At 57.4% G+C, this 57671-nt stretch carries 49 protein-coding genes (1 of these 49 only partly in view); 19 read left to right on the top strand and 30 right to left on the bottom strand.

What is annotated here, in order from left to right:
• On the top strand, positions 1-190 hold the 3' portion of the coding sequence (locus HOP44_RS19360) for a hypothetical protein (RefSeq protein WP_172256459.1). It extends 731 nt beyond the left edge of the window; only the last 190 of its 921 coding nucleotides appear in the window; its start codon lies beyond the left edge, outside the window; it ends in the stop codon at positions 188-190.
• A gap of 167 nt (positions 191-357) precedes the next feature.
• On the opposite strand, the gene HOP44_RS19355 is transcribed toward HOP44_RS19360, so the two are convergent.
• Both HOP44_RS19355 and HOP44_RS19350 read right to left on the bottom strand, forming a co-directional pair.
• Positions 358-810 (bottom strand): DUF4385 domain-containing protein, encoded by a 453-nt coding sequence (locus HOP44_RS19355; RefSeq protein ID WP_172256457.1) that lies wholly within the window; start codon positions 808-810, stop codon positions 358-360.
• A gap of 39 nt (positions 811-849) precedes the next feature.
• Entirely contained in the window at positions 850-1926 is a 1077-nt protein-coding gene (locus HOP44_RS19350) for a lactonase family protein (RefSeq protein ID WP_172256455.1), read from the bottom strand.
• Positions 1927-2169: 243 nt separating this feature from the next.
• Between HOP44_RS19350 and HOP44_RS19345 the strand changes: the two genes are divergently transcribed.
• From HOP44_RS19345 to HOP44_RS19335, 3 genes are all read left to right on the top strand, one after another.
• A complete protein-coding gene (locus HOP44_RS19345) occupies positions 2170-3099 on the top strand; it encodes an ArsR/SmtB family transcription factor (protein WP_172256453.1) in 930 nt (309 codons plus the stop codon).
• Entirely contained in the window at positions 3099-4205 is a 1107-nt protein-coding gene (locus tag HOP44_RS19340) for a MerR family transcriptional regulator (RefSeq protein ID WP_172256451.1), read from the top strand. The genes HOP44_RS19345 and HOP44_RS19340 overlap by 1 nt, the downstream gene beginning before the upstream one ends.
• Before the next feature lie 205 nt (positions 4206-4410).
• Positions 4411-5769, top strand: a complete 1359-nt coding sequence (locus tag HOP44_RS19335) for an amidohydrolase (RefSeq protein WP_172256449.1) — start codon at positions 4411-4413, stop codon at positions 5767-5769.
• Between the two features lie 45 nt (positions 5770-5814).
• On the opposite strand, the gene HOP44_RS19330 is transcribed toward HOP44_RS19335, so the two are convergent.
• From HOP44_RS19330 to HOP44_RS19275, 12 genes are all read right to left on the bottom strand, one after another.
• Complete coding sequence (locus tag HOP44_RS19330; protein WP_172256447.1) at positions 5815-6042, bottom strand: hypothetical protein; 228 nt, start codon at positions 6040-6042, stop codon at positions 5815-5817.
• Positions 6043-6171: 129 nt separating this feature from the next.
• Positions 6172-7572 (bottom strand): DUF4179 domain-containing protein, encoded by a 1401-nt coding sequence (locus HOP44_RS19325; RefSeq protein ID WP_172256445.1) that lies wholly within the window; start codon positions 7570-7572, stop codon positions 6172-6174.
• A gap of 28 nt (positions 7573-7600) precedes the next feature.
• Entirely contained in the window at positions 7601-8116 is a 516-nt protein-coding gene (locus tag HOP44_RS19320; RefSeq protein ID WP_172256443.1) for a sigma-70 family RNA polymerase sigma factor, read from the bottom strand.
• Positions 8117-8434: 318 nt separating this feature from the next.
• Positions 8435-9871 carry a hypothetical protein gene (locus HOP44_RS19315; RefSeq protein ID WP_172256441.1) on the bottom strand — a complete coding sequence of 479 codons (1437 nt, stop codon included), beginning with the start codon at positions 9869-9871 and terminating at the stop codon, positions 8435-8437.
• A 21-nt stretch (positions 9872-9892) separates the two neighbouring features.
• Positions 9893-10420, bottom strand: coding sequence for a sigma-70 family RNA polymerase sigma factor (locus HOP44_RS19310; protein WP_172256439.1), 528 nt, complete (start codon positions 10418-10420; stop codon positions 9893-9895).
• 159 nt (positions 10421-10579) lie between these two features.
• Positions 10580-13573, bottom strand: coding sequence for a beta-phosphoglucomutase (pgmB, locus tag HOP44_RS19305; protein WP_172256437.1), 2994 nt, complete (start codon positions 13571-13573; stop codon positions 10580-10582).
• Positions 13574-14049: 476 nt separating this feature from the next.
• Entirely contained in the window at positions 14050-15276 is a 1227-nt protein-coding gene (locus HOP44_RS19300; RefSeq protein ID WP_172256435.1) for a hypothetical protein, read from the bottom strand.
• Positions 15277-15283: 7 nt separating this feature from the next.
• Positions 15284-16786 (bottom strand): glycosyltransferase family 2 protein, encoded by a 1503-nt coding sequence (locus tag HOP44_RS19295; RefSeq protein ID WP_172256433.1) that lies wholly within the window; start codon positions 16784-16786, stop codon positions 15284-15286.
• Entirely contained in the window at positions 16767-17867 is a 1101-nt protein-coding gene (locus HOP44_RS19290; protein ID WP_172256431.1) for a HEAT repeat domain-containing protein, read from the bottom strand. Before HOP44_RS19290 ends, HOP44_RS19295 begins: the two co-directional genes overlap by 20 nt.
• On the bottom strand, positions 17864-19645 hold the full coding sequence (locus HOP44_RS19285) for a response regulator (protein WP_172256429.1): 1782 nt from the start codon (positions 19643-19645) through the stop codon (positions 17864-17866). Before HOP44_RS19285 ends, HOP44_RS19290 begins: the two co-directional genes overlap by 4 nt.
• On the bottom strand, positions 19638-22787 hold the full coding sequence (locus HOP44_RS19280; protein WP_172256427.1) for an ATP-binding protein: 3150 nt from the start codon (positions 22785-22787) through the stop codon (positions 19638-19640). The genes HOP44_RS19285 and HOP44_RS19280 overlap by 8 nt, the downstream gene beginning before the upstream one ends.
• A complete protein-coding gene (locus HOP44_RS19275) occupies positions 22784-23164 on the bottom strand; it encodes a response regulator transcription factor (RefSeq protein ID WP_172256425.1) in 381 nt (126 codons plus the stop codon). Before HOP44_RS19275 ends, HOP44_RS19280 begins: the two co-directional genes overlap by 4 nt.
• A 206-nt stretch (positions 23165-23370) precedes the next feature.
• Between HOP44_RS19275 and HOP44_RS19270 the strand changes: the two genes are divergently transcribed.
• Both HOP44_RS19270 and HOP44_RS19265 read left to right on the top strand, forming a co-directional pair.
• Entirely contained in the window at positions 23371-23910 is a 540-nt protein-coding gene (locus HOP44_RS19270) for a CcdC family protein (protein ID WP_172256423.1), read from the top strand.
• Between the two features lie 240 nt (positions 23911-24150).
• A complete protein-coding gene (locus tag HOP44_RS19265) occupies positions 24151-24666 on the top strand; it encodes a nucleotidyltransferase domain-containing protein (RefSeq protein WP_172256421.1) in 516 nt (171 codons plus the stop codon).
• Between the two features lie 84 nt (positions 24667-24750).
• On the opposite strand, the gene HOP44_RS19260 is transcribed toward HOP44_RS19265, so the two are convergent.
• On the bottom strand, positions 24751-26184 hold the full coding sequence (locus HOP44_RS19260; RefSeq protein ID WP_172256419.1) for a glycoside hydrolase family 1 protein: 1434 nt from the start codon (positions 26182-26184) through the stop codon (positions 24751-24753).
• A gap of 95 nt (positions 26185-26279) precedes the next feature.
• Here HOP44_RS19260 and HOP44_RS19255 point away from each other — a divergent pair, with 95 nt between their 5' ends.
• Positions 26280-27392 carry a LacI family DNA-binding transcriptional regulator gene (locus tag HOP44_RS19255; RefSeq protein WP_172256417.1) on the top strand — a complete coding sequence of 371 codons (1113 nt, stop codon included), beginning with the start codon at positions 26280-26282 and terminating at the stop codon, positions 27390-27392.
• A 105-nt stretch (positions 27393-27497) separates the two neighbouring features.
• Positions 27498-29351, top strand: a complete 1854-nt coding sequence (nagZ, locus tag HOP44_RS19250) for a beta-N-acetylhexosaminidase (RefSeq protein ID WP_172256415.1) — start codon at positions 27498-27500, stop codon at positions 29349-29351.
• 544 nt (positions 29352-29895) lie between these two features.
• Here nagZ and HOP44_RS19245 read toward each other — a convergent pair.
• Positions 29896-30900 (bottom strand): NADP-dependent oxidoreductase, encoded by a 1005-nt coding sequence (locus HOP44_RS19245; RefSeq protein WP_172256413.1) that lies wholly within the window; start codon positions 30898-30900, stop codon positions 29896-29898.
• A gap of 307 nt (positions 30901-31207) precedes the next feature.
• On the opposite strand from HOP44_RS19245, the gene HOP44_RS19240 reads away from it, so the two are divergent.
• The gene (locus HOP44_RS19240) at positions 31208-32164 is read left to right on the top strand and encodes an L-lactate dehydrogenase (RefSeq protein WP_172256412.1); all 957 of its coding nucleotides are present in this window, start codon (positions 31208-31210) and stop codon (positions 32162-32164) included.
• 147 nt (positions 32165-32311) lie between these two features.
• On the opposite strand, the gene HOP44_RS19235 is transcribed toward HOP44_RS19240, so the two are convergent.
• The 5 genes from HOP44_RS19235 to HOP44_RS19215 form a co-directional block, all read right to left on the bottom strand.
• Positions 32312-32662: a hypothetical protein gene (locus HOP44_RS19235; protein ID WP_172256410.1), complete on the bottom strand. Its 351-nt coding sequence runs from the start codon at positions 32660-32662 to the stop codon at positions 32312-32314.
• 162 nt (positions 32663-32824) lie between these two features.
• Complete coding sequence (locus HOP44_RS19230; RefSeq protein ID WP_172256409.1) at positions 32825-33565, bottom strand: ABC transporter permease; 741 nt, start codon at positions 33563-33565, stop codon at positions 32825-32827.
• 1 nt (position 33566) lies between these two features.
• Positions 33567-34283 carry an ABC transporter permease gene (locus tag HOP44_RS19225; RefSeq protein WP_172256407.1) on the bottom strand — a complete coding sequence of 239 codons (717 nt, stop codon included), beginning with the start codon at positions 34281-34283 and terminating at the stop codon, positions 33567-33569.
• A complete protein-coding gene (locus HOP44_RS19220; RefSeq protein WP_172256405.1) occupies positions 34280-35266 on the bottom strand; it encodes an ABC transporter ATP-binding protein in 987 nt (328 codons plus the stop codon). Before HOP44_RS19220 ends, HOP44_RS19225 begins: the two co-directional genes overlap by 4 nt.
• A gap of 167 nt (positions 35267-35433) precedes the next feature.
• Positions 35434-36213: an SDR family NAD(P)-dependent oxidoreductase gene (locus tag HOP44_RS19215; protein ID WP_172256403.1), complete on the bottom strand. Its 780-nt coding sequence runs from the start codon at positions 36211-36213 to the stop codon at positions 35434-35436.
• 112 nt (positions 36214-36325) lie between these two features.
• On the opposite strand from HOP44_RS19215, the gene HOP44_RS19210 reads away from it, so the two are divergent.
• Complete coding sequence (locus HOP44_RS19210; protein WP_172256401.1) at positions 36326-36682, top strand: MerR family transcriptional regulator; 357 nt, start codon at positions 36326-36328, stop codon at positions 36680-36682.
• Positions 36683-36742: 60 nt separating this feature from the next.
• Here the strand turns inward: HOP44_RS19210 and HOP44_RS19205 are convergent, their stop codons facing one another.
• From HOP44_RS19205 to HOP44_RS19180, 6 genes are all read right to left on the bottom strand, one after another.
• Complete coding sequence (locus tag HOP44_RS19205) at positions 36743-36937, bottom strand: DUF4177 domain-containing protein (protein WP_172256399.1); 195 nt, start codon at positions 36935-36937, stop codon at positions 36743-36745.
• Positions 36930-37130, bottom strand: a complete 201-nt coding sequence (locus HOP44_RS19200; RefSeq protein ID WP_172256397.1) for a hypothetical protein — start codon at positions 37128-37130, stop codon at positions 36930-36932. The genes HOP44_RS19205 and HOP44_RS19200 overlap by 8 nt, the downstream gene beginning before the upstream one ends.
• A 117-nt stretch (positions 37131-37247) precedes the next feature.
• Entirely contained in the window at positions 37248-38543 is a 1296-nt protein-coding gene (locus HOP44_RS19195; protein WP_172256395.1) for an ABC transporter permease, read from the bottom strand.
• Entirely contained in the window at positions 38540-39436 is an 897-nt protein-coding gene (locus HOP44_RS19190) for an ABC transporter ATP-binding protein (RefSeq protein ID WP_172256393.1), read from the bottom strand. The genes HOP44_RS19195 and HOP44_RS19190 overlap by 4 nt, the downstream gene beginning before the upstream one ends.
• 470 nt (positions 39437-39906) lie before the next feature.
• The gene (locus tag HOP44_RS19185) at positions 39907-41490 is read right to left on the bottom strand and encodes a sensor histidine kinase (RefSeq protein ID WP_172256391.1); all 1584 of its coding nucleotides are present in this window, start codon (positions 41488-41490) and stop codon (positions 39907-39909) included.
• A complete protein-coding gene (locus HOP44_RS19180; RefSeq protein WP_343059968.1) occupies positions 41487-42164 on the bottom strand; it encodes a response regulator transcription factor in 678 nt (225 codons plus the stop codon). Before HOP44_RS19180 ends, HOP44_RS19185 begins: the two co-directional genes overlap by 4 nt.
• 270 nt (positions 42165-42434) lie before the next feature.
• Here HOP44_RS19180 and HOP44_RS19175 point away from each other — a divergent pair, with 270 nt between their 5' ends.
• The 4 genes from HOP44_RS19175 to HOP44_RS19160 all read left to right on the top strand — a co-directional run bounded on the left by HOP44_RS19175 (position 42435) and on the right by HOP44_RS19160 (position 45781).
• Positions 42435-42827, top strand: a complete 393-nt coding sequence (locus tag HOP44_RS19175; RefSeq protein WP_172256387.1) for a hypothetical protein — start codon at positions 42435-42437, stop codon at positions 42825-42827.
• Between the two features lie 227 nt (positions 42828-43054).
• Entirely contained in the window at positions 43055-44827 is a 1773-nt protein-coding gene (locus HOP44_RS19170; protein WP_172256385.1) for a glycoside hydrolase family 13 protein, read from the top strand.
• Positions 44828-45143: 316 nt separating this feature from the next.
• Complete coding sequence (locus HOP44_RS19165) at positions 45144-45383, top strand: hypothetical protein (RefSeq protein WP_172256383.1); 240 nt, start codon at positions 45144-45146, stop codon at positions 45381-45383.
• 53 nt (positions 45384-45436) lie between these two features.
• Positions 45437-45781 carry a hypothetical protein gene (locus HOP44_RS19160; protein WP_172256381.1) on the top strand — a complete coding sequence of 115 codons (345 nt, stop codon included), beginning with the start codon at positions 45437-45439 and terminating at the stop codon, positions 45779-45781.
• A 265-nt stretch (positions 45782-46046) separates the two neighbouring features.
• Here the strand turns inward: HOP44_RS19160 and HOP44_RS19155 are convergent, their stop codons facing one another.
• A complete protein-coding gene (locus HOP44_RS19155; protein WP_172256379.1) occupies positions 46047-46535 on the bottom strand; it encodes a GNAT family N-acetyltransferase in 489 nt (162 codons plus the stop codon).
• 181 nt (positions 46536-46716) lie between these two features.
• Between HOP44_RS19155 and HOP44_RS19150 the strand changes: the two genes are divergently transcribed.
• Positions 46717-47415, top strand: coding sequence for a serine/threonine-protein kinase (locus HOP44_RS19150; protein WP_172256377.1), 699 nt, complete (start codon positions 46717-46719; stop codon positions 47413-47415).
• A gap of 176 nt (positions 47416-47591) precedes the next feature.
• On the opposite strand, the gene HOP44_RS19145 is transcribed toward HOP44_RS19150, so the two are convergent.
• Positions 47592-48320, bottom strand: coding sequence for an ATP-binding cassette domain-containing protein (locus HOP44_RS19145; protein WP_172256375.1), 729 nt, complete (start codon positions 48318-48320; stop codon positions 47592-47594).
• Positions 48313-49785 (bottom strand): amino acid ABC transporter substrate-binding protein/permease, encoded by a 1473-nt coding sequence (locus HOP44_RS19140; protein WP_172256373.1) that lies wholly within the window; start codon positions 49783-49785, stop codon positions 48313-48315. The genes HOP44_RS19145 and HOP44_RS19140 overlap by 8 nt, the downstream gene beginning before the upstream one ends.
• A gap of 519 nt (positions 49786-50304) precedes the next feature.
• On the opposite strand from HOP44_RS19140, the gene HOP44_RS19135 reads away from it, so the two are divergent.
• From HOP44_RS19135 to HOP44_RS19120, 4 genes are all read left to right on the top strand, one after another.
• Positions 50305-51438, top strand: coding sequence for an NADH-dependent flavin oxidoreductase (locus HOP44_RS19135; RefSeq protein WP_172256371.1), 1134 nt, complete (start codon positions 50305-50307; stop codon positions 51436-51438).
• A 370-nt stretch (positions 51439-51808) separates the two neighbouring features.
• Entirely contained in the window at positions 51809-53281 is a 1473-nt protein-coding gene (locus HOP44_RS19130; RefSeq protein WP_172256369.1) for a sensor domain-containing diguanylate cyclase, read from the top strand.
• 382 nt (positions 53282-53663) lie between these two features.
• On the top strand, positions 53664-54770 hold the full coding sequence (locus tag HOP44_RS19125) for a LacI family DNA-binding transcriptional regulator (RefSeq protein WP_281367820.1): 1107 nt from the start codon (positions 53664-53666) through the stop codon (positions 54768-54770).
• A gap of 181 nt (positions 54771-54951) precedes the next feature.
• Positions 54952-57315, top strand: a complete 2364-nt coding sequence (locus tag HOP44_RS19120; RefSeq protein ID WP_172256358.1) for a glycoside hydrolase family 65 protein — start codon at positions 54952-54954, stop codon at positions 57313-57315.
• Positions 57316-57671 lie beyond the last annotated feature (356 nt).

The following is a 57671-nucleotide window of genomic DNA, read 5'->3' as shown; positions in this document are numbered from 1 at the left end:
GCGCGAGCGGCCCTATGCGGGCTACTCGCCGCAGCTGCGGCCGCCTGCGGAAGCGCCCGCGACTTTTCCGAAGCGCAGTTCGGCGGCGCATGCCCATCACGCTCCGCAGCCGATCAAGGCGCCAGACGGCGAGTCGGAGCAGGCTTCTGCCGGAGTCTCCGATTCCGAAGCCGCATTGTCTCCGCGCTGAATCCGGCGGGCAGGCGATCCCCTATACAAAAACCGCGGATCCCTTAAGGACCCGCGGTCTTCAAAAGCCGGGAATCTCCGGCTTTTTTTGCTGCCTGCTTAACCCGCGACCGGACCTGAAGCGCTGCCAGCCGACGGCGAGCCTCTTGGCCGCACGCGCAGAACGCCTTATTTCTCGTAGCGCGCTTTGTGTTCTTCCTTCATCCGGATATAATCCGGATCGGTTTTTGCCTGTTCCCAAGCTTCTTTAAAAATCGCGGCCGACTCCGCTTTGATCGGATCGCCTTTGATGAGCGAAAGCGTTCCGTTCTCCGCATATTTGCGTCCGCCTTTGTAATTCGTATAGCGCCTTGCGCGCGTATAGCCCATCTGCAGAAATTTGCGCGCCATATCCATGCCGACAAAATCTTCCGCCTCTTTGTAGGCGAGAAACAGCTCCCGGATCTTCTCGGAAGATTCGCGGGCGATTTCCGGCGTTTTGAAACGCCAATACGGCAGAATCTCGTTCTTGTACGGCTGCACGAGCAGGACTCCCTGCTCGCCGCGTCCCACGCGGTACAGCTCGGGCTGTTTGCGCAAATCCAGGTTTTCATAGTCCAGATCGTAATCGAACGCCTTCATCGCCTGCCCCTCCTTCTGTTTGCTTTTCGCAGCAGATCTTCAAAACGTCCAGTCTGCGGAGTCGGCTTCCGGCATCGGGCAGATACATACCGGACGACTCAATTCCAGCGCATATCCGGTCGGGGTCAGCCGTCCGTCCTCCGCCCCGATCGCAAAAGAAACGATGCGGCCGCTCTCCTGGTTGGCCGCCACCAAAAAACCGCCCATGATCGCGAAATGGCGCGGAATCCGGCCGCCGGAAGATACCCGTTCGACCGGCGACAGCCGCCCGTCCGAAAGATCGACGGCAAACTGCGTGATGCTGTCATCCCCGCGGTTCGACACATACACGTATTTGCCGCAGGGCGATACTGCCGTGTGGGCCGCGGTATTCGCCGGATCGGCCGCCTGTTCTGCCGGCAGCAGAGCTTCGCACTGAAACGCAGTCAGACCGCCGCTTTGCGGCTCGTATTCCAGCGCCGTCACCGTATTATTCAGCTCGCCCGATATATAAGCCCATCTGCCGTCGGGGTGAAAAGCGAGCGTCCGGGGGCCGGTACCCGCAGGAAGCTCGATATCTTCTTGTTTGAACAGCCGCTCATCTTCCAGCGTATATCTGGCGATCCGGTCCGTCCCGAGATCCGGAGCAAACAGGAACGTTCCGTCCGGCGAAGGCACAAACGCATGCGGATGAGCGCTGTCCTGACGCTGCGGATGAATGCCGGATCCCGAGTGCTGCACGCAGCTCACCTGTTCCAGCACGCCGTGGGCCCGAATCGAGAAAGCCGACACGCTGCCGCCGTAGTTGGCGGCAAGCAGTATTTTTCCGTTCGGAGTCGCACTGACGAAACACGGCGCTGCGCCTTCGGAAGCGGTCCGGCCGTGCCGGTGCGGCTCGAAGGTCTCCGGATCAAGCGTATAAGCCACAACTTCGCCGTAGTCTTTTTCGCTCGCCGCATACAAATGGGTCCGATTCGGACATACGGTCAGATAGGACGGATTCTCGATACCGCCCATAGCGGACACGAAGTGCAGTTCGCCCGTTTTTTCGTTTAAAGTGCAGTGAAACAGTCCTTCCTCTTCCTCCGACGCATACGTCCCTACGTAGAAATGTCTTGCCCGTTCAACTGCGGTCATTTTTACAGTCTCCTTTTATGCCAACCCGCGCTCGATACCCAAGCCGGTTCTGAAGTCTTCCTATGTCTCCTTATTAACGGGAATCCGTCCTTTCTGAAACGAGTTCGTCTAAATTCGCTTGTTTTCGACAGTCGAATCCCGCCCAAGCTTCGTTATCCGTGCTTTTGAACGCTTTGCATTATATACTGATAGGAAACGATCCCCGATCGGATATTCGAAAATCGCTACCATTTGGAGGAAGCCATGGAACTCGACATTACCGAACAATCGCTGCCCGTGTACGAAGCGCTTGCCAGCAAAGTCCGTCTGAATCTGCTTGCCCTGCTCGCCGAACGTCCGATGAACGTACGCGAACTGGCCGAAGCATCGAATCTCAGCAGCGCGATCATGACCATGCATGTGCGCAAACTGGAGACGGCCGGACTCATCCGCACGGAACGGATGGCCGGCCGGGGCGGAGCGCGCAAAGTCTGCTCGCTGGCCGAAGACCGCATCGAGATTACCCTGCCCAAAGCGGGCAGCGACCGGCGGTCCGTTCATCCGGTCAATGTGCCGATCGGCCATTTTACCGATTGGGAAGTCCATCCGACCTGCGGCTTGGCGACTACGGAGAAAATGATCGGCCAGTTCGACGACCCCCGGTTTTTCCTGTCGCCCGAACGGGTCAACGCTTCGATCCTCTGGTTCGGACAGGGATTTGTGGAGTACCGCGCGCCGAACTTCCTTCTGTCGAGCCAAACGCCGGAAGAACTTGAGATTTCGATGGAAATTTCGTCCGAAGCGCCGGGAATCGACGAAGATTGGCCGTCCGATATCACGTTTCATCTGAACGGCGTCGATCTCGGGACCTGGACAAGCCCGGGCGATTACGGCAAAAGGCGCGGCAATCTCACCCCGGCCTGGTGGCCGAACGATATCAACCAGTACGGGCTGCTCAAACGGCTCAAGATCAACCGGAGCGGTACGTTTATGGACGGCACGCCGCTCTCTTCCGTCACTCTGGACCAGATCTCCCCGTCGAGCAAAGAATGGAAGCTGCGGATCGGCGTGCGCAGCGAAGCGCAGCATGTCGGCGGCATGACGCTGTTCGGCAGCGGCTTCGGCAATTACAACCAGGATATCCTGTTCCGGCTGTACTACCGCGACGCGATGAAGCCGGAGCCCGTCTTGTAATGCGGATTCAGCAGCTTTCGCGCAAACTCGGGCTGTCGGCCCGCTCGATCCGTTTCTATGAAGCGAAAGGGCTGCTGCCGCCTGCTCGGCGGTTGGAGAACGGTTATCGGGTTTTCGGGCCGGAGGACGAAAAGCGATTGAAGCGGATTGCCGCGCTGCGGGAGATCGGTCTGACGCTGGAAGAGATCGGCGCGCTGCCGTCTGCCGAAGGTTCGGCGGAAGCGGCCGAAGCGATTCGGAAAGCGCTGGAGCGGCGGCGCTCGGAGCTGTTTGCGCAAAAAAACCAGCTGGAACGCGATCTGGAAACGGTCGGGCGCATGATCTCGCGTTCCGAATCGGCCGCCGCGCCGGATGCGGCTTCTGTCGAAGAAGACGCGTGGTTCGCCATGGCCGCCGAGTTGAAACGGATCCGGGAACTTCATGCCGGCTGGACCGACGTCTGGGATTTCAACGCGCAGGCCGCCCGGCACGACGAACGCGTGCTTGGCGGCGCTTCTCCCGCCCATCCCCATTACGCGCAGGCGTTGGAAGCGGTTCGGGAACTGATCCGGCCGCATCAAGGGGAATCGGGGCTCGATATCGGAACGGGAACCGGCAATCTGGCCGGACTGCTGATTCGCGAAGGCGCCGTCATGTCGGCGGCGGAGCAGTCTAGCGCCATGCTGGAGATCTGTCGGGCCAAACTGCCTCAGCTCGACGCGCGGACGGGGAACTTCCTCTACCTGCCCTTCAACCGCGGCAGCTTCGACTTCGCGGTCAGCAGCTATGCTTTCCATCACTTGAACGACGAGCAGAAGCCTTTGGCCCTGCGGGAAATCCGTCGGGTGCTGAAGCCCGGCGGCCGATTTTGCCTGGCCGATACGATGTTCGAGAACGCGGCGCATCGCGAACGCCGAATCCGGGAACTTGAACAGATTGAACGTTCGAGTTCCCGGCCGGGAGAGCCGGAGCTTTCTGCGGGATCAGAAGCCGGGGAGCTTCTTCAGATTCGGAATTCGTACGAAGCGCAGCTCGACGAACTGCTGCTTCTGCTGGACTCGGAAGGGTGGCAGACACAATGTTCCCACGTGTCGGGCCGGGTCTACGCCCTATTGATATCGACTTGAATCTTCGAAGCGGCGCGGCGTTCTCCGTGCCGCTTTTTTGGTGCGTTTGTCGAGCCTTCCTTTCCTGTTCCCAACTTCCCGATCTCCCCGCTTGACCTTGACGCCGCGTCAAGGTCTATGCTTGTCTGCAGGCGAAACCGTTCCGCGGCATGCGTCGATTCCGACAAGTGCCGCCGTGTTTTGCAAAGAGGGAGGAGAAGAGGATATGACCGAAGAATACGGAAAAATCGCACGCGAAGAAGCCGGTCTTGTGATCGAAGGCGCGGCGATTGTCACCATGGAAAACAAAGAGAGACCCGAGAACGGTCCGTTTATCGGAGATATTCGGATCGTCGGCGGAAGGATCGACGCAATCCGTGCCGGAGATTCGGGTCCTCCCGGCCTGGCACAACCCGGAGACGAGATCCTGGATGCCCGCGGACGCGCGGTCATGCCGGGGCTCGTCAACGCGCATCAACATACCCCGATGGCGCTGCTGCGCGGGTTCGCAGACGAACTGAAGCTGATGGATTGGCTGGAATCGAAGATGTTTCCGGCCGAAGCCCGAATGACGCCCGACGATATCGCGGCGGGCTGCCGACTGGCGATGGCCGAGATGATCCGTTCGGGAACGACGGCTTTTGCGGATATGTATATCCATATGGACCGGATTGCCGAAGAGACTCTTCGCAGCGGGATGCGGGCTTCGCTGACTCGCGGCTTAATTACCGCGGACGATGATAACGGACGGCGCATGAACGAAGCTCTTGATCTGATCTGTCGCTTCGAAGGCGCCGGTAACGGGCGTATTACGACCATGCTCGGTCCTCATTCGCCTTATCTGTGCTCGCCGGAATCGCTCGGCGAGATCGTCCGCTTGGCAGAAGAAATGGATATTCCGATCCATATCCACCTGGCGGAGACGATCGAAGAAGCCGCGATCATTCGCGAGCGCTGCGGCCGTACGCCAACCGAGCATCTGCATGAGTTGGGTCTGCTGGACGCACGGACGCATACGCTGCTTGCGCACGCCGTTCATTTGAGCGCCAGCGATATCCGATTGCTGCGCGGTATGCGCGGCGGCGTCAGCCATAACCCGGTCAGCAATATGAAGCTCGGCTGCGGAACGGCCCCGATTGCGGCCATGCGCCGCGAAGGCGTCAATATCGGTCTCGGAACCGACGGAGCCGGCAGCGCGGCAACGCTCGACATGTTTCAGGAAATCCGCGCGGCCGCCTGGATGCACAAATCGGCAGCCGGTGACCCCGCTGCATTCGGCGCTTACGATGCCCTGCATATGGCTACGGCCGGCAGCGCGGAACTGCTTGGACTCGGCTCAGAGATCGGCATGCTGACCGTCGGAAGAAAAGCGGATCTGATCCTGATCGATATGCGCAGGCCGCATCTTCAGCCCGTACACGACCTCTACTCGCTGCTTGCCTATGCGGCAAACGGTTCCGACGTCGAGACCGTCATCGTCGACGGCCGCTTCCTGATGCGCGATCGGCAGCTGCTGACGATCGACGAAGAAGCGGCGCTGCGCGAAGCCGCAGCCGCCGCGAGGCGGATCACTGCCGGCATCTAGGCATCGATCGATTACAAGCCAGGTATAAAAAAAGAACCCGCGGCATCATTCCTCGTATGCCGCGAGTTCTTCCTGCAATCTTTCCAGCCCGATCCGGGCCTGCTCCGCTTCCGAACGCAAATCGCGAAGACGCTCGTCCGGTCCGCCCTGCGAAGCCGAAATCTCGGCCTGCAGCCGCTCTACCCGATCTTTCAGTTCCCCGATCCGGTATTCGAGATGCGCAATATCCGAAGAAGCTCCGGTCTGCGAACTGCCGCGCTGCGAATAGGTCATCGGTATGCCCCCTTTTCCCTTTTTGATTTTCCTCACTATATCCAAGTCTCTCCGGAAACGCAAGACCGAAGCAGGCCAAAGCCGCTTTTCCCGATGGAAAAGCGGCTTTGGCCTACATGCTGCCGCAGATTACTTGATTTCAATTTCCTGCGGCTCCATGATCGGCTGCCAGTACGCGGTGATCTCCAGTACGGCAGGTTGGGCAATCTTCTCTTCCTCCAGCTTGAACACGGTCGACTCGACCAGTTTGTCTTCTTTTTTCTCACGGATCATCGAATTTGAGACCAGCTTGTGTGCCTTGCCTTCCGCATCGGTGAAGGTTTCGCCAAGATTGAATTGAACCGCGTTTCTTGCAACAAAATCATTATATTCGCCTACTGTGTAATGCAGTTCAAGCGTTTTTTTGTCGGGATCGACTGCCGCTTTAATATTGGGATTCCCTTTAAGGATCTCACCGGTCGCGGTATTGATAATCAATTCGGTTTGATCCGGATCAACGGCCGAGATGCCCGACACGGAAAACAGAATCGAATCCCGGTTTTCCAGTTTGACACTGTCAAAAATCAATGTATTCGCCCCAGATTCCTTGCCCAGAAAATTCGGACTTTCGGTTTGCGATTTGTTTTTCACAGTCAGCTTCGGTTCGATCAGACTGAAGATCCGCTTGTCGTTCGCCGTATCCGTTACATAATCCAGATAAATGCCGATTGGAGAAATCTCCAAATTTTCTACCCGGATTCGCTGTCCGGCAACCACGAGTTCGGCTTCGGTCTTTACGGTTTCGATCTGCGGATTCAAAGCCTGCGGGTGTGCTTTGAACGGGACTTCCATCGCCGTTTTCTCGCCTACAGGCTTTCCGAATTCCCCAGGGACAACGGTGGTTTGGAACGTCGCGGCTTCCGGATAATTAGTCCCCGGAGACAGCTGGATTTCCGAAAAATAGGTCCCGGTTGCCCCCGGCGCGACGTTCGGACTTGCCGCCATGTCGGTACTTAACCATTTTGTATAAATCCCTGTCCCAAAGTCCACGTTCGTGTTCTGGAAAAACACAGGCTGATCCGTTTCATTTTTTAGCGAAAAAGCTACCAGCATACGCCGCTCATCCATGGCTTCACCACGCAGCGTCAGCGTATAGCCGTCTTTTTTCACTGTTTGGTTCAAGGAAGACATGTGTCCTCCTTGGATAGCTTTATAGTATTTGGAATCCATGCCGATTCCCCTATAGTCCTTCATCTTTTCTTTCGCTGATTCCGGAACCTGCGGCGCTGCCGCCGTCACCGCGCTGCGATCCGATGCTTCTCCCGGACCGTCCGCCCCAGGCATCAGCGACGCAGACAAAGCAATGATCGCAGCCGCCGCAGCCGCCGCTGCCCCGGTTCCATACACCGTCCGGTGGCGTGCCGAACGTTTCCGGCCTTGTACAATGCCTTTTTTCACCGCTTCTTTCAACTCCATCTGCCCTACCTGCCTCGAATCCCTGTCCATCTGCTCCGCATCTCTTGCCAGCTTCTCTTCTTCGCGCTTCGTCATATTCGGTTTCTCCTTTTCTAAAAAAAGTTCATAAAAACTGTCTCAGCTGCTTAAGCCCTTCGCGCAGCCATGTTTTGATCGTACCTTCCGGTCTGCCAAGTACTTTCGAAATTTCCGCCGTTGTCATGCCATGATAATATTTGAGATTCACCGTATGCCGATATTTCGGTTTCATCCGCTCGAACGCCCGTTCCAGATCGATTCGATCGTTGCTTCGCATTTCTTCCGCATGCTTCTCCTCGATCTCTGCCGCTGGAAATGAACGCTTTCTGCGTCTTAATTCGTCCATACAGCAGTTGATGACGATCCGGATCAGCCAACTATCGAACACATCCGGGTTGTTCAACTTTTTGCGTTTAATCCATGCCCGGCAGGATGCTTCCTGTACCGCTTCCAGCGCATCCGCCTCCCGGCGCAAATAACTGAAAGCGATCGCATACAATTTCCGCTGCCGCTCCGAGATTTTTTGAAAGAACAGTTCTTCTTCCGCGTTTGCAGAGCGTCCCCTTTCTTTGCGCTCCGCTTCCTCCACCGCCTTCTCCATTTATCCTTCCCCTCCTGTCCGGACTGCTGCAGCAGTCCCGCCCGACGGAACCGGAGGCGCCATTTCGGCACTTCCGATATCAGCCTTTTGCAAAATCTGATATAAGTAAGACTCCATAGCCGAAGAGAACGATTGATTTATTTTAGCAAAAAGCGGAAACCCGGAGAAAAAAAACGCCTCCCGAAGGAAAAGGTGCACGGCGGCGTGGTTCTTTTTCTAATCGATTATGTATAATAGGCGGCGCTTGGGGGAGAAACGGTTTCCGAGGTTTTAAAAATACGCAAAAGGCCGAACGACAAGGTCGTCCGGCCGCTTCGCCTATTTCAGCGTAATCTCCTGCTCATTTCGCGTCCATCCCGGCGCGCTGACGACTTTGAAAGTCAGCGGCTGCGGATAATCGAGCTTTTCCAGATAGAAATAGTTGGAGGCGGTCCCGTCCGCGTTGCTTATGCCTCCGCCGAATGTGCCCGTGGCATCCGTCTGCATCTTATGCACGTTTCCGTCTGCGTCCAGGAAGTTGATATCGAACATCACGCTCCGGCCTTCGGCCCAATCTTTGGACGACGTAGGATAAGTCACCGTCAGACGCTGCAGCCCAGTCGAGTCTGGGCTCAGGCTAGCCGCGTAATCGTCTCCGGGCGCGCGCAGCACCTCCGATTTATCGGTATCGACGACGAAGGCGCTGCTTCGTTTCGGCGTGTTCGCGTTCCCTTCCGCCCGGAACGAGATCGAATCGGGATGTCCGTTCCCCGTCACATTGGCGTAGACCAGCTCGTAGTTTTCGCCGTCTTGTTCCGGATAAGGCCATATGCCCTCGCGAGCAAGCGTCTGCTCCCTGCCGCCATCCCTGACAACGAGCCGCGGATTTACCAATCGATAGAAGACTTTATACGTGTCTTCGCTCAAGGTCAGATAAATCCGCAGCGGCGTGACCCGCAGACGCTCGATCTCGAGGGACTGGCCTTCTACCGTAAACTTCCGGGGCTGCTCGAAGACGATATCCTCTTCTTCTGCTGCCGTCGAGGCTATCGTCAGCGGCACGTCGAAGGTCTGCAGACGAGCGTCATCCGCTACGCTGCGTCCCGACAAGGCGGAAGCTTTCAACGTAAACTGCTCCGAATCGCTGAATTCCGGACGCAGCGGCAGCGTGAGAACCCCGTATTGAGCATGCTCCAACACGTCGAACTGTTCGATCGGAAGCGCGTAGTCATCTTCCCACATTGCCGTTTTTCCGGTCGAAGCGTCCAGCAGCTTAGGCTTGTCCAGCGACAGGCGGTCTCCGTTAGGGCCTTTTAGCGTGTAAAACAGCGTCAAGCTGCGGCTGTCGCGCACCGCTCCCTGAATGTCCAGCGCAAAACCGGCGCGTTCCGAACCGGTATCGATCGGCGTCACCGCGCCTCGCTTCAGCGCGCCGCCGATCGTCAGATCCTGGCGCATAACCAGCGGATAGAACGGTTCAAGTGTAGGGTCAAGCTGCGGCAGATTCTTCGCCTGTGTCGATGCCGCCGATTCGGAAGAAGGCTGTCCTTCTCCCGCGAGACCACTGTATCCGATGAGCAGGGCCCCTGCGACAAAAGCCGCCGCCCCTATTCCTCCGTAAGCGAAACCCGCTCTCCGGTTCGTCCGACCCTTCGCACGTTCCATGCCTCTTCGAACAGCCGCGCTTCGCCGCGCAGCCGAAGGCATCTGCCGAGTGCGACGATCCTGTTCTGCCGCTTCCGCCAACATCCGTTCTTCGGTCCGATATTTTTCCATTTTCGCGTTCCTCCCCGCTTCTTAGCGATCCTGCTCCAGCCGGCTGCGCATTCGCTTGAGAGCCCGATACAGCCTTGTCTTGACGGTACTCTCCGGCTTGTTCAGGATTCGGGCGATTTCGCCCAGCGTCATATCGTGATAAAACCTCAGCGTCAGCACATGTCGGTATTTTTCCGGCATATGCCCCAAAGCCCGTTCCAGATCGATCCGGCTGGAGCTGCGCATCTCGGACGCTTGGATGGCTCCTTCGCCGATCCGTTCGACCGGTACCACCTTTTTGCGCCGCCGGAGTTCGTCCATGCAGCAGTTGATCATAATGCGGATCAGCCATGAATCGAACAGCGCGTCTTCTTTCAACGATTTCCTTTTGGACCACGCCCGGTATGAAGCTTCCTGCAGCATCTCCAGCGCGTCCGCGTCACTGCGCAGGTAGCTGTAGGCGATGCTGTACAGTTTGCCGCTCTGCCTGTCGATCCGTTCGAAAAAGTACTCTTCGGTATGCTCGCGAACGCGCTCTCCCGATTTTTCCAGTCCCAGCGTCTCGCCCACCTTCTCTCCCCCTCTTGTCAAACTGCACCGCTATGACGGACAGACGGCATCGGAAAGTTTCAATCCACGCAAAAAAAGCCGTACGGTTCTCCCTGCCGGGATAAACCGTACGGCGAAGCGGAACCGCTGCCGTCATGCGTTCAACGATCCGCCGTTTCCTTAACCTCTCAGATCGCGCTTCGGAAATTCGTTCATCCATTCGCGCAGCAGCGCAGGCGTGAGTTCGGCCGGCGAAGCGACATGATGGTCGGCGTCCGGCAGCGTCTCTTCCGTGCCGATCCCCACCGCTGGCATGCCTGCGCGGTGGATCGAGATCACGCCCGCTTCGGCGTCTTCGATCCCGATGCAGCGCAGCGGATGGACGCCTACGCCTTCGGCCGCGTTCAGGAAGATTTCCGCGTCCGGCTTCTGCAGCGCGACCGCGCCGGCATCCGCGACGTAGTCGAACAGATCCGTGACTCCGAGACGGTCCAGTACGGTCGGCGCGTTGCGGCTGGCGGAAGCCAGTGCCGTGCGGATCCCGTCGCGGCGCAGCGCTTTGAGAAGCTTGCGCACGCCCGGCAGCAGCGCTTCCGGGGTCAGCGTGGCCAGCAGTTCTTTGTAGCGCTCGTTTTTGCTGTGCGCGAGTTTTTCCATTTCTTCAAGCGTATACGCCCGGTCTCCGTTTTGGAGAATAAGCTTCAGCGAAGTCATCCGGTCCACGCCTTTGAGCTTCTCGTTATGCTCGCGGTCAAACGGAATGCCCAGTTCGTCGGCGAGATCTTTCCAGGCCTGATAATGCAGTTCGGCCGTGTCGGTGATGACTCCGTCGAGGTCGAACAGCACCGCGCCCAACACCCGGTTCGGCAGGGTCAGCTCTTCTTCCAGCTCCACGTCGACGCCGAAGTGTTCCAGCTTGATCGGTTCGCCTTCCAGCAGCCGGTACGTCGTGGATTCCTGGGTCGCGTTGACATACAGCCTGCGCCCTCTCCATTTCAGGGAGAAGCTGCAGCGTTCCCACTGACCCGGCAGCAGCGGACGAAAGCTCAACTTGCCTTGATCCTGCTTCATGCCCGCGAAGCCGTTGACGATCGCGAGGCGGCTGCCGGCCATCGCGGCGGCGTGAATGCCGTCTTTGACATTGCCGTGCGTATCGTCAAGATCCAGCCGCGAAGTTTCCATGAAGAATTCGTAGGCCTGATCCATATACCCGAGTTCCGAAGCGACCATCGAATGCACGCAGGCGGACAGGGACGAATCGTGCGTCGTAAGCCCTTCGTAATAAATATATCCGCGCGCTTTCTCCGCCCGGGTGAAGCGTTCCGGCTGGACATGGAAAGCCAGGACCAGATCGGCCTGCTTCAGCACCTGATGCCGGTAGATATCCATCGGATGATAATGGAGCAGAAGCGGGTATTTTTCTTTTGGCGTATTGGCAAAATCCCACGGCGCCTTGTGCAGGAAAGAGTCGTCCTGGCCGATCATTCCCCGGTCGCGGTAAATGAACATCTCTTCGGCCATCTTGCGCCACGAGCCCAGCTCGGCATCGGTAAGCTGGAGACGGTCGCACAGCTCCTCGTATTGACCTTCGTGCTGTTCTCTCATTTCTTCCAGCAGATGAACCGTATATTCGAATTGATCCTGGACCATGACGTTCGTATAGGCGTTGTTGTTCACAAGCGCCGTATACTCGTCGGGTCCCGTAACGCCGTTGATACAGAACCCGCGGCCCGGAATGAAGCTGCCGTAACCGGCGAAGAAGCGGCTCGTCTCGATAAGGATCTCCAGTCCGTCGCCGTACTTATAGTTCGGATCGTCGACGGATTCGTTGTACAGCTTGATCGCATGGGCGATATCGGCGTTGATATGAAGCTGGGCCGTTCCGGCCGGGAAATAGGCGGACGTTTCTTCGCCGCTGATCGTTCTCCAAGGGAATAGGGCCCCTTTGAAATTCAGCTCTTCGGCGCGGCGGCGCGCTTCCGGCAGAATATAGTAGCGATAATCCAGCAGTTTGCGGGCAATCTCCGGCTCGGTATGGAGGAAAAACGGGAACACGTACATCTCGGTATCCCAGAAGTAATGCCCCTCGTATCCTTCCCCGGTCAGTCCCTTGGCGGCCATATTGGTCCGTCCGTCGCGGCCGACGGATTGGAACACGTGGTAGGCGCTGAACCGGAGTCCCTGCTGCAGCGCATCGTCGCCTTCGACCACAATATCGGCGGACAGCCAGAATTCGTCCAGAATGCCTTCTTGAATCGCCGCGTAGCTGTCATAGCCCCGTTCCATCGCTTCGTCGAGCTGACGGATGCCTTCTCTCCACAGGTCGCCGGTATTCGGTTCTTCCGAAGCATGATAGACGATATATTTCTCCATCACGAATTCGTCGCCGGGCTGCGCGGCTAACGTGAAACGTTTCTCCACCTTGCCGCTCGAAGCTTCCGTCGTCAGTTCGTACTCCCCGCCGGTCAGTTTATGCTCGACCGCACAGGCTACGTGGAATCCGGTGACCCGGGTACGCTGCATGATGCCCGCGTAGGTCCGGTCTTCGCGCATTTCCAGAGTGGTCAGTACGGGACCCGAGAACGAAGAACCCGAACGCGGATCGCCCGAAGACGACTGGTTGACGACATTGCCGTCGATTTCCGACTCGAAACGGACCGTACCTTCGAAGTTCATCGGTTTGACCGTGCAGCGCAGCAGCAGCAGATGCGGATCGTCCAGCGAAGCCATCCGCTCGAACGTGATCTCCACTTCCCGCCCTTCCAGCGAGCGCCACTGGATCGTGCGGGTCACGGTGCCTTTGCGCATATCGAGCTGGCGCCAATAACCGAACAGCGTACCCTGGAACATATGTACAGGTTCGTCGTCCAGCCAGATCCGGATGATCTGGGCGTCGGCCACGTTGAGCATCGTTTCGCGGTCGCGTGCCGAACCGTACGTTTCTTCCCCGTATACGATCGGAGCCGATTCGTAGAACCCGTTGATATAGGTTCCGCGCAAAGACGTTCCCAGCGGCCCGTAATATCCTTCTTCGAAATTGCCCCGCATGCCCAGATACCCGTTGGCTACGGCAAAGATCGTCTCGTCGCGCAAATTCTGTTCGGTGTCCAGCGTATGCTCGGTCACCGTCCAAGGCTCGTAAGTATAAATCGGTCCCCCGGCTGAGTGCTTCATAGATTTTCCTCCCATTCCATTCGTTCTGTATCCCGTTCATTCTTTATCCCATTCGTTCTTTTTCACGCAGACTCCTGCTTCATTACCCAACTGGCTCCCGGTAAATAACTGGTCCAGGCAGAAAAGAATACGAAAAATTTAAAGAAAGCGTATTCCTATGCAGGTCCGAAGGTACGTCAGGCGTTGAGCAGCGGGGCCCCGGCCTTCTTCCTGTACGGATTCCCCGCAGCCCATAAAAAGAGAGCCTCCGCCGGGTGGCGAAGACTCCAAGTCAGGGTTTTATTGAAAGGGCTTACATCTGCATTATAATCGCAGGTTTTCGTTTTGTGAATCCCTAATTTGTCAAAAAAGCGGAAGAACTTCGAAGTAAGCGGACAAATCATCCGAAAACCCTCCATTTCTCCCGCTGCGTCCTGTTTATGCCTTTTTATCCCGGAGACGAGGGCTGGACATTCCGTTTAAAAAGAAGATCCGCTTTACTCCTGCGTATCCCCGCCGCTTTCAAGAAGCATGACGGACGCCGCTTCTTCAAGCACCTTGTTCATCAGCGGCACATACACATCCCAGTAAAAAGCATCTTCGCTGCCCGGCGGGTCGAAGGTAAACCAGCTTTTGAATGTCGGCCACCCCGCATAACGCCGCCAGAACGGATATTCGTCGTGGTCGGCGTAATCGCCCGCGAAGTAGTAACTGATCTGACCCGGAGCGGCGGAACCCTGAGAAGCCGAATCGGCGGTTCCCGGCGCTTCATGCCGGACAATCGCCGGAAACCGCTCGCGGATTCCGTGTTCGGCGAGCAGCGCCCGGCCGTTGCCGGTCAGCTGCAGATCATATTCCGCCAGCACCTCGCTGCCGGATGAAGCCGTTACAATATCGAACCAATAATTATACCGGTTCTCCGCATTCAGGCCGAAACGCCCGCGTCCGGCATCGGTGAACGAGATCCGCGCCCCGCCTTCGGTCTCTTCGCCTTCGCGCATCACGAACAGATCTCCGTCTTCCTCGACAAACAGGAATCCGGCGCCCGTGTACGTCCATTCCCGCCCCGTCACTTCCCGGTAGCGGCCCGGCACCCAGGCCGGCACTTCGACGCCGGCCGACAGATCCGGGAAGTAGCGGGCGGTCCAGCCTGTCCATTCCATACCCAGCAGCGCGCTTGCCCGTTTGCGTACCGCTTCTTCCGTCGGCGCGGCAAGCGAATTGAACTCGGCGACGATCATCGTCCCCCGGGCCGCCGCCGCTTCCATGACGTTGACATCGGCGGTCTTCAATCCTCCGTTTTGATCCCGGGGAGCGCCTCCGCCGGCATTTTCCGGCACCTCTTCGCCCGCTGCCGCCTCTTCGCCGCTTCGCTCTTCCTCCAACCCGTAGGTATCGGCGATATAGAGCAGCTGCGGTTCGCCCTTCATCTCCGCAAGCGTCCGCTCCTGCGGACGCGTCCCGTTCTTCTCCGGGTAATTGCCGTAATAGTCGAGATCGTACAGATATTTGCCTCCGGTTTCCGTCCGGTATTTCTGCTGGTTCAGCACCCAGAACAGCCCTTTGTGTTCCCGGTAGCTGTCGTCGGTCACCGTCTTGTCGAGCACGGCGACGGACAGCGTACGGGCGGGGCTGACTTCCCAGATGATCCACGGCAGCAGCAGAAGCAGCATCAACGCGGCCAGTCCCGCCCAGAAGCGGGGAAAAGGTTTCTTTTTTTTCAACTGCGGCTCACTCCTTCTTCTCCGGCGGAACCGGCTGCGCTCCCTGGATCGTTCCCGGTTTCTTGTTTGCTCCAAGCACATTGACTCTCGTCATTTCACCCCAACCGTGCTTTTTGCCGCGAATCGCCTGGAACAACCCTTCGGTCCGCCACCACGTCATAACCGGCCGGTACCAGAACGATTCGGACAGCGCGTAAAAGAACAGCCGGAACGTATCCGAAATCCGGTTGTAATTGTGAAACCGCCATTCTTCGAACAGCACGCTCATCGTCGACATCAGCGAACCGAAGAGCAGCATGACCAGAGCCAGCATCAGCGAAATCTCCACGTTGATCCGATCAAGGAGAAACCCGGTTATAACCGTGAAATAACCAAGCAGTTCCACAAGAGGACCAAGCAGCTCGACCAGCAGGAAGAACGGCATCGAAATCATCCCCACCCGCCCGTAACGGGGATTAAAAATCATTTTTTTGTGTGCCCGCAGACTTTCGTACAGCCCCCTGTGCCAACGTGTTCGCTGTCGTTTCAAAATGGTTAAGCTTTCCGGCGCTTCGGTCCAGCAGACCGGTTCGGGTACATAGACGATACGTGCCTTGCTGTTCTTGCGTCGGATCAGTTCGTGCAGCCGAACGGTCAGTTCCATATCTTCCCCGATCGTCTCCGTCTCGTAACCTCCTACCTCGACGACCCAGCTTTTTTTGAATACGCCGAACGCGCCGGAGACGAGCAGCAGCATATTGTAGCGGCTCAACCCGATTCGTCCCATCAGGAAAGCCCGGAGATATTCGACGACCTGCATGACGACCAGCGGTTTATGAGACAACCGGACGCTTTCGCTGCTCAGATATCCGCTGTCGACCTCGCTCCCGTTGGCAATGCCCACACTGCCTCCGGTTGCCACAATTTCTTCGCCGGGACGCGCATCCATGATCGGTTTGACCACTTTGATAAAAGCATCCGCATCCAGTACCGTATCGCCGTCAAGAGACACGAAGTAGGGATACCGGCAGACGTTGATCCCCACATTCAGCGCATCGGCCTTCCCTCCGTTTTCCTTGTCGACCAGCACGAGATTGGGATGCCGCAGCGACCGGTAGACGGCGCGCAGCGGCTTCGTTTCTTTTTTGAGTCCCGAAAAAGGCACCCGCCCTTTCACTTCGGTCATATCGAACTCTTCCAGCATGATGGGTACGGTACGGTCTTTCGAACCGTCGTTGACGACGACGATCTCGAACTGCTTGTAGTTGATGCTCAGCAGCGACCGCACGCTTCCGACGATATTGATCTCTTCATTGTAGGCGGGCACGATAATACTCAGCGGCGGGACAAGTTCGGTCTCCAGAACGGTACTGTACTGAATTTCGCTCAGATCCCGGTCACGCCAGAGACTAAACCCCGCGGCCGCGGTAAGAAACAAATATACGCCGGCAGACAAAGCCACATAGACGATGATAAGGATACCGAAGATCCGGTGCGCTTCGATCAAAATATCAACCCACGTTCCGTTCATAAGCCCTCCTTTCGAGCGTTTCCACCGCCATATCGCGCGCAAAACGGTCGGGATGTTCTTGCGCGATTCGCCCGATTCGTTCTAAGCCGTTCCGGTAATTCGACAGCGAAGCGGCCGCTTCCCGGCGCACTTCGTAGGCGGGGTCGGCCATCAGGTTCTCCAGATGCGGTGCGAATCGATCTTGGCGCACGGCACCGGCCAGGCGGGCCTGCATCATTCGCTCGGGCCAGATGATGGCTTCGCCCTGCGACAAGCGTTCTTCCAGCACATCCGCCGCTTCCGGTGTCATATAACCGAAATTGGCCAGCGCTTTGAGCGCGCGGATCCGGGTCTCCCGGTCTTCGGAGCGCATGGATCTCTCCAGCAGTTCCAGCACTTCGATCGTGCGCACATTGCCGAGCCGCAGCGTATCCAGCAGACAGCGCCGAACCCGGATCGGCAGGCTCTCGAAGCGCCGCACCAGTTCCTCCAGGCGCTCTCCCTGGAGCGCAACCAACACCTGCATCAGCTGCAGTTCGGAGAAGCGCTCCGCCGCAATATCGAAATAGTCCGATGTCTCCTGCGCCTGCAGCGAAGCCAGCGTACGAACGAGCAGAAACCATTCGTCGTCGCTTTTCGGACCGTTCTCCAGCAGGCCGAGGCGTTCGATCAACCGGTCCTTCAGCCCGGTCATCCGAAACTTCTCGATATGGAGCAGCACGTTCATCCGGTCTCCCCAGCGCCGCCGGCCGAGCAGATATTTGTACTCTTCGGCAAAATAATCCGCGGCAAAAGCATAAATCCGTTCCCGTTCCGTGTGCGACGCGCTGAGCGCAAGGCGGCTGAGCAGCGCTTCTTCCAGAGCTTCGCGGCGCAGCCCTTCGCCCGACATTTCCAAGCGGCGGCTCCGCTCCCCGCTGCCGAGATATTCGACGAGCGGGGAGTCGGGGTCCGCAAGTCTGCGGGTCGCTTCGGCGACATGCAGACGGTGGCGGGTCCGAAGAATCTTGCGTTCGACCAGGTAGAACAAGGTCAGACCGATCAGCATAATCAGGATGGCGACGGCCGTCCACAGTACCCGCAGAACGCCCGCATCGCTCATTGGAAAGCCCTTACCTTCCCCAGCAGACGCCGGACCCTGGCTTCGAGCTCAACCATGCTGAAAGGCTTCGTCATGTAATCGTCGGTACCCGCACGGATCGCTTCCGCAATTCCCCGCTCGTCGCCGACACCCGTGAGCATCAGCACCGTATAGATCGGCTCGTATTCGCCGCTTCGCAGCCTTGCGAGCACTTCCATCCCGTTCATCCGGGGCATCATGCGGTCAAGGATCAGCAGGTAGCGGGATCCTCCGGCATGCCAGGGATCGCTCAGGAATTCTTCTCCGTCGGCAAACGAACGGATCTCCAACTCGTATTCCTCTTCCAGACTCTGAAGCTGCTGCTTCAAAATGGTACGCATCAAAGGATCGTCGTCGATCAAAGCGAGCCTCAGCTGGGAAGCCTCCAGGTCTTCGCCTGCGGCGGCGCCGGACTGCTGCGCGCGCTCACGGCCGGCGGCCGCTTCGAGCGCCCGCGCCGCCCCGGACAGCGCCCGCTGCCGCGTGAATCCTTCCTGCGCTTCGACCACGCCGTGCAGAACCGTAACTTCCACCTCGCGGGTCATCGCGGCAATCTCCTCGTCGAGCAGGATCCGCTCCAGGAATTCGCTGCTCTGATCCGCATTGATCCCCGGCTGCAGCAGATAAAACCGCCCGGCGCGATCCCGCGCCCAGATATCGCGCGGTTTGAGCAGACGGCGAACGGCATCCGAGAAGTCTTTGAGCAGACGGTCGCCTTCGCGGTAGCCTGTCCGCTCGTTCAAGCGGCGCAGACCGTCCAACTCGACGGCGGCCAGCGCAAGCGGTTCGTTCAGCTCTCCGAGCAGCCCGATTCGACGGGTCAGCTCACTTTCGAGAAACGGCATCCCGTAAGCGCCTGTTGTCTGGTCCAACATCAGCTGCGCGGTTACCCGGCGCCGGCGCCGGATCAAGCGGCGGATGCGCACGACAAATTCGTCGGGATTCATCGGTTTGGCCAGGAAATCGTCGGCGCCTTCTTCGTAAGCCTGCAGGCGCGTTGCGTCGTCGCTTTTGGCCGTCATCAGCACCACGGGAATCATATAGCGGTCGCACAGTTCCCGCAGGCGTCCCATCAGTTCGAATCCGTTTTGTTCCGGCAGCAGGACGTCAAGCACCGCGCAGTCCGGTCTCATTTCGTAGAACCATTCTACCGCTTTGTCGAATCGGGGCGTCGCAAACACGGTGAATCCGCGCGACTCCAGGATATCTTTTAACAGCGCCAGCAGCCCCAGATCGTCGTCGAGCAGCAGAACCGTCCCTTCGGATTCCGCTGTTCCTTCGAATTCTTCCGCAAATTCCGGCTGCTCCCGCCGTGGCACCTGCGGTGCCGGTTCTGCGGGAACCGCTCCGGATTCTGCGTCCGGCGAACCCGTCAGATTCGACAGTGCCCGGCGCAGATTATGCCCTTGGGACGGCGGCCCGTCCGGTCCGGAATTCCCGGAAGCCGGCGCCGGGTACAAGCCCGCGCCGGTCTCGCTCGGCCAGCCGCCTCGGCCCGGCACTTCGAGCAGCCGCCGCAGCATTTCCAGCCGCTCCGACAGCTCTTCTCCCGTAAACACGCGGTCTCCTTCTTCACGAAAATCGTTCATCAGACGCAGCGACACTTCATACCACTGCTGCAGACCGATGGTTCCCGAAGTTCCCTTGATCGAGTGCAGCATCCGGTAGACGGTGCGCTCGTCCGTCCTTGCGTCCGGATTCAGCATGCGGTCAAGATTCTCCGCCGCCTGTTGGGTGAACAGCTTCTGGTATTTATTCATAAAGGGCCCCCTTATCTTCGCTTCCGATCTCCACGATCGAAAAATCCGAGTTCACTTCGACCTGACGGATATCCAGTCCTTTTTGTTCCAGCGAAGCTCTGGCAAACGGCTCGCTCGGCGCGGGAATGGCAAGTGCGGGACGCGTCGGCGGATCTTCGATCAGCCGCCGGCCAAGCTCCAGCAGTTCCTTTACCGTAAACGGCTTGCGCAAATAGGTTTCCAGGTCCGCTTCTTCATAATCCTGCGGCGGATCGAGCGCCGAGGAGATCACAATCGGAATTTGCAGGCCATCCTGTTCGCCCGCCAGCAGCCGGATAAAGTCCCAGCCGCCAAGTTCGCCGGCCAGGGACAGATCGACGATGCCCAGCACGGGCGGACGATTCTCCGAAGACTGACGCAGGGCAAGCAGCGCCGCTTCGGCTTCCGAGAACAGCACCGCCGCCCGTCCGTCTTCCCGGAACGCTTCCAGGACCAGGCGGCCGAGGCTTTCGTCGTCTTCGAGGATCAGCACGGCGCCGGCCGGATCCGCAAGTTCCAGTATCGGCAGCTCGAAGCGGAATACGCTGCCTTCCCCGAGCGTCGAATCGAACGAAATTGCGCCGCCCATATCTTCGATCATTTCTTTGACGATCGCAAGTCCGAGTCCGGTTCCGCCGATCTGTCTCCGGTCGGAATTGTCGACCCGGTAGAACTTTCCGAACAGCTTGGATTTGGCTTCCTCGGGAATTCCCAATCCGTAATCGCGGATCTCGACGATCCAGCGGTCTTCGCCGCGGCGGATCGCGCATTCGACGACTTCTTTGCCCGGCGAGTATTTGATCGCGTTGCTGAGCAGATTATGGAAGATCTGCTTCAGCCGGTCTCCGTCGCTTCGCACCGCGCAGATGCCTTCGGGCAGGCTCAACCGCACGGCATGACCCGAACGGCCGTCCCATTGGGCCGCCATATCTTCCGCAATCGGCTTGAGATCAAGAGGCAGCATTCGGTAGTTCTGCTTGCCCGCTTCGATCCGCTGAAGATCGAGAAAATCCCCGATCAGACCCGACAGGCGTTGGGCTTCGCCGTGGATGGTTCCAATATATTTCTGCGCTTTCTCCGGCTTGACGCTTCGGTTCAGCATCAGTTCGCTGAACCCCAGAATACTGGCCAGCGGCGTACGCAGTTCGTGCGAGACGACGCTGACAAACTCGTCGCGCATCCGGTTCGTTTCTTCTTCTTCGGTCCGGTCCCGGAAAACGAACAGCCGGACATCGCCCCAGACGACATCTTCGATCCGCCGGATATATACCTCGAAATACCGGGCCGACTGGCCGGGAGGCTCGAACGAGTAGCGCGTCCGTCCCCCGTCCAGATCGGAAGCGAGCGCCGCGCGTATACGATCTCCCGCATCGGCGACAATGCCGAGCCGTTCGTTCATCTCGTCCATCGCTTCGGCGAAATCCCGCCCCGTGCAGAAGATCGGGTCCAGCAGTTCGCCCGTAATCCGGTTGCACATCAGGATTTCGCCCTGCGGGCTGCAGACGATCAAGGCTTCGTTGATCGAATCGATCACCTGCTGCGTGGCGTCGCGCTGATCGCCGAGATTGCGTTTTTCCTGTTCCAATGCGCGGTTGAGCCGGTTCATCTCGCGGTTCTGCCGCTGGCGTTCCGCCTGGGTGAGCTGGGCGAACAGCGCTCCGATAAACTGTCGGATCAATCCGTCCGCAAGTTCCTCTTCGCCTTGTTCCGGCGAACGGTCGCCATAGAGAGTCAGCAGCAGGAAGCCTGCCGGGCGCCCTTCGCCCACTCCGTCATAGACGGGATAATAGGTATCCACGGCGGACTCGTAGGCGCCGTGCGCCCCTTTTTCCGCGCCCGATACGGGGCGGCGCCGCGAAACGGGACGATTGGTCCGCATCGCCTGCAGCGCCGGTCCGGCCGGTTCGCCTTCGAACCCGTCCGCCGACAGCGGATAACCGCCGCTGTACAGCACTTCGTATCCCCGTTCGCCAAAGCGCTTCAGAATCGTCTGCCGGGTCTCTTCTTCGGCAGACGATCCGCCGGATTCCTCCGGCGCGCCGTCTTTGGAGCCTTCGTTTCGGAAAACGAGCATTCCGGCATCCCGGCCGGTTACAAGCAGCAGCTGCCCGATCGCCCGCTCCAGAAAATCGCCCAGATCCGTCAAGCCGACCAGCGACTGCTGATAGGCGTTGATCGCTTCGAGCTGCTGTTCGCGATGCGTCAGCTGCTCGAGCGTCCGCTCCAGTTTCCGGCGCTGTTCAAGAATCTGTTCGTTCTGCGCTTCCAGCTCGTCGTTCTGCGCTTCCAGTTCTTCGCGCTGCTCTTCCATCCGGACCAGATTGTCTTCCAGTTCATATTGGCGGCTGCGAATGCCTTCGGCCATGCGGCCGATCCCGCCGAGCAGACTGCCGATCTCGTCGCCCCGCGAATAACCGCCGAGTTCAGCGGTTTCGCCGCGCTCGATTTTCCCTAACGCGGCCTCCGCGGCCACAATCGGCTGGATAAACGATCTTTTCAGATAGCGGATCAACAGCAGGGCCGCTCCAAGCGCAGCGATCAGCGCAAGCGCCGGTACAAGCAGAATGACATAGCCGAGTGTCCGAATCTGTGCCGTCAGCTCCCCGATCCGTTCGCGCTGCATATCGACCAGCCCGGCAAATTCCGTTTCCATTCTCCGGACAAGCGCGCTGCCTTCCGATTCGGACAGTTCCGCAAGCGACGCAATATCGCCGGCTCCGATCAGATTCATGGCCTGGGCCGAATACCGGTCAAAACGCTCGTTCAATCCTTCCAGTTCGGTCACTCCGCTTAATTTCTGCTGCGCCGTTTCGGCATAGGCATGCTCAAGCGCGTGGAACAGCCGATCGTATTCTTCCCGGAACGATACCGACTGCCGATACAGATCGTCCCGTTCGTAGGCCGCATAAGCTCGCAGATAGGACACCGTCTCAAGAAACGCCCGTTCGGTATCCTGCAGCAAATTCAGCCGCTCGATCCGTTTGTCGAGTTCGTCGGACAGCGAGACATACTGGCGGTGCACGATCAGTTCGGCCGCCGCAAGCAGCACGCCAAGAACGAGAAACAGCGTCAGGGTCCCGTAAACGATACGCCGCGACAGGCTTCCGGAAGTCCCTTCCTTCATGACGGCTGCTCTCCGGCCAGCTTATGCACGATCTCTGTCAGTTCGACCGGACTGAACGGCTTCGGGACAAACCTCGTCACGCCGGCCTGCATCGCCTGCTCCCAGTCTTTCTCTTCCGCTTTGGCGGTCAGCAAAATGACAGGCTTGTCCGCGTTCCTGCCGCCTTCGCTGCGCAGCCAGCGGCACACTTCCAGGCCGGTCGCTTCGGGCATCATGTAGTCGAGAATAATCAGGTCGTATTCGCCGTAGCGCAGGCTGTCCATCGCAAGTCGGCCGTCTTCGGCCTCGTCGATATCGTACCCTTCGTCCTCCAGCGTTTCCGTCAGCAAAAACCGCAGGACCATTTCGTCTTCGGCAATCAAAATCTTCTTCTTCATCTTGGCCACTCCGTTCCTTTAAAGGCTGCCGGGTTTGGAAGCCGATGGGATTTGCGCTCTTATTCCTAATCTTACCCCAAAACGATTCGTTCGTGCGAAAGCGTCTTTAAAAACCTCCCGTTTGGTATGGTATAATGAAGGCGCGGCCTTTTTGGCACGCTTTTTGCGATTCTGCAGCGATTCCACCAAGAGAAGGGGCCCAATAGATGATAGACTGGATCAATTCCGTATTCGACCGATTTTTCTCGCTGAATCCGATTCTGCTGAGCGTCCTGTTCACCCTGTTCTTCGCGGGCATGGCGTTCATGGCGCTGTTTATGCGGATGAGAGCCAGCAAACGTCCGCTGACGGTACGCAAGATCATGATGCCTCCGGTCGGAATGGCTACCGGCTTCTTCATGTTCGTGATCCGCGATATCCAGATTCCGTGGACGGGCGCGCTGATCGCGTTCCTTGTCGGCTGGTTCCTGTTCGCGTACCCGCTTATTCTCGGCACCAAGTTCGAACAGGTCGGCAGCGATCTGTTCGTCAAAAGGTCCAAAGCGTTTCTGTTCATCCTCGTTGTATTGATCGTGATCCGGCTCGCTCTGCACGGATACGTCGAACAGTTCGTGACGCTTCCGCAGACCGGCGGCGTGTTCTTTATTCTCGCTTTTGGCATGATCCTGCACTGGCGTCTCAACATGCTGCTGCGCTTCAAGCGCATGACGGGCGGCGGTACTCCGGCAGGTGCGGCGGAAGCTTGAGTGGCGGCCCTAGCCGCTTCGGCTGTACGGCACGAAGACCGTTAGCGCCGGCGCCGGGAACGCTGTCCGTCGTTCAAGGGATTCATCCCGGTTCTTCACGTGCATCCGCTCGCTCTAGAAATAAATGCGTGGGAACCCTTATTTCATTCCGGAATGCTTCTTCCCGGCCCGATTTTTCCCGGACGCGAGATCATCTTTCCAAGTTCAAACAGACGGGCGGCCCGTCAAGGAGGACGAAACATGCCAACCTTATCGCAGACCGAAAAACAGCTGGACATTTTACGCGAGATCGGCGATTTATTTGAAGAGATTGGCGAACCTTTTTGGTTGAGGGGAGGCTGGGCGATCGACTTTCGGATTGGCCGCGTCCTGCGCGAACACGACGATCTCGATCTGGTCGCCAGGCTAAGCGCCGAACAAACTATCGTAGGCCGACTGGAAGCTGCCGGCTTCGAGAGTCTCTTCATCAACGAGAAACAAACCGATTACCGAAAAAACGGCGTGGATGTCCAGATTCTGTATCTCACGCACAATGAAGGCGGCCCTCTGACTCCCCACGGGATCCCGGAGTGGGTATGGATGCCGGACTGTCTCGATCCGCGGGCTCACGAATTGAATGGAGTCCGCGCCCGCGTGCTCACCCCACAGCAGCTGTTGGCCGAAAAACTCGATTACGAACGCATCGGGCGTCCGAAAAGAGAAAAGGATACCGTCAGCAAAAAGCTGCTTCGCCAGCTGATCAACCAAGAACGGTAGCGGCATTCGAGGATACGCAAAAAAGGACGCCTCCTTGGGGAGGCGTCCTTTTTGCGCTGCCGGGTTGGAACCGGCGCTGCTAACTTAACGCTTCAGGCTTTTGCCGTTCGTCGCGATCACTTCTTTGTACCAGTTGAACGATTTCTTCTTGTAGCGCTCAAGCGTGCCGCTGCCGTCGTCGTGACGGTCCACGTAGATGAAGCCGTAGCGCTTTTTGAGCTGCGCCGTGGAGGCGCTGACAAGGTCGATACAGCCCCAGGTCGTGTAGCCCATCACTTCGACGCCGTCTTCGATCGCTTCGCCGACCTGCACGAGGTGATCGTTCAGGTAGTTGATGCGGTAGTCGTCTTCGACGGTCTTCTCGCCCTGATCGTTCGTGACCAGCTCGTCGACCGCGCCCAATCCGTTCTCCACGATGAAGAGCGGCTTCTGGTATCTGTCCCAGAACGAGTTCAGCACGTAGCGCAGGCCCTGCGGATCGATCTGCCAGCCCCACTCGCTCGCTTTGAGGTGAGGGTTCGGCACGCCGCCGAGCAGGTTGCCTTCGCCCTGGATTTTTTTCTCGGGATCGGCCGTTTCGCAGATGCTCATATAATAGCTGAACGAGATAAAATCGACCGTGTGCTTCAGCGCTTCCGCGTCACCGTCTTCGAATTTGATCTCGATGCCGTTCTCGCGCAGATAGCGCTTCATGTAGCCCGGGTACACGCCGCGCACGTGGATGTCGGCGAACGCCATGTTTTTGTGATCGGATTCCATCGCCTGGATCACATCGTCCGGGTTCGGCGTCAGCGGATAAATCGGCATGCTCAAGACCATGCAGCCGATCTGGAAGTTCGGGTTGATCTCGTGTCCGACTTTGACCGTCTTCGCGCTTGCGACCAGCTCGTGGTGAATCGCCTGGTACAGATCCTGCTTGCTGAGGTCTTTTTTCGGCGTCGAGATGCCTCCGCTCATGAACGGCGCTTCGAGGATCGAGTTGATCTCGTTGAACGTCAGCCAGTATTTGACCTTGTCTTTGTAGCGCTTGAACACCGTCGTCGCGTAATGCACGTAGAAGTCGACCAGCTTGCGGTTGACCCAGCCGTCGTATTCGCGCGACAGATGCAGCGGCGTCTCGTAGTGGGAGATCGTCACGAGCGGCTCGATTCCGTATTTATGGCATTCGTCGAACAGTTCGTCATAGAACTTCAAGCCTTCTTCGTTCGGCTCGGCTTCGTCGCCTTTGGGGAAAATGCGCGACCAGGCGATCGAGGTGCGGAACACTTTGAAGCCCATTTCGGCAAACAGCTTCACGTCTTCCTTGTATCGGTTATAGAAGTCGATTCCGATCAGCTTCATGTTGTCTTCCGTCGGCGCTTCCGTAATCAGCGGGTCGCCGCCGTGTCCGGCGAAGCCGCCTTTTGGCGTAACGTCCTGGATGGACCAGCCCTTCCCGTCCGTCTGGTAGGCGCCTTCCAATTGGTTCGCCGCTACCGCGCCGCCCCACAAAAAGTTTTCCGGAAACCGTGTGCTCATATCGATTCACTCCTGTGTGTTAGAATGGATAAAGAAGTCTTGATTTCAGCATAAACCGTGAAACGCGTTCCACGTCAACCCCAAGGAGCGACCCTATGTCCAATCTTGAAGAAATCGCGAAATTGAGCGGATTTTCCAAAGCGACCGTCTCCCGCGTCTTGAACAAATCCCGCCATGTCAGTCCCGAGACCCGAGAGAAGATCCTGAATGTGATCCGCGAAATGGACTACGTGCCGAACCGCAACGCCGTCTCCCTCTCCAAAGGCAAAACGCTGCAGATCGGCATGGTAACGGAAAATATCAGCGAAGTGATTCTCCCGTTCATGACCCGGTTTGTCGAAGTCGCGGCGGAGCACGGGTTCCAAACGATCATCTATACCTCCGACTCCGACCGGAAGCGGGAGCTTCAGGCGTTCGAGGATTTGAAGCAAAAAAGAGTCGACGGTCTGCTGATTATTACGTGCGTCAACGAGCTGTCCCTGGTCGGCTCATACGGCAAATACGGGCCGATCGTCTCCTGGCAGCGGACGGACCGCCCGGATATCCCGTCCGTGGCGATGGACCAATACGACGGCTACATTCTGGCGGTGGAGCATCTGCTGTCTCTCGGAATCACGGACATCGCCAATGCGTTCGGACGGCCGAGCAGCCTGAATACCAAACGCCGGGCGCAGGCTTACGAAGACCTCATGACGCGGCGCGGCCTCGAGATTCGGCGCGACTGGTATTTCGAAGCCGTGTACCATATGGCCGGCGGCCAGGAGACGGTTCGCCGGCTGTGGGCGGGGCCGGCCGACAGACAGGCGGATCCGGGGCGCCGCGAATCGAAGCCGAATTCGGCCGATCGAAGCGCCGGACGGCCAAACCTTCTGCCCGAAACGGACGCCCGGCTTGCCGGACCGAAAAATCGCGGAGAATCTTCGGCCGCCGAATCGGCAGTCCCGCAGGCCGTGATCTGCGCCAACGATTTTGTGGCGGCCGGCGTGCTCAGCGAAGCGCGGCGGCTCGGTTGGAACGTTCCGGGCGAGCTTCGCATCGTCGGGTTCGACAATATGCCAATCGCCGAGACGCTTGGCCTCACGACCGTTCAGAACCCGATCCGCGATCAGGCTTATAATGCGTTTGCCCTGCTTTCCCCGGGTCTGATCGGGCGTCCGCTTCCGCTGAAGCCGCTCGAATTCGGTCTGGTCGTGCGGGAAACGACGTAAAGTTCCGCCCAAAACCATAAGCACACACCATTCATCGCCGCTCCGGATTCTCCGAAGCGCAGACGGTATTTGTGTTAATCCATAAGGAAAGGAGCCGATGGCTTCATGGCTCGCAGCAACCGAACTTCTTCTTCTATAAAAATAGGATCCGCCGTTCTCATCCTGCTCGTCTTGATCGGCGGCACGGCCTGGTTCCTTCAGGAACGCCAAGCGCCGCCGACCGCTCCGCCTTCCGCTCCGGCAGGCGGAGAAAGTGCCGCTGCGCAGGGAGAGAACGACGTTCCCTCCGATTCCGAGGCGTCCGCCAAACGGATCGAAACCATCGTTGCATTGGCCCGCGAAGGCCGGATCCAAACCGCAGCCTTCACGGTCGGACGCACAAGCCTCGACGAAGTGAAGAAGGAATGGGCAGCTCCCGGTACAACTTCGCAAAGCGGGAACGCCGTGTATGCGGAATACCCGCAGCATTCCGCCGCGATCGGCTACCGCGGCAACAAGGTCATCGATCTGCGATCCGACGACGAGTCGCTGAAGAATATCCGCTACCGCGATATCCTAAGCGAGCTTGGCGAAGCGGACAGCGTCAAGACTTACCAAGACGACACCGTCGATCAGATCATCCTCGGCTACGAGCTGTCCGGCGGTTATGTCCTGCGGTGGGTACTGCCCAAACCTTGGGCCGGAGACGGAACCGAAATCCAGGAGAATCCTCCGCTTGACCATATTTCCGTCATCCGCACGGCCTCTTCGGCTGCTGCTGCGGCTCCTCCCGCCGACACTCCGACCGCTCCAGCCGAAGACGCGGCTCCCGCGGTACCTTCGAAACCGCAGACAGGCGGCAGTTCCTCCAAGCCCGATGCCGGCGGCAAAGACAAACCGGCGGCGGATTCGGACGAAGCGCCGGACAATCCGGCCGCGGACCCTGCCGTGCCGGATTCCGGCAGCAGCGCGGCCCAGACGCTTGCCGGAATGACGCTGGACGAGAAAATCGGCCAGATGATGATCGCCGGCGTCGAAGGCACTTCGCTGCGCGCAGCGGACCGGGCTCTCATTCAAGACCATGGCGTAGGCGGGGTCATTTTCTACGCGGACAATATCGATTCGGCCGCGCAGACGAAAAAATTCGCCGCCGAAGTCCAAGCCGCGAATCCCGAACCTGCTCTTCCGCTGCTCGTCAGCGTCGATCAGGAAGGCGGACGGGTGGCCCGCCTCAAGGGCGTGGACAAGATTCCGACAGCCGGCGCGATCGGCCAACGCGGCGACGCGGCCTATGCCCGATCGATCGGCGAACAGCTCGGCGACCAACTGCTCTCGCAGGGCTTCAATCTCGACTACGCGCCGGTGCTCGATGTGAACAGCAACCCGGACAATCCCGTCATCGGCGACCGCTCGTTTGGCGCGGATGCGGCCCTGGTATCGAAGCTCGGGATTCCGGTCATGCAGGGACTCGAATCCAAGAAAGTGATTCCCGTGGTCAAGCACTTCCCCGGCCACGGCGATACGTCGGTCGATTCGCATATCTCGCTGCCCGTCGTGAACAAGACTCCGGCGCAGCTCGACAAGCTGGAGCTGATCCCGTTCAAAAAAGCGATCGCCGCAGACGCGGATGTCGTCATGATTGCCCATATCCTGCTGCCCAAACTCGATAAACAGTACCCGTCTTCCTTGTCAAAAGCGGTCATCACCGATCTGCTGCGCGGCAAATTGGGTTTCAAAGGCGTCGTGATGACGGATGATATGACGATGGGAGCCATCGCCAAAAATTACGGAATCGGCGAAGCGGCCGTCCAATCGGTCAAAGCCGGCAGCGATATCGTGCTTGTTGCGCACGGTGCCGACAATGCGATCGATTCGATCGCGGCGATCAAACAGGCGGTGAAATCCGGCGCGGTCTCCGAGAAGCGGATCGACGAAAGTGTTCTCCGCATTCTCGCTCTCAAAGCGAAATATTTGAAATAATCGGGACGCCGCAAGCGCCCAACAAAAAACGAGCTTCCGGTTCAATCCGGCAGGCTCGTTTTTTACGCTTCGGTCGAGCCGACAGGAGCAAGCCCGATACTGCCGAGCAAAGACAAAGCCGTTATCGAGGCGATAACCTTTTTCTTGATCATAATATCGCGCCCTCCCATATAAGTTTATGATAAGAACGTGCAGCGGAGAGGTCGTATTCGGGTTCCTATGCTTCCGCTCCGTCTGTACTCTATACTTCCACCATTCATGATGTGATATAAATCCATTTATTGTTTTAGTTCTATTTGTCCTCTTTTTTGCGCATATAGCCGGGGGTCTTTCAGTCGAAAGGCGAAACTTGTCTACAACTTCTCGCCTTTATAAAATAGGAATATTTTCATTTAATCCATAAAAAAAGAACTGTTTTTGTCCTTTTCCGTTTCAAAAACAAGAGCATGGTTATACGCGAAAAAACAGCCTTTCCCCGAAGGAAAAGACTGCTTTTGCGTCTATGCCTGCCTGTGCAGAGTCCAATTCCGCAAGAACAGAAACGTTAGTCGGATACTTTGACCAGCTGTTTGCCCAGGTTCTCTCCGCTGAACAATCCGAGGAACGCTTCCGGCGAACGTTCGAAGCCTTCGACGATATTTTCCCGGTATTTCAGGCGGCCGTCTTTGAGCCAGCCCGCCATCTCGGGAATCGCTTCGGCATAGCGGTCCTGATATTGGCCGACCAGGAAGCCTTTGACCAGGGCGGTGCGGGTCAGCAGCAGCGGCAGAAAGCGGGGACCCGGTTCCGGCTGCGTCACGTTATACAGCGAGATCTGGCCGCACAGCGGGATACGGGCGTTCGCGTTCAGCAGTTGGAACACGGCATCGCTCACCTCGCCGCCTACGTTGTCGAAGTAAACGTCGGCGCCGTCCGGACATGCGGCCGCCAGCGCTTCGTTTAGCGGTTCGGTCTTGTAGTTGACCACGGCGTCGAAGCCGAGTTCATCGGACAAGAACCGGTTCTTCTCTTCCGAACCGGAGATGCCGACGACCCGGGCGCCTTTGATCTTCGCGATCTGGCCGACGATCATGCCGACCGCGCCGCCTGCGCCGGAGACGACAACCGTCTCGCCTTCTTTGGGCTGTCCGATATCCAGCAGACCGAAGTACGCCGTCAGTCCCGGCATGCCGAGTACGCCGAGCGCCGTCTGGATCGGGGCCAGACTCTCATCGACTTTGACCGCCAGATCGCCGCTTACGACCGGATGCGTCTGCCAGCCCCAGCCTCCCTGTACGATATCGCCTTCTTTGAAGGAAGCATGACGGCTTTGCGTCACGCGTCCGACCGAGCCTCCGCCGAAGGTTCCGCCGATCTCGTAAGGTTTCGCATACGATTTGGTATCGTTCATTCGTCCGCGCATATAAGGATCAACCGACAAATACAGCGTCTCGACCGCAATCTCGCCGTCTCCCGGCTGCGAAGCTTCTTCGGTTTTCAGTTCGAAATTTTCCCGTGTCGGCATGCCTTTCGGCCGGCTGGCCAATACAAAGCGTTGATTTTGTGTCATTCGATCCGTCACCTCCGTTAAGATTCGCCTTTTGACGCCGGGCTCTTTCTTCCCCACACCGTCCCGCGCAAAAGGCACCTCTATGTATTACCCTTCCGAACAGGAAAAAGCGCTTTTATCATAAAAAGGGGCTGTGTTGTCTTGTTTCCTTTCATCAGTTCGCGATTAAACCTTCAACGGTGTCACGTATTGTAACATATTTCTGTATTTTTCAGCTGACATTCGCCTTTTTTTCCGTTAAAATGAACAAGCACGTTTCCTGAAAAATTTCATGCAAACCAATAAATCCTAAGCAAGAGGTGCTAATATGGGCAAAAAAAATCGGAAAGTCGCCATTATCGGATCGGGTCTGGTCGGATCGAGCAGTGCGTATGCCATGATCAACCAATCCATCTGCGACGAGATCGTGATCGTCAGCCGCAATCATGAGCATGCCCTGGCACAGGCGCTCGATCTGTCCCACTGCGCCGATTTCACTTCCACGCGCACGCGCGTGCGGGCCGGACATTACGCCGACTGCGCGGATGCGGATATCGTGGTGCTGACCGCCGGAGCCAATGTCAAAGCCGGACAGAAGCGCATGGATATTATCGCCGAAGCCGCTGCGATTACCCGCGAGGTTGTCAGCTCGGTGATGAGCAGCGGATTCGACGGAATCTTCGTCGTGGCCGCCAATCCCGTCGACGTCGTGACGATGATCGCGGCGCAGGTATCGGGCCTGCCGCGCCACCGGGTGATCGGCACCGGCACTTCGATCGACTCCGCACGGCTCAAAACCCTGCTGGCCGACGTGTTCCAGGTCGATCCGCGCAGCGTGCACGGCTATGCGATGGGCGAACACGGCGAATCGCAGTTCGTGGCCTGGTCGCATGTCACGATCGGCGGCAAACCTATCCTGCATATCGTGGATGAACACAAACTGCGCTTCCCCGACCTTGATCTGAACGATATTGCGCGCAAGACCAAAGACGCCGGTTGGGAAATCTTCACCCGCAAAGGTTCGACCCAATTCGGCATCGGCAGCGCCATCGCCTATATCACCCGTTCCATTCTGAACGACGATCACCGGATCATTGCCGTATCGGCTATTCTCGATGGCGAATACGGCCAGAAGGACGTATGCGTCGGCGTACCGGCGATCATCGGCGACGGAGGAATCGAAGAACTGATCGAATTCAATTTGAGCGACGAGGAACAAATACTGTTCGGACGTTCGTGCGAGATTATCCGCTCGGGAGTCGACGGCCTGGCCCAGCATTCCTGAACCCGGCAGGCACCGCTTCGCGAATGGAATACAAAAAAGGCTGTCCGGAGAAAATCCCGGACAGCCTTTTGGTTATGGAGATCACGGCTTGAAGCGGTACGATCCGGCCGGTTTCGCGCCTGCTCGAATCTTGCCTTCGCCGCGCTCTTAACGGTTTCTGCGCTGCCTTCTGAGTATCGTCAGGCCGAATACGCCGAGCATCAATACAAAAGAAACGGCCATGGAGCCGCAGAAAACAAAGAAACCTTTGCCTCCCGCGAGATCCTGCGGATCGGGTTGCATCGCCTGTGCCGAAGCGGTCCACTCGCTGCCGGAAGCTTCCCGGATCCGAACCGGCCGCGCCGAGGCGGATTCGCCGAAGTGCGGGCTTTCGATTGTAGACGCAGCAGCCGTTTCCATCGGAACGCTTCCGCTCGAGGCTTCCGCCTGAACGAAAGGCATGCCTCCCGTCAAAGAGAGCGCGATCACCGCAGCCACGGCAAATTTTCTTTTGAACATGATAAGTCGTACCTCCTTGTCGATAAGGCGGGGCGGCAAGCCCTTCGCCTGGGTCCGTTCGAACCGGGGACTTTTCCCCTTTTCTATATCAACGTCATTGCCGTCCCTGTTGTTAACGGAAAGAAACGGATTTTTTGATTTTTTTCTTTTTCGCGCAAAGACCTAGACCGGCTTCCGGTTGAAGTACACCAATCCGGCAGCCAGAAAGACGAGAAAACTTCCTCCAACCGTAATCATCAGACTCTCGATCGGCAGGCCGAATGCGCCGAAGTCGTATTCTCCGCCCGCCTGCATCATCACAAGCATAGGCTGCGCCCAGGGATAATAGGGACCGTAGGTCACCGAATTTGCGACCAGAATGTTCGGAACCGTAAAGACCATGTTCAGCACAAGCGGGGCCGCGAAGCTGCTCCACACGGTGGAGACGAACAGCTGCAGCGCGGCCAACGGCAGACAGGCCACGAAGCCTCCGACCAGCTTGGGGGCGAACACTTCCCACGGAATCAGCGACAGATCGAATCCCTTGCACAAGCCTGCCCCAAGCACAACGATCAGGAACAGCAGCTGATTGAACGCAAGCGTCCCGGCCACGACCAGCAGCTTGGACAGATACAGCGCGCTGCGCGAGACCGGCAGCGATAAGATCTGCTTCCATCCGCCGCCGGCATGTTCGTAGCGGCAGACAAAAGCCGAGAAGATGCCCGCCATCATCGGCATAAACAGCAGGGCGTGCAGCAGAGTCATCACCATAAACAAACCGGTCCAACTGCCTTCTTCATTACTGACGTTGGCCATCAGCCCGACCACTGCACAGAGAATGGGATCGATGACGGCCAAAAGTATAATTTGCGAACGGCCCAGCTTGATCCGCTCGCTGCGAAGCGCCGAAATCCAGATCGCCATATCAGGCCACATCCTTTCTCGAGAAATGAATCGATCCCAGCAGATAGAGCATGGCGAACAAAGCAATCCCCAGCCCGACAAATCGGAGCGTCTCGTGTCCCCGCACGACCAGCATCGGCCAAGACAGCGGAAGGATCTCGGGCATCGAAGCGCCGAAGACCGATACCATGGAAGCCGCGATCCCCAGCGAGATCGGAATAGCCTGATTGCGCATCGTCAAAGTCATCCAGAGCATTACGCCGAGCATCGGCAGCGAAGCCAGCAGCGGGTAGAAACCGAGCGTCAGCAGATCCAGATAAGGCAGCGGTCCTCCGAAGCCCAGCAGCAGTCCGACGGCGGCCGTCGAAGCAGCGAGCAGCACGCAGGCGGCCAGCAGCTGGACCAGGCAGCACAGCAGTTTCGAAGCGAACACTTCGGAACGGCGAACCGGGAGAGCCAAGGTCTGTTTCCAGGAGTTCTGGCGGTTCTCGATATTGGCGATCATCCCCATCAGCAGGGTCATCGCCAGATAGACCGCAATCGGCACGAACATACTTGTTTCTTTGATCAGACCGCCCCAGGGGTCGGCCGCATAGGTGTCGTACACCAAATAATCGTAGCGCAGCCCGAAGTTGAGCGCCTGCATGGCCGCAAGTCCGGCCGCTCCGATCAAGACCACCCACCAAATGCCGGTCCGCCGCGTCTTGAGCAGGTCGGCCGCAAACAGCTTGCCGATCATTGCGCCGCCTCCCTTGGCAGGCCCGCCGCTCGGGGCGCGCCGCTTCCGCTGCGGAAGTCCGCGTCCGCCGTGTCCGCCGAACCGCTTCCTGTCATGGTCAGGAACAGGTCTTCGAGCGATTTGCGGCGCTCTTCCACGCGATAGATACTGTGCCGGGCATCGACCAGAGCCGACACGAGCCGGGCGATCTGTCCGTTGTCTATGCCTTTGAACACCATCTTGCCCTGATCGAGCCGCGGGAAGCAGCCTTGTTCGCGCGCCGTAATCATCCCCGCTTCCGGATCGGACAAGGCGATATGAATCTCGCTGCCGGCTTTGCGCTGGAGATTCGGCATGCTGTCCTGAAAAATCATTTTTCCCTGGTTGACGATCCCGACACTGCTTGCCATCTGTTCGATTTCGCTCAGCAGGTGGCTGGAAACGAGAACGGTAATCCCCTGCTCCTGCGGCATTTTTTTGATCAGCTCGCGAATTTCCAGAATGCCCGAAGGGTCCAGTCCGTTCGTCGGTTCGTCGAGAATCAGCAGTTCGGGACCGCCGAGCAGGGCCGACGCGATGCCGAGCCGCTGCTTCATCCCAAGCGAATACCCTTTGACGGAACGTTTGGCATCCTTGGTCAGTCCGACCGTATGCAGGACCTCGTCGATCCGGTTCTTGGGCACATTCAGGATCCGGCGGATCGTCTCCAGATTCTCAACCGCGTTCAGATGGCCGTAATACGACGGATACTCGACCAGCGAACCGACCCGGCGCAGAATCTTGATCCGCTCGCGCTTCAGGTCCTGTCCGAAGATCTGCACAAGGCCGCTGTCGGGCTTGATCAGGCCAAGCAGCATCCGGATCGTCGTCGTCTTGCCCGCTCCGTTCGGTCCGAGAAATCCGTAAATTTCGCCCTGCGGGATCGCCAGATTAAGCGCGTCCACGGCACGGGTCCCCCGGTATTTCTTGGTCAAGTTCCGGGTCTCGATCATCATTTCTGTCATGTCCCTCACCTCTTTGCTCGTTATCGTTATTTCCTATGATAGAGAGCCCAGGTTAAAAGATAGACCTTGCCAAGTTTAAATTCCGTTTAAAAAAGCGCAAAAAAAAGCCGCATGCCCGGAAAAGGCATACGGCTTTTTGGATAGGTACGAAGCGGAAATCCGGACACTCAAGACTCTTTTTCGGTCTGGGTCTGGCTTCGGTCGGCGTAGGGGTAAATCGGACCTTTCAGTTCAAAATCGTACGTCAAGCCGTTGACGATTCCGACGGTCTGCCCGTTGTCGTACAGATCGAGCAGGAAGCCCGCCATTTGCTGCGCGGTATGGAACTTGGCGACGCGGCCTTCGTATTCGAACTGGCCGACATCGAACGAACGCTTGGCAAATTCGGTCTCCGTTGCGGCAGGTGCCAGCACTTTGGCCCGCATCGGCAGATTCTTGCCTTTGAGTTCCCGGTCCAGTCCTTCGGTAAAAGCGCTGACGTAGAATTTGGTCGCGCAGTAGGTGACCGCTTCGGCCACGACCGTATACCCGCCGCCCGACGAGATGTTGAGAATCTGCGTGCCTTCCTTGGAAGCATAGTCGCGCACGTACAGAGAAGACAGAATCGTCAGCGCTTCGATATTGAGATGGATCATCTGTTCGATCTTCGGCAGATGCTGTTCTCCGACGGAAGCGAAGTTGCCGAAGCCCGCATTGTTGATCCACGTCTCGATCTCATACTCGCCCAGACTTTCGTAGAAGGTATGCACATTGGCCGATACGGACAGGTCCACCGTACGAATGACCACGTCCAGCGCGGGGTCGATTTCCTCCACCTTCGATTTGAGCCGTTCCAATTCTTCCGTACGCCGCGCCGCCACGATCAGATTCTTGCCGCGGGCCGCAAACGCCAGCGCCGCTTCGTAGCCGATCCCCGAACTGGCACCGGTAATGACTGTGTACTTCATGGGAACTCCTCCTGGGTTCGATCGAATTTAGGTCTTGCGATCGGCCTATGCGTTGATTATATTGATTAGAGTTAACTCTAAGTCAAGTCGAAATCCAAAGGAGGGTTTATCCATGTATACGATTGGAGAAACGGCGGGACTGCTCGGCATCAGCGCCCATACACTCCGGTATTACGAAAAAGAAGAAATCATCGTCCCGCTTCGGGATACGGGCGGCGACCGACGCTATACCGAATCGCATATCAAATGGCTGCAGTTCGTGATTAAACTCAAGGAAACGCAGATGCCGATCGCTTCGATCAAAAAATACGCCTCGCTGGTGACGGAAGGCGAACAGACTGCGCTTGATCGGCTGAATCTGCTGGCCGAACACCAACGCTCGGTTCGGGCGCAGATCCAAATGCTGCAGGATGCGGACGGGATGCTGACGTTCAAAATCGCCTCCTACCGGACCTTGACCGAAGCATAAAGGCAGGGTTGTGCTTACGCTTCAATGAAGCATACAGCACAACCCTGCCTCTTTTCGTCATTATGCTTCCTGCGCGACCCGCTCAAAGATCAGTTCGTAAAAAGTCGCGCTGCCGAAACCGGCAGTAGTCGGGGCGAAAATCTGATTCAATCTCCAGCCCTCCGCTGCGTGCTCATGCACGATATCGTGGTAGGGCTCTTTGGGTTGGCTCTTGAAACGGTCGAGTTCCACTTTGACGAACTTGTATTCATACATGTCCGATTCCCCCTTGATGGTGCAGCAGTCCGCCTCGGCGAAGCTGCTGTTCTTCGATGTCCAGAAACACGCCATAGGAAGCGACGTCGCCGCTCTGCGAGCGGATCCACCGCAGGTACTCGCTCGCGGGGCCGTCGTGACGCCCGACGAGGGCGCGCGCTTTGAGCAGCAGCGGAACGACTTTTCCAAGCATAACCGATCCCTCCTTGAGATTGGGAATGTGCAGTCGGCCGGTTCGAAGCGGGTTCCGTCGCAGAAGCTTGACGAGGCGCGAATACCCGGATCGAAAATTCAGGCGGAGAGCTTCTGCTTAAGCTGCGTCTTTTGCGCCGGGAGCGGACGTTCCGGGCTGCGAGCGGGAAGCTTTCTTCCCTGTGGAACCGAGCATCTTGAGCATGGTCACAACCGAAGGCTTCTGTCCGTACAGCAGCACACCGCCGCGGTAGATTTTGGCGGAGATCCAGCCGACGACAAGCGTCGATACCGCCAGGATCACAAGCGGAAGCACGATTTCCATCAGCGCCGGTTCTCCGGCCCCCACTCTGGCCAGCAGCACCATCGGCGTCAGGAACGGAATGTACGACGAGATGACCGCGAGCGTCCCGTCCGGGCTGCCCAGCGAGACCATGGCAACCATGAATCCGGCCATCAGCAGCATCGCGACCGGCATGCTGGCTTGGCTCAGTTCTTCGCTGCGGCTGACCATCGAGCCTGCAGCGGCAAACAGCGTCGAGTAGAAGAAGTATCCGAGTACGAACAGCGCCGCCGAGACGAACAGCGTAGGTCCGCCGAGAATCGACAGATCAATCGACAGGCCGCCTACCGACAATCCTTCTCCCGAACCCGCGAAGTTGACGATCAGGGCGCCGAAGCCGAAAATAATGGCGAACTGCAGCATACCGGCCAGGCCGACACCCGCCACTTTGCCCGCAAGCAGCTGACCCGGGCTTACTTTTGTAATGAGGATCTCCTGGATACGCGATCCTTTCTCGACGGATACCGAAGTGGCAACGTTGCCCGCGAACAGATAGATCATGAAGAAGAGCAGAACGATCAGGGCGTATACGGGAAGATAAGTCTCGGTCATCGACTTGCCTCCGCCGTTCAGTTCGTTCCAGGCGAAGTCGGGCTGCGCCGTAATCGCCGCCGCTTGATCGCCGGTCAATCCGAGTGCGCCAATACGGGCGTTCGTGTTCAGACGTTCCACGTAAGCGGCGAGATTCTGCGCGAAATCGATATCTTCCTGGCGATTCACCGACAGCGTAATCCGCGGAGCCGCCGCAGCCGTGCCGTCTTCGATCCGGACAATCGCCGCCAGATCTTCGCTTTGAAGCCGTGCCGTCAAAGCCTCGCTGTCGCCCGGCTGCGCCAGTTCCCATTCATACAGCGGAGATACCGCCGTGCGGAGAGCTTCGTCCCCGATCTCCAGCTGCGACGTATTTACAACGGCAACCGTGCCTTCGTTGAGGGCCGGGTCCCCGAGGAATTTCGGGATCAGGACGACTGCCGCAATCAGCGCGACCAGCAGCAGCGTCATCCATTTGAACGAATTGGAGCGGACACGCTCCCTGAACGAATAGCCGAATACGATTCCGAAGTTTCTCATACCGCTTCCCCCACCTTTTCAATAAAGATTTCATGCAGCGTCGGTTCCTTAATCTCGAATTTCAGCAGCGGAATTCCCGCTTCTCCGATTCTCCGCATCAGCTCGTGCGCCTGCGCTTCCCCGCTTACCTTGAGCATCCACTCCTGCGCGTCGCGCCGAATATCCGTGAACCCGCTTGCGTTCAGTACCGGTGTCAGATCGCTCTCGCTGCGAAGAACCAGATTGCTGCGTCCGTAAGAGCGCTTGATCTCCGCAAGCTTGCCTCCGATCTGCATGCGGCCTTTTTTCATAATCGCGATATTCTCGCAGAACTGTTCGACCTGCATCATCTGGTGGCTGCAGAAGACAAGAGCTTTGCCCGCCGCGATCTGTTCTTTGACCACCGAAGCCAGCATGTCCGAATTCACCGGATCGAGTCCGCTGAACGGTTCGTCCAGAATGACCAGTTCGGGATCGTGAATGAGCGCCGAGATGATCTGGACTTTCTGCTGATTGCCTTTGGACAGCTGCTCGACCCGCTTGTGTTCGTGTTCCCCGATTCCGAGACGCTCCAGCCAATTTTTCAGCGCTTTGTGTGCCGCCTGCTTCTTCATGCCTTCCAGACGGGCCAGATAGACAAGCTGCTCGCTGACCGTTTCCTTCGGATACAAGCCGCGTTCTTCCGGCAGGTAGCCGACACTCGGACGGTTCGTGAGGAACGGTCTATCGTTCCAGAGCACTTCGCCCCGTTCATATTCGAGCAGCCCCAGCACCGAGCGGATCGTCGTCGTCTTGCCTGCGCCGTTGCCTCCGAGCAGCCCGAACGCTTCGCCCGCCTCTACAGTCAGTGAAATATCGTCCACGACAACCTTGTCTTCGTAACGCTTGCCCAAATGCTTGATCGAAAGTGTCATCTTGATCGCTCCTTTTGTCTGTCCTTAGAATGGCTTATGATCGTGCCGCTTTTGAACAGCGTTCTTGGCAAAAGCGGCGAGCTGTGTATGTACAGTGATTACTGTGTATGTCTATATGCACACTATATTACGGGAGGAGCTTTCTGTCAAACGATTTTGCGAAAAAAAGAAAATCCTGCCGGGAACCGACAGGGTTGGGGAGCAGCGAAAACCGCGCCACTTCAAGGTTTATCGTGATTTTGAACACAAAAAAATCACTCCGTCCATCCGGTGCGTACCGATGGACGGAGCGAAAGAGGTGTGTATAGCAAGGGGGTTCACTGTGTATATACGAGGCAGTGTGTATATCCGGAAGCGGTGTGCATACGCAGAAGCCGATCCGATGCGCAGACGCGATACGCCTGTCACCGGTCCGGCTTCGGCAGCGCCGCCGGAATTTCGCCGCGAACGAAAAGCGTACCCAACGATGCTCAAGATGGCTTGGAAGCGGGCGGCCAGATCGTAATCACCGTGCCGCCTTCGCCGCTCTCGATGCTCCACTGCATCTGCATCTCCCGGATCATCAGATAGACGATCGACAAGCCGATTCCGGCTCCTTCGGCCGGATTGCGGCGCACGGTCCGATAACCGCCCGATACGGACGGATCATCCGCCTGCGCGGAAACGGCCGAACGTTCGGCAGTCGGAGCCTCTTCGATCGAGCGCCCCTCCGCCGCCCCGGCCGCGGCAGGCGATTCCGTCTGCCGTGCGGCCGGAAGTCCCGGTCCTTTGTCCCGGATCTGCAAAGGCCGCCGTCCGTCTCTTCCTTCCGGTCCGAGCGACAGACCGATATACCGCCCTTGCTTCGCATGGCGGACGGCATTCTGGAACAGATTGTCCAGGATGCGCATCAACCATTCCCGGTCCATACGCCAGATTAGCGCTTCGTCCGGAAGGTCGGCATCGACTTCCATATGTTCTTTCTCGAACACGGGATACCACTGCGCGGCGGCCGCCCGCACGATGCGCAGCACATCCGTTTCTTCGATCCGCATCGGATAACGTCCGGCGGCAATGAGAGTGTACGAGAGCAGATTGTCGATCAGTCCGCCGAGATCGTCCAGTTTGCGGGTCATCAGCGCCAGCGATTCCCGTCCGCGGTCGCCAAGAGGCTCCTGCTCCAGCGAATAGGCATGGCTGCGAATGACCGTAAGCGGAGTACGCAGATCGTGCGACAAGTTGGCGATCAGCTTTTTGCGCAGTTCTTCTTCTTCGCGCTCGCGTTCCCGGCCCGCTCTCAGCTTCGCCACCATCTCGTCGAAAGTCCTTCCAAGCGCGGCGATCTCGTCGCGCCGCCGCTCGGGTCCGACCGGCATCGGCATCCCGTGTTCGTCGTAAGCGGTCATGGCAGCCTGAAGCCGGACCAGACGCCTGCGGATCCGATAGAAGAATGCCCAGAACATAATGGCGAACAGGATAAACAGCAGCACAAACAGCGTGACCGCAAAGACCTGCGACAGCCGCAAATTCTGATCCGGTACCGTCGTCGCCGTCAGCTCCCGCGGCACCTGCGCAACCAGAAATCCCTGCCCCGTATCCTGCCTATCGTCTTCGCCTTCCCCGACAAAAGCGACGATGGTAAATTCCGGCGCCTGGTACGCATAGGCCCGCTTCATAAACTCCGCCATCCATCCGGCCGTCCATACCTCGGGAATTCCGGCACGTTTCGGCTCTTCGAGAACCGTACGGCCTTCCGCATTTACCGCCGCAACCGACACAAGCGGATTCTTGCGGTGAAATTCACGCATAACGCCAACGATCTTGGACGCATCCGCTCCGTCCAACTTGGCCGCAAGTTCGTGCCAGTCGCTCTCCAGAACCGCTGTCGATACGCCCTGCTCGGGATCGACCTGCCGCTTCTCCGGCTGCCAGATGAAGTAGGTATATCCGAGATACACGGCCGTGACGACAAACACAATGATCGGCAGCATAAAAATAGCCAACCCGACCAGCATCAGATAGCGGGCCATCAAGGAATGCCGGAACTTCATGGCCGCCTGGCGTTTTTTGCTCATCCTTTTACCCGATAGCCGATGCCCCGGACGGTCTCCACGATCTGCGGGCTGCCGGGATCGCGTTCGATCTTCTCGCGCAGATACCGGATATGCACCATCAGCGTCTTGTCGCCGTCCATATAAGGTTCGCCCCATACCGCTTCATAAATCTGTTCCTTGGTCAGAATCTGTCCGAGATGGCGCAGGAAATACATGAAAATATGAAACTGCTTGCCGGTCAGCGCAATCTCTTCGCCGGTATCCGTATCTTCTACCCGGTTCTCGCGTTCGTATACGAGCAGATGGCCGATACGGCGTCCTTCCGGTTCGGCGGGTGCCGAGCGGCGCAGCATCACTTCGATCCGCGCGGCCAGCTCGTCCGGATGAAACGGCTTGGTCAGGTAATCGTCGGCAAACCGCAGCGCTTCGAGTTTGTCGTCGATCGACGTGCGCGCCGACAGCATCATCACCGGCATCGACGGCCGATCCCGCTTCAAGCGCTGGCCGACCGTGAATCCGTCCAGCCCCGGCAGCATGATGTCCAGAACCGCGGCATCGCATTCCCCGGCCGCTTCGGAGGCGCCTTCCCCGCTCTCGAGCCAGACTACCCCGTATCCCCGTTCTTCGAGATTGCGTACCACCCACTCGCCGATCTGTCGTTCGTCTTCGATATACAGCACCGTTTTTTTGCTCACTTTTCCAATCCTCCCACTCCGGACCCTCGGGCGCGGCCGCTTCTTCGCGCCCCTGTATCCGCTCTGCGTCCATGATACCAGCATTTGCGCTTCGGGGCACATAGGGACACGATTCGCCGGTCCTGTTTTTTCAATAAAGCCCGTTTCTTTCCTCTACGTATTCGGGTAATGAAAAGTACACTTTTTGTTCCGATTTTCGGAGCCGATTTCTGAAGTTTTACCGCCCTATGTCCCCAGCCCGATCATTCCATTCACAAGGAGGGAAGCGTTATGATGCCCGTCGCTATCGCGCTGATCCTGGGAGCCGTGCTGCTCGGCGGAGCCCTGGCCGCGGCGCTCGTCGTCCGCTCCAAACGCAGCCGCCGGTCTTCGGGCAATCTCGTCGATCTCGCCGCCGCCCGCCGCCGCAAACTGCGTACCGCCCCGGCCAAATCGGCCCAGGCTGAACCTGTCAAGCCGAAACGCGCAGCCGCTTCTTCCTCCCCCGGGGCCGATATCCGCGGATTCGTCCCCAAGAATGGTGACGGGCGCCAGCAGCCCTGCTCGTACTGCCAGAAGAAAAGCGATTCGATCGCTTTTTATGTCGACGATTACGGCAAATTGGTCGGCGTATGCAAAGAATGCCGCAAATCGGCCAAAAACCGCGACCTGATGCCGCTTTAATCGAAAGGTTACGCTTCACGTGGAACTTTTTTGAAAGACGGACGAACGGATCGCTCCCCCTGCATCGTGACGGGGAACGGTTCGTTCGTCTTTTTTTGCAGAGCGGGTTCCGCTTTCGGACAGCGGCTGTGTTTCTCGCTTCCCGCTTCCGGGGTATACCTTTTTTGTCGGTGCCCGGCGCACCATGCCACTATTCCATTATTCCGATACCCAAGGGGGATTATCCAATGCTGCTTGAAGCGATTGAACACCGGCCGAAACTGAACTGGGCCTACACCGTCGACCACGAAACGATCCACCTGCGTATCCGCACCCAAAAAAATGACGTGGAGCGAATCTTCGTTATCGGCGGAGACAAATACGCCTGGGACCGCACCCGCGAAGAAACCGCCATGCGCGTATTCGCCGCCGATGCGCTGTTCGATTACTGGGAATGCGAAATCAAGCCGCCTTACCGCCGTCTCAAATACGGATTCCGTCTGGAGAGCGGTTCGGACAAAGTCTGGATGAACGAAGACGGCTTCCACCATACGGAGCGCGAGACGTCCGACGACTTCTACGAAATCGCCTATATCAATCCGGAAGACATTCTGCAAACGCCCGACTGGGCCAAAAATGCCGTCTTCTATCAGATCTTCCCCGAACGTTTCGCGAACGGCGACAAGTCCCGCGATCCCGAAAACGTGGAGCCCTGGGGCGGCAAGCCGGAAGTGGACAGCTTCTTCGGCGGAGATCTGGAAGGCGTGCGCCAACATCTTGACTACATCGCGGATCTCGGCGTCAACGCGATCTACTTCACCCCGATCTTCAAAGCGCCGAGCAACCATAAATACGATACGGAAGATTATATGCAGCTCGATCCGCATTTCGGCGATATCGACACGCTCAAGAAGCTGATCGCGGAATGTCACGGGCGCGGTATCCGGGTGCTGCTCGACGCCGTGTTCAACCATTCGGGCAAAACGTTCAAACCGTTTGTCGACGTGAAGGAAAAAGGCGGGAAATCGCAGTACAAAGACTGGTTCCATGTCCGCGAATTCCCGATCGATGTCAAAGACGGCATTCCGACGTACGAGACGTTCAGCTTCGAGCCGAATATGCCGAAATTCAACACCGGCCATCCGGAAGTCAAAAAATACCTGCTCGAAGCGGCCCGCTACTGGATCGGCGAGATCGGCTTCGACGGCTGGCGGCTCGACGTGGCGGACGAAGTGGACCATAAGTTCTGGCGCGAGTTCCGCAATGTCGTCAAGGAAGCCAATCCGGAAGCCTATATTCTGGGCGAACTGTGGCACGAAGCGACGCCTTGGCTGCAGGGCGACCAGTTCGATTCCGCGATGAACTATCCGTTCACGTATGCGGTCCGGAACTTCGTCGCGCTGGAACAGACGGACGCGCTCAAATTCTCCCATTCGCTCGCGACGCAGCTGGCGCGCTATCCGCTGCCGGTCAGCCAAGCGGCGTTCAACCTGCTCGACAGCCATGACACGGAGCGTATGCTCACGATAGCCGGCGGCGACAAAAACAAGCTGAAGCTGTCCGTCGCGATCCAGATGACGTATCCCGGCACGCCGTGCGTCTACTACGGCAGCGAGATCGGCCTCGACGGCGGCCCGGATCCGGACTGCCGCAAGTGCATGGAGTGGGACGAGTCGAAGCAGGATCTCGAGCTGCATGCCTTTTACCGGAAAATGATCGCGCTGCGCTTGCAGCACAGCGCGCTGCGTACCGGCGCCTTCGACGTGCTGCACGCCGAAGCGGGCGGACGCGCGATCGCCTACCGCAGACAGGACGAAGACGGTACGTTCATCGTCGCGCTGAACGCATCGGAAACGGCGCAGAGCGTCGAAGTGGAAGCCGGCCGTTCCGGCGCGTGGAGCGTGCTCTACGCGGGCGGAGCCGATACGCAGCCGCAGACGGAAGGCAGCCTCAGCGCCGGCGGCGGCAAGCTGACGATCGAACTGCCGGCTTACGGGTATGCGGTACTGCAGGCGAAGTAAAAAACGAAATGTCCCCTTATCCGCATGCAAACGGACGGAAGCCTTGAGGCTTTCGTCCGTTTTTTCTTGGCAAATCGACTTCCGATCAAATTCCGTATGTCGCGATGGACCTGTGTGTTAGGCGCGGTTGTTATCCGGATCAGTTTAACGATTATCTCTGCCAGATTTCAACTTAAAAATAAAGCCTTTCGGAATCCCCTACTGCATAACTTCAAGCGCTGCCTTTCCGGATTTTGATCTTTGGTAGATACGCAGCAATCGGATGATATAAATGGCTTAAGAGCCATATACGGAAATTAAAAAGGGGAGATACCTTATGAATAAAAAAACGCTTCTTACAATTCTTCTTCCTGCTGGTGCTTTAACCTTGACTGCATCTCTTGTATTTGCATTGAACAATGAACAAAGTTCAACTTCTTCAAATACAACACAAGCTTCCTCTGAAAGCACGAGCAATAAAACAGAAAGTAACATGAAGGTAATCACAACAAGCGGTGAAACAAAAATTATGAAGCAGCCAACGAACTTGAAGCTGATGCGGATCTTGTTGTTTTAGCAAAATCTTCTTCTGAAACAAGATTTATTAATGAAGAACCCGATAATAACGGAATGCCACTGTGGTATTGGGCAGAAACCCAAGTGGAAGTTTTAAATGTTGAAAAAACGAATGAAGATGTGAAGATCGGTGAAGACGTTATCATCTACGAACCTTATACCATCTTCACAGACAGTTCAGAACAGCAGGTTAAAATCATTAACGAGAATTATAATGAATTGAAGCCAAATGAAGAATACATTCTTTTCTTAAAAAAGCACTCTGATGGAGGCTATATGCCACTTGGAGTTCACCAAGGCAAAGTTAATGTTACTGATCCAGTCGATGAGTCTAACAAAGTACTCAGTAATGAAGTCAAAAACGAATTTGAAAGTTTCATCGAAGAAGCAGCCAAGTAATCTGATTAATAATAAAAAGCAGCCTATTCCCTATAGATAGGCTGCTTCTTACTTTTCGTCCCAATCTCCATCGTCTGACCGTTCCAGGCCGTCCGAAGCGACCGGGAAAGGCAAGGTCCTCGCCTCTCAGGGCCGATGCCTTTTGATAGGAAGCGCAGGATAGCCGTCAGCTCGGGAAGCCAATTTCTCCGAATCCACGTCTCCCGGCAATTTACGTCGGCCTACAAAGATCCCCAAGCCCTGCGGCCTGGGGATCTTCTCTTTTTCACTTCAGTTCGAACATCTGGAACCGCCGGTCTTCTTCCATCTTCTCCAACAGCGGAGGAGCGCCCGTCAGTTCCAGAATCACCCGGTCCCAGAAGCGCTGGGCCGGAATATTGTTGGCCAGTTGGTGCAGGCCCCAGCGGCCCCGCTTCGTCTCGAATACGAGCCGGGCGGCGCGGCTGCCGACGCCGGTGCGGCGGTATTTGCGCAGGACGAAGAACTGCGAGAGGTAAGCCGCTTCGTTCTCCCAGAATTCGTGCACCATCGCGAACCCGGCAATCTGTCCGTCCGCGAGGATCAGATACGCGTAGTTGCCGCCCCACTTTTTCCAATAGAGCTCGAACTCCGCAAAATAAGGATACGTCCCGTCGGGGCGAACGCTCATCCCGGTAAATTCGCTAAAATCGTACAGATACAGCTGCCACAGCCGTTCGAACAGCCCACGGTCTGTGCTTCGGGCTTTCCTGATGTCCACATAGTCGATGTTCATTCGCCAAGTCCCCTAGTCTGTGTCGTGTATCCTCTAATTTACCAAACACCTTCCCAAAAATCCATTCGCCGATCGTCGGAACTCCGTCTGCGGACGGTTGCCTTGATGCCTCTTCGGGACTATGATAAGGAAAAAACAGACAGACGGACGCAAACGCCGTTTCCTCCAAGGAGTGAATGATATGATCCACAGCGGCGAGCAAGAACCCTCGATCCGCCTGATTGAAGATACCCTGCTGCCGGACGTGCGGCTCGAGAGCGCCGACCCGTTCAATCCGGTGGTCGTGCACCATACGCCGACGGACTGGAGACTGCTCGGCGCCGGCAATTACGCGGCGGTGTTCGAACACCCCATGCTGCCCGGCAAAGTCGTCAAAGTCTACGCTCCGGGACGTCCGGGCTGGCGGGAAGAATGCGAGGTCTACGAACGGCTGGGGACCCATCCCGCTTATTCGACGCTGTATGCGGCCGGCGTACAGGGCGAACACAGCTATCTCCTTCTCAAAAAGCTTGAAGGCAAAACCTTTTACAACTGTCTGCGCGACGGGACGCGGATTCCCGAGAAAGCGGTGCGCGATATCGACAAAGCACTCGACTACGCCCGTTCCCGCGGCTTGAATCCCAAAGACGTCCACGGCAAAAACGTGATGCTCAAAGACGGACGCGGCCTGGTTGTCGATATCTCCGATTTTCTGCAGGAGGGGCCGTGCATTATGTGGAAAGACCTCAAAAAAGCGTATTTTAAAATCTATAAACCTTTTATGCCCAAACGCGCTTTTCCGATGCCCGACTGGTCAATGGATTTGATCCGCTTCCTCTACCGCCGTCTGCGCAAGAAATCGCGCCTCGACGGCCGTCACCCTCAGGGCAGACGGATATAAGGGAAAGGCGCGCAAACCCGGTTAAGCGGGGAACCCGGTCGGCTTGGGAAACAAGGCTTCTGCCGTCTGCGAACCTCAAGAACGCCGAAGGTCATTTATCCATAAAAAAGAGGACAATCCGATAACGGATTGTCCTCTTTTTCGCAGCTGCACGGCTGCGAAATGCGGCCGGAAGCCTACAGCACTTTTTCCAGGAAGCTGATCGTCCGCTCGTGTTTCGGACTGCCGAATACTTCTTCCGGCGTGCCTTCTTCCACGATGTAGCCGCCGTCCATGAAGATCACGCGGTGCCCCACTTCGCGGGCGAAGCCCATTTCGTGCGTAACGATCACCATCGTCATGCCTTCCCGCGCCAGATCCTGCATGACGCCGAGCACTTCCCCGACCATTTCCGGGTCGAGCGCGGAAGTCGGTTCGTCGAACAGCATGACGTCCGGATTCATGGCCAGCGCGCGGGCGATCGCCACGCGCTGCTTCTGTCCGCCGGACAGCGAAGCCGGGTAAGCGTCCGCTTTGTCGGATAAACCTACGCGTTCCAGCAGGGCCAAGGCCTGCTTCTCGGCTTCGGCCGGTGTCATCTTTTTAAGTTCCACAGGCGCGAAGGTGATGTTCTTCAACACACTCATATGAGGGAACAGATTGAAATGTTGGAATACCATCCCGATATTCTCGCGAATTTTATTGATATCCGAGTTCTTGTCGCTCAAATCGTAATCGTCTACAACCACTTTGCCGGCACTGATCTCCTCCAGCAGGTTGAGGCAGCGGAGCAAGGTACTCTTACCGGAACCGGAAGGTCCGATGACGCAGACCACTTCGCCTTCGCCGATTTCCATATCGATGCCTTTGAGTACTTCGTTGCTTCCATAGCTTTTCTTGAGCCCCGTAACTTTGATCTTATCCACGGCCAATTCTCCTTTCGAGACGATCCGCAATCTTCGTGAGAATCGTGATAACAATCAGGTACATGATCGCAATTGTCAGATAGACGTCGAAGGTCTGGTATGTGCGTGCAATGACCAATTTGCCGGACTGCGCGAGTTCCACAAGACCGATGATCGACAGAATCGACGTATCTTTGAGCGTAATGACCATCTGGTTGATAAATGAAGGCACCATGACCTTGATCGCCTGCGGCAGGATAATCTTGCGCATCGTATTGCCGTAAGGAACGCCCAAGGAGCGGGCCGCTTCCATCTGGCCTTTGTCGATCGATTGAATACCGCCGCGGATGATTTCGGTCACATAAGCGCCTGCGTTCAAAGCAAGTGCCAGAATCGAAGCCATCCAGACTTCCATCTTGAAGCCGAAAGCCTGCGGAATGGCAAAGTAGATGAAGAAAGCCAAAATCAGCAGCGGAATGCCGCGGAACACGTCCACGAACACCGTCGCGATCCCGCGCAGGAATTTGTTATGGCTGACTTTCATGGAACCGAAAAGCAGACCGAGCAGGAACGCGAAGAACAGCGACACGATCGTGTAGAACATCGTATAGCCGAGGCCTGTCATGAACGCCGGCATGGATTCCCAGATCAAGCCCAGGCGGCTTTTCTTCGCGGCGGCTTCACCGCCGATATCCGCACCTGATGCCGCATCGACAGATCCCAGATACTGCGCAATGATCGCATCGTATTTGCCGCTGTTTTTCAGATTCGCAAGTCCTTGGTTGAACATCCGCATCAATTCGGGATTCTGGCCCTTATTGACCGCAAATCCGTACGAACCGCCCTTTTCCTTGTTCGTAACCGTCTTGATTCCGTTGCCCTGCTGAATGCCATAGGCAAGCACCGGGTAATCCTCGAACAAGGCCACGGAACCGCCCGCTTTGACTTCGTCCACGAGCTGCGAAGAATCGTCGAACGTTGCAAGCGTGAAACCGTATTTGTCTTTGATGGAATCGGCAAAAGTTGCTCCTTCTGTGCCGACTTTGACCGCTACACGCTTGCCGCGCAGATCTTCGTAACTCTTGATCGTATCATTGTCCGCGGCAACGCCCATCATTGGGCCCGCTTCGAAATAGGGATCGGAGAAATCGAAGGTTTGCTTCCGCTCGTCCGTAATGCTCATGCCGGCGATCACGCCGTCCACATTGCCGGACTGCAGCGCTTGAAGCGCCGCATTGAAGCCGAGCGACTTAATCTCGACTTTAAAGCCCTGATCTTCGGCAATCGCGTTAATCAAATCCATATCGATCCCGACAAAATCGCCGTTTGCATCTTGATATTCAAAAGGAGCAAACGTTGTATCGGTTCCGATCACATACGTTTTATTCGCTTCCGCGGCATGAGCCGACGGCACCAAACTTCCCATGAATGAGAAAAAGAACACAAGTAAAACCAAAAACCCCGTCATTTTTTTCTGTATACGCATATGTTCCTCCAGTCGCTGTGCCCGGTTTTTGAATTTTTAATTCATTTTACATGACCTGTGAACTATTGACCATGCCTCTGCACGAAAAAAATTAATAAATCCCGCAAAAGTGCTGACTGGGCGAGACATCCCGCCCAACCTGACATGTTATGTAATTTGGATAAAAAACGCTCTATGCCGTAAAACCTCCTGCTTGCTTTTTACCCGATTTTCGGCGGAATGATCGTGGCATTTTGACGCTTGAGCACGAAGTCATCGAATTTCGCGGAATTTTTTGGCCGAGAGCCTGCTCGTTTGCTCGATGCGAATGACCGATTCTATTGAACGATGTACATCGCAACTGGAAATTCGTCCGTGTTTTCGCCGCCCACGAATCATTTGAACCATTTAAATTTTACATAATTAAATGTCGAAAAATATTTTTCCGCAAAGCGTTGTAATCCGCATATCTTCTTACTATAATATACTTATGTGTTTTTAATAAACGTTCAGCACCCATTTTGAGGAGGAACTTCCCTTATGACTAACGCCAAATTCGCGAAACTGTTCGACAGCGTCGAACTGCACGACGGCATCAAACTGCAGAACCGCATCGTACTCGCTCCGATGACGCATTCTTCGTCCAACCCGGATCTGAGCGTTTCCGACGCCGAACTGAGCTACTACGAGCGCCGCACGAACAAGCTCGGACTGGCCGTGACCGCGGTTGCCCACGTGATGCCGGGCGGCATCGGCTTCCAGAATCAATTCGCCGCTTTCGGCGAATCGAATCTGCCGGGCCTGACCAAGCTTGCCTCCACGTTGAAAAAAGGCGGAGCCAAATCCGTTCTGCAAATCTTCCACGCCGGCATTCAGGGCCCCCGCGCACTTGTCCCTGAAGGCGACGTTGTCGGACCCAGCGAAATCGAACTGAAAGACGGTTCGAAATCCCGCGAACTGACAAACGAAGAGATCGAATCGATCGTCCTGGACTTCGGCCGCGCAACCGAACTTGCCATCCGCGCAGGATTCGACGGCGTGGAAATCCACGGCGCCAACGGCTACCTGATCCAGCAGTTTTTCTCCGGCTGGTCGAACCGCCGCGCAGACAAATGGGGCGGAAGCGTCGACGCCCGCTTGACGTTCCCGCTGGCCGTTGTCGACGAAGTGCAGCGCGCAGCCGCAGCCGCAACCAAAGAACCTTTCATCGTCGGCTACCGCTTCTCGCCGGAAGAGCCGGAAGAAGAAGGATTGACGATGGACCATACGTTCACGCTGCTTAAAGCGCTGGGCGGCAAAAATCTCAGTTATCTGCACGTATCGCTGATGGAGTATAACTCCAAGCCGCGCCGCGGCGGCGACCTGAACCGCACGCGCCTCGAGCAGATCGTCGAAGCCGCAGCCGGCACGCCGGTAATCGGAGTCGGATCGATCCATACGCCGGAGCAGGCTGTCGAAGCGGTCGAGCTGGGCGCCGCCATGGTCGCTCTCGGCCGCGAATTGATCGTCGAGCCGGATTGGGTACAGAAAGTCGAAGCCGGCCGGGAAGCCGACATCGCGGTAACCCTGACGCCTGCCGACCAGGATCGTCTGGTCGTTCCGGACAATCTGTGGGGTATGATCGTGGGGCTGCCGGGCTGGTTCCCGGTCGTCGAAGCCGAAACGGCCGAGTAAATCAGGTAACGGAGCAGGACATATAAGGGCGCACGAGCAGTAGGCGAACAAAGAGCGGCCGTGCGGGACTGACGAGTCCGGCTCGGAGAACGCCCGCGCCGCGTGCCGCCGCTCATATAGAGCAGTACCCGCAAATAACCCCATTCCCGCCCACCGGCGGGAATGGGGTTATTTTTTTGCGCTATGCGGCGTAATAGGCGATTTCCTACAGATTATGAAGCTTATTTTTGCGATTTCGACGATTATCCTCCCTTTTTCTCATTGATTTCATCTAAAAAATCCCATACCGTTAACATCATCGGAACGATGATGCGCCGACGGATTTCTTATTGAGCCTCGAGGCTCGTTTCGGTGGAAAGGAAGGCTTTTCTTGAATATATTATTTTACAACGATTCGCAAGATCAGCTGTTCCATATCAGTCCGCGTCAGCGGCGCGTGGCGCTTGCAGTCGCCTTAATTATGGCTTTCCTTACTTTGGCAGCCTTATTCTTCGCGGGAACGAAGCTGCCGGTCATGTCGGCGTTCTTCCCTGTGCTCGGCGCCTGGGGAGTGATGGGCGATGTGCTGACTTCGTTTATCCTGTTCAACCAGTTCCGGTCTTCGCGTATTTTTCCGCTGCTGCTGTTGGCCTGCACCTTTTTGTTGACCGGTATACTCAGCCTGTTTTATTTGCTGTCGCTGACCGGAATGCTGCCTCTGTCGGGCCTCTTCGCTTCCGGATCGCAGACAGCGGTTTGGTTATGGTGCTTCTGGCATTCGTGCTTTCCCCTGGGTATCCTTCTATTCATGGGATCACTCCATTTCAATAAAAAAATCATCGATCGCCGTCTGCTCCCCCGCTATCTGTTCAGCGGAACCACAGCGGTTCTGCTGATCGGAGTTCTGCTGCTGGCGCTGGCTACCGCCGGGCAGGACAAACTTCCGGTTTTGATCGAAGACGGCAATTACCGCAGGCTGATCGAAACCGCAGTCGGGCCTGCGATCTGGGCCTTGTGTGCGCTCGCTTCTGTCTGCTCGGTGTTTCCCTACAAAAAGCGCGGCGTTCTTCGGGTATGGCTCAGCGTCGCCGTGTTTGCTTTTCTGCTGGGGGTTACTCTGAGCCTCGCGGCCGGAGAACGCTATACGCTGGGTTGGTACGGGGCCAGGATCGATTCCCTGATCGCATCGACCGTAGTGCTGCTGTCCATCATCAGCGAAGTGAACAAACTCTTCGTCCGACTAAGACGCCAGCACGAAGAACTTGAAGAATCCCAGCAGGCGCTGGAATCCGCCAACGAGCAGCTCAAGGAATTGTCGGGCATCGACAGCCTGACCCGGATCGCCAACCGGCGCAAATTCGACGAAGTGCTGAAGCAGGAACTGAACGCCCCCCAGCGGGCCAAAGAACATCTGTCCCTGCTGATGATCGATATCGATTTTTTCAAAGCGTATAACGACCATTACGGCCATTTGGGCGGAGATATGGTGCTGCGAAGCGTGGCGCCCCGTCTGGAAGCGGAAGCGCTTGCCCACTTCGGCTTCACCGCCCGCTACGGCGGCGAGGAATTCGCAATCATCCTGCCGGGACACAGCGAGCTTGAAGCGGAGCAGATTGCGGAACTTATGCTCGAAAGCGTCCGTTCCCTGGCGATTCCGCATCAGTATTCGGACGTCTCCGACCAGATTACGATCAGTATCGGCGGCTGTACGCTTAGGCCCGGCGAGAAGTCGAATGCCCACGACTTTATCGGACGCGCCGACGAAGCCCTTTACCGGGCGAAGCATGAAGGCCGCGCGCGATTCGTATTCGCCAATTCGGCGCGAGATTCGTGTCTGCATCCGTTTGAAACTACGTCCCACTAGTCGATCCGGGCGCAACTGACGCGGGAGAATTCTCCCAGATCCCGCCGGCCAGATAAACGTCGGCATTCGAGACCTGCAGGGCGCTGCGGAACTTCCGCCACCGCTGCGCATTTTTCTCCGCCGTCTCGGAAACTGCGATCTTCGGTCCGTTCTTCGTAGATAGGCTTGGCGGCCGGTCCGGATTGTCGAATTTCAGATCGGGCATTTCATCCCGGGACGTGTCCCTATAAGGGCTGCCGTTCTTGGCCTGCGACGGACTGCCGCGGCCGGCCTATCTTGCCCCCCCAAGAAGAACGCTTGTGCAAACCTTTGTTTCATAAAAATGGAAAATAATTAAATTCGTTGAAAATGCGCATTTACAAGGCTTGGCGTTTGAATTAACATGAAGACGCGTACAAAGCATTTTCTGACCCGGAAAAGCGCGGAAGCGTCACGAACAAGGAGGCTTCTTATGTCCGTTACCATCAAGGACGTCGCCAGGAAAGCGGGCGTTTCGCCGTCTACCGTGTCCCGGGTCCTCTCCAATCATCCGCGTATCAGTGCCGCGACTGCGCGCAAGGTGCGGGAGATCATGGAGGAGATGGGCTATCATCCGAACATGATGGCGAAAAGTCTCGTTTCCAAAACGACCAAAAGTATTTGCGTCATTCTGCCCAAACCGGCGGAAGAGCTGTTCTTGAATCTGTTCTTCATGGAATTGATCCGAGGGATCGTGGCCCAAGCGGCGCGTTCCGGTTACGACGTACTGATCAGCTCGGGAGCCAGCGAAGCGGAAGAAGTCGAAGCCGTCGCCCGGCTTGTGAACGGCCGCCGCGTCGATGGTGCCGTGCTTCTCTATTCGCGCAAAGACGACCCGGTCGTCGAATTCCTCAAGCAGCGCGAATTTCCGTTCGTGCTGGTCGGCCGCAGCGAGCGCTATCCCGATATTCTGTCGGTGGATACCGACAACGTGCAGGCCGCTTACGACGCGGCGCGCCACCTGATTTCGCTCGGCCACGAGCGGATCGGCTTTGTCGGCGGACCTCCGAATATGGTCGTCTCGATGGACCGGATGCAGGGCTACCGCAGAGCGATCGAGGAAGCCGGCCTGCCGCTGCGCGAAGACTGGATCGTCGAAGGCGAATTCCTGCAGGACAGCGGCTACCGGGCCATGTCCATGCTCATGAGTCTGCCCGAACGGCCGAGCGGCATGCTGGTCGTCGACGACTTTGTCACGTTCGGCGTGATCCGGGGGCTGAACGAACTCGGCTACCGGATTCCGCAGGATCTGAGCATCGTCAGCTTCAACAATCTGGCGCTGGCCGAATTGTCGAGCCCGCCGATCAGCAGCGTCGATATCGGCAGCTACCATCTGGGCTATACGGCTTCCCAGACCCTTATCCGTGCGGTGGAGACGCCGCGCGAAGAGCGGACAAGCGTCCGGCATATTATTCCCCATCGCCTGATCGTGCGCGAATCTTCGCTGTTCGCGCCGGTCCGCAAAGCTTGAAACGGCTGTTCGTCCGGCCGGGAAACGGAGCTTGCCGTCTTGGCGGCTTCGTCTCCCGGTTGGACTTTATCTTATAGTTCAAACGTTTGCACAAAAGCGGAAGCCTGCCGGCTGCGCAGCATTTCCTTCTCTGCCGCCGTACGCCTCCGCCATTATCCCACTCGACAAGGAGAGATCCAGCATGAAACCGTACCTCAAAGTCAACGCATGGCGCATTATCGAAGAAGGTTTCGACCCGGCCCTGAACGAGGTTTCCGAGAGCGTCTTCAGTATCGGCAACGGATATATGGGACAGCGGGCGAATTTCGAGGAGCAGTACGGAGGTGCTTCCCTGCAGGGCAGCTATATGGCGGGCGTCTATTATCCGGACAAAACGCGGGTCGGCTGGTGGAAAAACGGCTATCCCGAATATTTCGCCAAAGTGCTGAACTCTGTCAACTGGATCGGGATCGACGTGGAAATCGACGGCGAGCGGCTCGATCTGTCTACCGCTTCGGCGGAAGATTTCACGCGCACGCTGGATATGCGCGAAGGCACGCTGCGCCGCTCGTTCACGGCCGTCCTTCCCAGCGGCAAAAAAGTGCGCGTCGAGTCGCTGCGTTTCGTAAGCGTGCCCTACAAGGAAATCGGCGCTATCCGCTACTCCGTCACTCCCCTGGATGAACCGGCGCAGCTCAAATTGACCCCGTACCTCGATGCGGATGTGGCGAACAAAGACTCCAATTACGAAGAAAAATTCTGGGATACGATCTCGCAGCATGCGGCTGTCGACCACGCAAGCGTCGAAGTCCGTACCAAAAAGCTCGACTTCCGCGTCGCTTCGCATATGGTGTACGAGCTGGCGGCGAGCGGCGATCCGAATCAAGAGTTCCACGTGGAAGCGCAAACGCATAAACGGGACAAGTTCGCGGGACTCTCGCTGTCGCTGCGGGCCGAAGCTAACCAGACGATCACGCTCTGCAAATACGTCGCCAACGTCACTTCGCGCGATTACGAACCCGAAGCGCTGGGCGATACGGCGCGGCAGTTGGCGAACGAAGCGCTCGAACTCGGCTTCGATGCCCTGCTGGAAGCGCAGCGCGCAGCCTGGGCGGAGAAATGGCGCGACGGCGACATTGTCATCGAAGGCGACGAGAAAGCGCAGCAGGCGATCCGGTTCAATATTTTCCAGCTGCATCAGACGTACACGGGCGAAGACGACCGGCTGAACATCGGACCCAAAGGCTTCACGGGCGAGAAATACGGCGGCAGCACCTACTGGGACACCGAAGCGTACTGCCTGCCCTTCTATCTCAGCACCGCCGATCAGAACGTCGCTCGCAACCTGCTGATTTACCGCTACAAGCACCTGGAAAAAGCGAAAGAGAATGCCGCCAAGCTCGGTTTCTCCAAAGGCGCCCTGTATCCGATGGTGACGATGAACGGCGAAGAATGCCACAACGAGTGGGAGATCACGTTCGAGGAGATCCACCGCAACGGCGCGATCGCCTATGCGATCTACAACTATGTCGAATATACCGGCGACAGCGCCTACCTCGGCGAATACGGCTTCGAAGTGCTGGCCGAACTGTCGCGCTTCTGGGAAGAACGGGTCAATTATTCGGAGCGCCGCGGCGCTTACCTGATTCTCGGCGTTACCGGTCCGAACGAATACGAGAACAACGTCAGCAATAACTGGTACACGAACCGGATGGCGGCCTGGACGCTGGAGTACACGCTGGAAGTGGCGGAACTTCTGAGAAAAGAGCAGCCGGAAGCTTTTGCCGCCGTGACGCAGCGAATCGGCCTTCGGGACGAGGAAACGGCGAAATGGGCGGACATCTCGGCGCGCATGCTGCTGGCGGAAGATCCGGGCACCGGCGTATTCCTGCAGCAGGACGGCTTCCTGGACAAAGACATCCTGCCGGTCTCGCAGCTCGATCCCGCCCACCTGCCGCTTAACCAGAAGTGGTCGTGGGACCGCATTCTGCGTTCGTGCTACATCAAACAGGCGGACGTGCTGCAGGGATTGTTCTTCCTCGGCGACCGCTACGGTCTGGAGACCAAAAAGCGCAATTTCGACTTCTATGAACCGATTACGGTGCACGAGTCCTCGCTGTCGCCGTGCGTGCACGCGATTCTGGCGAGCGAACTGGGCTATACGGAAAAAGCGTACGAAATGTATCTGCGCACTTCGAGACTCGATCTCGACAACTACAACAACGACACCGAAGATGGCTGCCACACGACGAGTATGGCCGGCACGTGGATGTCCGTCGTGCACGGCTTCGGCGGCCTGCGCGTCCGCGGCGGACGCCTGGTCCTGAATCCGTTCAGCCCGGGCAGCTGGACATCGCTGTCGTTCAAAGTCGGCTTCCGCGGAGCACGGCTGCAGGTGACCGTGGCCGGCGGCCGCACAATCGTGCACAACGAAGGTCCGGAAGCCGCTCGCCTGACTCTCTACGGCCGCGAGGTCGAACTCGCGGCCGGCGGCAGCGTCTCCGGCGAGCACGACCCGCATGACGGGGCGCCGGAAGCGGAAGCCGGTACGGCTGCGCTGGAGTAGGGCTCGGGGCGAAACGTAGGAGCCGGGCGCAGCGCACAGCAATCCGGGGCGAAGCGACCGCGTAGGAGCCGGGCTCGGAGCGCAGCGGCGTGAGAGCCGGGATGATGCTGCGCAGCACGCGGCGAATAGGCCGCATCGAAGATCCGGCAGTTTTATGAAAAAGGGCGCCTTCTTTTTATAAGAAGGCGCCCTTTTTCATGTCAACGGATCGGCGAACCCGCAGCCGATCCAAATCCCCCTTCCCTCCCGTTCGCCAACCGCCGTCGTCCCTCCTTCGGCTTCGGCTTCGGCTTCGGCTTCGGCTTCGGCTTCGGCTTCGGCTTCGGCTTCGGCTTCGGCTTCGGCTTCGGCTTCGG

It is taken from the genome of Saccharibacillus deserti, from assembly GCF_013618475.1.
GTDB classification, from domain to species: Bacteria; Bacillota; Bacilli; order Paenibacillales; family Paenibacillaceae; genus Saccharibacillus; species Saccharibacillus deserti.
The sequence above is the reverse complement of the archived record's forward strand: the minus strand, read 5'-3'. Positions and strand labels throughout refer to the sequence as shown.

Bases quoted from the DNA above. Each gene is read 5' to 3' on its own strand.
- HOP44_RS19280 (WP_172256427.1), bottom strand. From the start codon at position 22,787: ATGAAGGAAGGGACTTCCGGAAGCCTGTCGCGGCGTATCGTTTACGGG.
- HOP44_RS19150 (WP_172256377.1), top strand. From the start codon at position 46,717: ATGATCCACAGCGGCGAGCAAGAACCCTCGATCCGCCTGATTGAAGAT.
- pgmB (WP_172256437.1), bottom strand. From the start codon at position 13,573: ATGAAGCACTCAGCCGGGGGACCGATTTATACTTACGAGCCTTGGACG.
- HOP44_RS19335 (WP_172256449.1), top strand. From the start codon at position 4,411: ATGACCGAAGAATACGGAAAAATCGCACGCGAAGAAGCCGGTCTTGTG.
- HOP44_RS19245 (WP_172256413.1), bottom strand. From the start codon at position 30,900: ATGACACAAAATCAACGCTTTGTATTGGCCAGCCGGCCGAAAGGCATG.
- HOP44_RS19215 (WP_172256403.1), bottom strand. From the start codon at position 36,213: ATGAAGTACACAGTCATTACCGGTGCCAGTTCGGGGATCGGCTACGAA.
- HOP44_RS19270 (WP_172256423.1), top strand. From the start codon at position 23,371: ATGATAGACTGGATCAATTCCGTATTCGACCGATTTTTCTCGCTGAAT.
- HOP44_RS19355 (WP_172256457.1), bottom strand. From the start codon at position 810: ATGAAGGCGTTCGATTACGATCTGGACTATGAAAACCTGGATTTGCGC.
- nagZ (WP_172256415.1), top strand. From the start codon at position 27,498: ATGGCTCGCAGCAACCGAACTTCTTCTTCTATAAAAATAGGATCCGCC.
- HOP44_RS19285 (WP_172256429.1), bottom strand. From the start codon at position 19,645: ATGAATAAATACCAGAAGCTGTTCACCCAACAGGCGGCGGAGAATCTT.
- HOP44_RS19350 (WP_172256455.1), bottom strand. From the start codon at position 1,926: ATGACCGCAGTTGAACGGGCAAGACATTTCTACGTAGGGACGTATGCG.
- HOP44_RS19330 (WP_172256447.1), bottom strand. From the start codon at position 6,042: ATGACCTATTCGCAGCGCGGCAGTTCGCAGACCGGAGCTTCTTCGGAT.
- HOP44_RS19260 (WP_172256419.1), bottom strand. From the start codon at position 26,184: ATGAGCACACGGTTTCCGGAAAACTTTTTGTGGGGCGGCGCGGTAGCG.
- HOP44_RS19140 (WP_172256373.1), bottom strand. From the start codon at position 49,785: ATGCGTATACAGAAAAAAATGACGGGGTTTTTGGTTTTACTTGTGTTC.
- HOP44_RS19325 (WP_172256445.1), bottom strand. From the start codon at position 7,572: ATGACGAAGCGCGAAGAAGAGAAGCTGGCAAGAGATGCGGAGCAGATG.
- HOP44_RS19160 (WP_172256381.1), top strand. From the start codon at position 45,437: ATGCCACTGTGGTATTGGGCAGAAACCCAAGTGGAAGTTTTAAATGTT.
- HOP44_RS19170 (WP_172256385.1), top strand. From the start codon at position 43,055: ATGCTGCTTGAAGCGATTGAACACCGGCCGAAACTGAACTGGGCCTAC.
- HOP44_RS19255 (WP_172256417.1), top strand. From the start codon at position 26,280: ATGTCCAATCTTGAAGAAATCGCGAAATTGAGCGGATTTTCCAAAGCG.
- HOP44_RS19295 (WP_172256433.1), bottom strand. From the start codon at position 16,786: ATGAACGGAACGTGGGTTGATATTTTGATCGAAGCGCACCGGATCTTC.
- HOP44_RS19205 (WP_172256399.1), bottom strand. From the start codon at position 36,937: ATGTATGAATACAAGTTCGTCAAAGTGGAACTCGACCGTTTCAAGAGC.
- HOP44_RS19200 (WP_172256397.1), bottom strand. From the start codon at position 37,130: ATGCTTGGAAAAGTCGTTCCGCTGCTGCTCAAAGCGCGCGCCCTCGTC.
- HOP44_RS19275 (WP_172256425.1), bottom strand. From the start codon at position 23,164: ATGAAGAAGAAGATTTTGATTGCCGAAGACGAAATGGTCCTGCGGTTT.
- HOP44_RS19155 (WP_172256379.1), bottom strand. From the start codon at position 46,535: ATGAACATCGACTATGTGGACATCAGGAAAGCCCGAAGCACAGACCGT.
- HOP44_RS19290 (WP_172256431.1), bottom strand. From the start codon at position 17,867: ATGAGCGATGCGGGCGTTCTGCGGGTACTGTGGACGGCCGTCGCCATC.
- HOP44_RS19190 (WP_172256393.1), bottom strand. From the start codon at position 39,436: ATGACACTTTCGATCAAGCATTTGGGCAAGCGTTACGAAGACAAGGTT.
- HOP44_RS19165 (WP_172256383.1), top strand. From the start codon at position 45,144: ATGAATAAAAAAACGCTTCTTACAATTCTTCTTCCTGCTGGTGCTTTA.
- HOP44_RS19210 (WP_172256401.1), top strand. From the start codon at position 36,326: ATGTATACGATTGGAGAAACGGCGGGACTGCTCGGCATCAGCGCCCAT.
- HOP44_RS19220 (WP_172256405.1), bottom strand. From the start codon at position 35,266: ATGACAGAAATGATGATCGAGACCCGGAACTTGACCAAGAAATACCGG.
- HOP44_RS19185 (WP_172256391.1), bottom strand. From the start codon at position 41,490: ATGAGCAAAAAACGCCAGGCGGCCATGAAGTTCCGGCATTCCTTGATG.
- HOP44_RS19195 (WP_172256395.1), bottom strand. From the start codon at position 38,543: ATGAGAAACTTCGGAATCGTATTCGGCTATTCGTTCAGGGAGCGTGTC.
- HOP44_RS19345 (WP_172256453.1), top strand. From the start codon at position 2,170: ATGGAACTCGACATTACCGAACAATCGCTGCCCGTGTACGAAGCGCTT.
- HOP44_RS19315 (WP_172256441.1), bottom strand. From the start codon at position 9,871: ATGGAAAAATATCGGACCGAAGAACGGATGTTGGCGGAAGCGGCAGAA.
- HOP44_RS19125 (WP_281367820.1), top strand. From the start codon at position 53,664: ATGAAGACGCGTACAAAGCATTTTCTGACCCGGAAAAGCGCGGAAGCG.
- HOP44_RS19265 (WP_172256421.1), top strand. From the start codon at position 24,151: ATGCCAACCTTATCGCAGACCGAAAAACAGCTGGACATTTTACGCGAG.
- HOP44_RS19135 (WP_172256371.1), top strand. From the start codon at position 50,305: ATGACTAACGCCAAATTCGCGAAACTGTTCGACAGCGTCGAACTGCAC.
- HOP44_RS19230 (WP_172256409.1), bottom strand. From the start codon at position 33,565: ATGGCGATCTGGATTTCGGCGCTTCGCAGCGAGCGGATCAAGCTGGGC.
- HOP44_RS19225 (WP_172256407.1), bottom strand. From the start codon at position 34,283: ATGATCGGCAAGCTGTTTGCGGCCGACCTGCTCAAGACGCGGCGGACC.
- HOP44_RS19175 (WP_172256387.1), top strand. From the start codon at position 42,435: ATGATGCCCGTCGCTATCGCGCTGATCCTGGGAGCCGTGCTGCTCGGC.
- HOP44_RS19320 (WP_172256443.1), bottom strand. From the start codon at position 8,116: ATGGAGAAGGCGGTGGAGGAAGCGGAGCGCAAAGAAAGGGGACGCTCT.
- HOP44_RS19120 (WP_172256358.1), top strand. From the start codon at position 54,952: ATGAAACCGTACCTCAAAGTCAACGCATGGCGCATTATCGAAGAAGGT.
- HOP44_RS19235 (WP_172256410.1), bottom strand. From the start codon at position 32,662: ATGTTCAAAAGAAAATTTGCCGTGGCTGCGGTGATCGCGCTCTCTTTG.
- HOP44_RS19340 (WP_172256451.1), top strand. From the start codon at position 3,099: ATGCGGATTCAGCAGCTTTCGCGCAAACTCGGGCTGTCGGCCCGCTCG.
- HOP44_RS19240 (WP_172256412.1), top strand. From the start codon at position 31,208: ATGGGCAAAAAAAATCGGAAAGTCGCCATTATCGGATCGGGTCTGGTC.